The sequence below is a fragment of the Streptomyces gelaticus genome, assembly GCF_014649535.1.
Lineage (GTDB): Bacteria > Actinomycetota > Actinomycetes > Streptomycetales > Streptomycetaceae > Streptomyces > Streptomyces gelaticus.
In genome coordinates, this window is sequence record NZ_BMTF01000033.1 from 19,266 (window position 1) to 68,132 (window position 48,867).

The 48,867-nt window shown below is 70.3% G+C and carries 38 protein-coding genes, 2 pseudogenes and 1 riboswitch; of the genes and pseudogenes, 12 read left to right on the forward strand and 28 right to left on the reverse strand.

Annotated elements, in window-relative coordinates:
• Positions 1 to 365, forward strand: a pseudogene (locus tag IE107_RS35440) (XRE family transcriptional regulator); the annotation flags it as partial.
• 34 nt (positions 366 to 399) lie between these two features.
• Here the strand turns inward: IE107_RS35440 and IE107_RS31125 are convergent.
• The 12 genes and pseudogenes from IE107_RS31125 to IE107_RS31180 all read right to left on the reverse strand — a co-directional run bounded on the left by IE107_RS31125 (position 400) and on the right by IE107_RS31180 (position 17,062).
• On the reverse strand, positions 400 to 954 hold the full coding sequence (locus IE107_RS31125) for a GNAT family N-acetyltransferase (protein WP_189547711.1): 555 nt from the start codon (positions 952 to 954) through the stop codon (positions 400 to 402).
• Entirely contained in the window at positions 954 to 3,191 is a 2,238-nt protein-coding gene (locus IE107_RS31130; protein WP_189547712.1) for an MMPL family transporter, read from the reverse strand. The genes IE107_RS31125 and IE107_RS31130 overlap by 1 nt, the downstream gene beginning before the upstream one ends.
• A 222-nt stretch (positions 3,192 to 3,413) precedes the next feature.
• Positions 3,414 to 5,534: a phosphocholine-specific phospholipase C gene (locus IE107_RS31135; protein ID WP_189547713.1), complete on the reverse strand. Its 2,121-nt coding sequence runs from the start codon at positions 5,532 to 5,534 to the stop codon at positions 3,414 to 3,416.
• A gap of 177 nt (positions 5,535 to 5,711) precedes the next feature.
• A complete protein-coding gene (gene gatB / locus IE107_RS31140) occupies positions 5,712 to 7,220 on the reverse strand; it encodes an Asp-tRNA(Asn)/Glu-tRNA(Gln) amidotransferase subunit GatB (protein WP_189547714.1) in 1,509 nt (502 codons plus the stop codon).
• A gap of 15 nt (positions 7,221 to 7,235) precedes the next feature.
• Complete coding sequence (locus IE107_RS31145; protein ID WP_189547715.1) at positions 7,236 to 7,475, reverse strand: hypothetical protein; 240 nt, start codon at positions 7,473 to 7,475, stop codon at positions 7,236 to 7,238.
• Positions 7,472 to 8,983, reverse strand: a complete 1,512-nt coding sequence (gene gatA, locus IE107_RS31150) for an Asp-tRNA(Asn)/Glu-tRNA(Gln) amidotransferase subunit GatA (RefSeq protein ID WP_189547716.1) — start codon at positions 8,981 to 8,983, stop codon at positions 7,472 to 7,474. Before gatA ends, IE107_RS31145 begins: the two co-directional genes overlap by 4 nt.
• A 6-nt stretch (positions 8,984 to 8,989) precedes the next feature.
• Positions 8,990 to 9,286, reverse strand: a complete 297-nt coding sequence (gatC, locus tag IE107_RS31155) for an Asp-tRNA(Asn)/Glu-tRNA(Gln) amidotransferase subunit GatC (protein WP_015036350.1) — start codon at positions 9,284 to 9,286, stop codon at positions 8,990 to 8,992.
• Positions 9,287 to 10,013: 727 nt separating this feature from the next.
• Positions 10,014 to 12,051: pseudogene (locus tag IE107_RS31160) on the reverse strand (putative bifunctional diguanylate cyclase/phosphodiesterase); the annotation flags it as partial.
• 449 nt (positions 12,052 to 12,500) lie between these two features.
• Complete coding sequence (ligA, locus tag IE107_RS31165) at positions 12,501 to 14,693, reverse strand: NAD-dependent DNA ligase LigA (protein ID WP_189547717.1); 2,193 nt, start codon at positions 14,691 to 14,693, stop codon at positions 12,501 to 12,503.
• 30 nt (positions 14,694 to 14,723) lie between these two features.
• The gene (locus IE107_RS31170) at positions 14,724 to 15,749 is read right to left on the reverse strand and encodes a methionine synthase (RefSeq protein ID WP_189547718.1); all 1,026 of its coding nucleotides are present in this window, start codon (positions 15,747 to 15,749) and stop codon (positions 14,724 to 14,726) included.
• A 53-nt stretch (positions 15,750 to 15,802) separates the two neighbouring features.
• Positions 15,803 to 16,492: an SDR family oxidoreductase gene (locus tag IE107_RS31175; RefSeq protein WP_189547719.1), complete on the reverse strand. Its 690-nt coding sequence runs from the start codon at positions 16,490 to 16,492 to the stop codon at positions 15,803 to 15,805.
• Between the two features lie 30 nt (positions 16,493 to 16,522).
• A complete protein-coding gene (locus IE107_RS31180; RefSeq protein WP_189547720.1) occupies positions 16,523 to 17,062 on the reverse strand; it encodes an LOG family protein in 540 nt (179 codons plus the stop codon).
• A 119-nt stretch (positions 17,063 to 17,181) separates the two neighbouring features.
• On the opposite strand from IE107_RS31180, the gene IE107_RS31185 reads away from it, so the two are divergent.
• On the forward strand, positions 17,182 to 17,517 hold the full coding sequence (locus IE107_RS31185; RefSeq protein WP_189547721.1) for a DUF427 domain-containing protein: 336 nt from the start codon (positions 17,182 to 17,184) through the stop codon (positions 17,515 to 17,517).
• Between the two features lie 95 nt (positions 17,518 to 17,612).
• Positions 17,613 to 18,413, forward strand: a complete 801-nt coding sequence (locus IE107_RS31190) for an alpha/beta fold hydrolase (protein WP_189547722.1) — start codon at positions 17,613 to 17,615, stop codon at positions 18,411 to 18,413.
• A gap of 140 nt (positions 18,414 to 18,553) precedes the next feature.
• Here IE107_RS31190 and IE107_RS31195 read toward each other — a convergent pair whose 3' ends face one another.
• Positions 18,554 to 18,940: an ATP-binding protein gene (locus tag IE107_RS31195; RefSeq protein ID WP_229867381.1), complete on the reverse strand. Its 387-nt coding sequence runs from the start codon at positions 18,938 to 18,940 to the stop codon at positions 18,554 to 18,556.
• Between the two features lie 281 nt (positions 18,941 to 19,221).
• Between IE107_RS31195 and IE107_RS31200 the strand changes: the two genes are divergently transcribed.
• The 3 genes from IE107_RS31200 (at position 19,222) to IE107_RS31210 (ending at position 22,138) form a co-directional block, all read left to right on the forward strand.
• Complete coding sequence (locus IE107_RS31200; protein ID WP_189547723.1) at positions 19,222 to 20,076, forward strand: helix-turn-helix domain-containing protein; 855 nt, start codon at positions 19,222 to 19,224, stop codon at positions 20,074 to 20,076.
• Positions 20,077 to 20,088: 12 nt separating this feature from the next.
• Positions 20,089 to 20,283, forward strand: coding sequence for a DUF397 domain-containing protein (locus IE107_RS31205; RefSeq protein ID WP_189547724.1), 195 nt, complete (start codon positions 20,089 to 20,091; stop codon positions 20,281 to 20,283).
• Between the two features lie 211 nt (positions 20,284 to 20,494).
• Positions 20,495 to 22,138 (forward strand): alpha/beta hydrolase, encoded by a 1,644-nt coding sequence (locus IE107_RS31210; RefSeq protein WP_189547725.1) that lies wholly within the window; start codon positions 20,495 to 20,497, stop codon positions 22,136 to 22,138.
• A 119-nt stretch (positions 22,139 to 22,257) separates the two neighbouring features.
• Here the strand turns inward: IE107_RS31210 and mnmA are convergent, their stop codons facing one another.
• Positions 22,258 to 23,391: a tRNA 2-thiouridine(34) synthase MnmA gene (gene mnmA, locus IE107_RS31215; RefSeq protein WP_189547726.1), complete on the reverse strand. Its 1,134-nt coding sequence runs from the start codon at positions 23,389 to 23,391 to the stop codon at positions 22,258 to 22,260.
• A gap of 61 nt (positions 23,392 to 23,452) precedes the next feature.
• Here mnmA and IE107_RS31220 point away from each other — a divergent pair, with 61 nt between their 5' ends.
• Positions 23,453 to 24,133: an N-acetylmuramoyl-L-alanine amidase gene (locus IE107_RS31220; RefSeq protein WP_189547727.1), complete on the forward strand. Its 681-nt coding sequence runs from the start codon at positions 23,453 to 23,455 to the stop codon at positions 24,131 to 24,133.
• Between the two features lie 37 nt (positions 24,134 to 24,170).
• On the opposite strand, the gene IE107_RS31225 is transcribed toward IE107_RS31220, so the two are convergent.
• Together IE107_RS31225 and IE107_RS31230 are read right to left on the reverse strand one after the other, a co-directional pair.
• The gene (locus tag IE107_RS31225) at positions 24,171 to 25,340 is read right to left on the reverse strand and encodes a cysteine desulfurase family protein (protein ID WP_189547728.1); all 1,170 of its coding nucleotides are present in this window, start codon (positions 25,338 to 25,340) and stop codon (positions 24,171 to 24,173) included.
• A 128-nt stretch (positions 25,341 to 25,468) separates the two neighbouring features.
• On the reverse strand, positions 25,469 to 25,660 hold the full coding sequence (locus IE107_RS31230) for a hypothetical protein (protein WP_189547729.1): 192 nt from the start codon (positions 25,658 to 25,660) through the stop codon (positions 25,469 to 25,471).
• 36 nt (positions 25,661 to 25,696) lie between these two features.
• Between IE107_RS31230 and IE107_RS31235 the strand changes: the two genes are divergently transcribed.
• Positions 25,697 to 29,521: a S8 family peptidase gene (locus IE107_RS31235; protein ID WP_189547730.1), complete on the forward strand. Its 3,825-nt coding sequence runs from the start codon at positions 25,697 to 25,699 to the stop codon at positions 29,519 to 29,521.
• A 51-nt stretch (positions 29,522 to 29,572) separates the two neighbouring features.
• On the opposite strand, the gene IE107_RS31240 is transcribed toward IE107_RS31235, so the two are convergent.
• The 11 genes from IE107_RS31240 to IE107_RS31290 all read right to left on the reverse strand — a co-directional run bounded on the left by IE107_RS31240 (position 29,573) and on the right by IE107_RS31290 (position 42,107).
• Positions 29,573 to 30,583 carry a helix-turn-helix transcriptional regulator gene (locus IE107_RS31240; RefSeq protein WP_189547731.1) on the reverse strand — a complete coding sequence of 337 codons (1,011 nt, stop codon included), beginning with the start codon at positions 30,581 to 30,583 and terminating at the stop codon, positions 29,573 to 29,575.
• A gap of 442 nt (positions 30,584 to 31,025) precedes the next feature.
• On the reverse strand, positions 31,026 to 31,916 hold the full coding sequence (locus IE107_RS31245) for a thioesterase family protein (protein ID WP_189547732.1): 891 nt from the start codon (positions 31,914 to 31,916) through the stop codon (positions 31,026 to 31,028).
• Between the two features lie 149 nt (positions 31,917 to 32,065).
• The gene (locus tag IE107_RS31250; RefSeq protein WP_189547733.1) at positions 32,066 to 32,737 is read right to left on the reverse strand and encodes a trimeric intracellular cation channel family protein; all 672 of its coding nucleotides are present in this window, start codon (positions 32,735 to 32,737) and stop codon (positions 32,066 to 32,068) included.
• Positions 32,738 to 32,755: 18 nt separating this feature from the next.
• Positions 32,756 to 34,099 (reverse strand): ABC transporter ATP-binding protein, encoded by a 1,344-nt coding sequence (locus IE107_RS31255; protein WP_373302539.1) that lies wholly within the window; start codon positions 34,097 to 34,099, stop codon positions 32,756 to 32,758.
• Positions 34,096 to 35,193: an ABC transporter ATP-binding protein gene (locus tag IE107_RS31260; RefSeq protein WP_189547735.1), complete on the reverse strand. Its 1,098-nt coding sequence runs from the start codon at positions 35,191 to 35,193 to the stop codon at positions 34,096 to 34,098. Before IE107_RS31260 ends, IE107_RS31255 begins: the two co-directional genes overlap by 4 nt.
• On the reverse strand, positions 35,190 to 36,191 hold the full coding sequence (locus IE107_RS31265) for an ABC transporter permease (protein WP_189547748.1): 1,002 nt from the start codon (positions 36,189 to 36,191) through the stop codon (positions 35,190 to 35,192). Before IE107_RS31265 ends, IE107_RS31260 begins: the two co-directional genes overlap by 4 nt.
• 144 nt (positions 36,192 to 36,335) lie before the next feature.
• Positions 36,336 to 38,108, reverse strand: coding sequence for an ABC transporter substrate-binding protein (locus IE107_RS31270; protein WP_189547736.1), 1,773 nt, complete (start codon positions 38,106 to 38,108; stop codon positions 36,336 to 36,338).
• A gap of 95 nt (positions 38,109 to 38,203) precedes the next feature.
• The gene (locus IE107_RS31275; RefSeq protein ID WP_189547737.1) at positions 38,204 to 39,208 is read right to left on the reverse strand and encodes an ABC transporter permease; all 1,005 of its coding nucleotides are present in this window, start codon (positions 39,206 to 39,208) and stop codon (positions 38,204 to 38,206) included.
• A 437-nt stretch (positions 39,209 to 39,645) separates the two neighbouring features.
• A complete protein-coding gene (locus IE107_RS31280; protein WP_189547738.1) occupies positions 39,646 to 40,425 on the reverse strand; it encodes an enhanced serine sensitivity protein SseB C-terminal domain-containing protein in 780 nt (259 codons plus the stop codon).
• A gap of 179 nt (positions 40,426 to 40,604) precedes the next feature.
• Positions 40,605 to 41,375: an enhanced serine sensitivity protein SseB gene (locus tag IE107_RS31285; protein ID WP_189547739.1), complete on the reverse strand. Its 771-nt coding sequence runs from the start codon at positions 41,373 to 41,375 to the stop codon at positions 40,605 to 40,607.
• Between the two features lie 36 nt (positions 41,376 to 41,411).
• Positions 41,412 to 42,107 carry an AAA family ATPase gene (locus tag IE107_RS31290; RefSeq protein ID WP_189547740.1) on the reverse strand — a complete coding sequence of 232 codons (696 nt, stop codon included), beginning with the start codon at positions 42,105 to 42,107 and terminating at the stop codon, positions 41,412 to 41,414.
• 159 nt (positions 42,108 to 42,266) lie between these two features.
• Positions 42,267 to 42,364, forward strand: a riboswitch (glycine riboswitch).
• A gap of 142 nt (positions 42,365 to 42,506) precedes the next feature.
• On the opposite strand from IE107_RS31290, the gene gcvT reads away from it, so the two are divergent.
• From gcvT to IE107_RS31310, 4 genes are all read left to right on the forward strand, one after another.
• Complete coding sequence (gene gcvT / locus IE107_RS31295) at positions 42,507 to 43,622, forward strand: glycine cleavage system aminomethyltransferase GcvT (protein WP_189547741.1); 1,116 nt, start codon at positions 42,507 to 42,509, stop codon at positions 43,620 to 43,622.
• Between the two features lie 92 nt (positions 43,623 to 43,714).
• Positions 43,715 to 44,092: a glycine cleavage system protein GcvH gene (gene gcvH, locus IE107_RS31300; RefSeq protein ID WP_189547742.1), complete on the forward strand. Its 378-nt coding sequence runs from the start codon at positions 43,715 to 43,717 to the stop codon at positions 44,090 to 44,092.
• Positions 44,093 to 44,112: 20 nt separating this feature from the next.
• Positions 44,113 to 45,372, forward strand: a complete 1,260-nt coding sequence (gene glyA, locus IE107_RS31305; protein WP_072486820.1) for a serine hydroxymethyltransferase — start codon at positions 44,113 to 44,115, stop codon at positions 45,370 to 45,372.
• A 159-nt stretch (positions 45,373 to 45,531) separates the two neighbouring features.
• Entirely contained in the window at positions 45,532 to 46,914 is a 1,383-nt protein-coding gene (locus tag IE107_RS31310; RefSeq protein ID WP_189547743.1) for an L-serine ammonia-lyase, read from the forward strand.
• A 183-nt stretch (positions 46,915 to 47,097) separates the two neighbouring features.
• Here the strand turns inward: IE107_RS31310 and IE107_RS31315 are convergent, their stop codons facing one another.
• Positions 47,098 to 48,381, reverse strand: a complete 1,284-nt coding sequence (locus IE107_RS31315; protein WP_229867383.1) for a cytochrome P450 — start codon at positions 48,379 to 48,381, stop codon at positions 47,098 to 47,100.
• Positions 48,382 to 48,867: the final 486 nt, after the last annotated feature.

The following is a 48,867-nucleotide window of genomic DNA, read 5'->3' on the forward strand; positions in this document are numbered from 1 at the left end:
ACCTGATCACCGACCTGCTCGACGGAATCCTCGGACCGCTGAACTGGAACGCGGCTGACGGGCTCGTCATCGGTGCCATCGGCGGGCTCGGCGGCACGTGCTCGTACGCGCTCTCGTTCACCGCCTGGGGGCGGTGGCTGGTCCTGTCGAGGGTCTGGCTGCCCCTGACCGGCAAACTGCCCTGGGACACGGTGGCCTTCCTGGACGACGCCTACCGCCGGGGCGTCCTGCGCCAGACCGGCGCGGTGTACCAGTTCCGCCACATCCGGCTCCAGCACCACCTCGCCCGCTCGTACCGCGAGCACCAGAGCAAGTACGCGCCGGCCAGCTTCGGCTCCGGCGCACAGGGGCCTGTCCGGCCGTGATCCGCCGGACAGGCCCTCGCCACGCCGCCCGCTCTCAGGCCTGCTGCGCCCGCCACTCCGGGGCCAGCACCGACCAGATCTCCGAGTCGTGCCGCTCACCCCGGTGCAGGTAGCTCTCGCGCAGCACCCCGTCACGCGTCATGCCGAGCCGCTTGGCCACGGCGATGCTGGCGGTGTTCGCCGCGGACGCGGCCCACTCCACGCGGTGCATGCCCCGCTCGTACACCGCCCAGTCGATCAGCTTCCGGCACGCCCGGGTGATCAGACCGCGCCCCTCGCCCGCCGGCTCCAGCCAGCAGCCGATCTCGCAGTTCCCCGACTCCGCGTCGAAGACCCGGAACAGGACACCGCCGACGAGCGTGCCCTCCAGCCAGATGCCGTAGATCCGCCCCGTGTCCGCCGCCTGCTTCTCCGCGTACCGCCGCAGCAGCGTACGCGCCGAGTCCAGGTCGGTGGTGAAGGAGGCGAAGGGGATCCACGGATCGACGAGCTCCCGGGCCCGGTCCACGTGGTCGAGGAACTCCTGCGCCTGCCAGGTCTCCAGCGGACGCAGTTCCGCTCCGTCATCACCCAGGGATATCGCGAACATCATGCTCCTTCTCGAACCGCTTCCACCGCTTGCGCGGTCTGCGCCACCTCCGCCGGTTGCGCTGCCTGCGGGATCTTCGCATGCGGCAGGCCGTGCCCGGGAGGCTCGATGCTGATCCGCGGCAGCAGCCGGTCCAGCCGGCGCGGCAGCCACCAGTTCGCCCCGCCCAGCAGATGCATCAGCGCGGGCACCAGCAGCGTGCGCAGGACGAAGGCGTCGAGGGCGACGGCCGCGGCGAGCGCGATGCCGAACATGGCGATCACCCGGTCCCCGCTGAGGACGAAGGCGAGGAAGACCGAAATCATGATCACGGCCGCGGAGTTGATCACTCGGCCGGTCTCGGCGAGGCCCACCCGGACGGCCCGGCGGTTGTCACCGGTCTCCAGCCACTCCTCGTACATCCGCCCCACCAGGAACACCTGGTAGTCCATGGACAGACCGAAGAGCACGGACACCATGATCACCGGCAGGAAGGGTTCGATGGGCCCCGAACTGCCGAGCCCCAGCAGCTCGCTCCCCCATCCCCACTGGAAGACCGCGACGACGACCCCGAACGAGGAGGCGACGGCGGCCACATTCATCACCGCGGCCTTCAGCGGAATGCCGATCGACCGGAACGCCAGCAGCAGGAGCAGACAGCCGAGCCCTATGACCACACCGACGAAGAGCGGGAGCTTGCCGATGATGATCCGGGCGAAGTCGTCGTAGCTGGCGGTCACTCCCCCGACATGGGCCTGGAGCGAGGTGTTCTGCTCGGCCCGCGGCAGGACCTCGGTACGCAGCCGGTCGACGAGCGCGCTGGTCTCCTGGGACTGCGGCGAGGACTCCGGTACGACGGTGACGAAGGCCGTATCGCCGCCGCTGTCGTACGTGACCGGGCCGACCGAGGCCACGCCCTCGGTGGACCGCAGCACGGCGGGCAGGGCGTCCATCGCGAGCCGGTCGTCCGCGCCGTCCAGTTGCGCCGCGATGGTCAGCGGTCCGTTGACGCCGGGGCCGAATCCGTCGGCCAGCAGGTCGTACGCCTGCCGGGTGGTCGACGAGGAGGGGTTGTTGCCCTGGTCGGAGGTGCCCAGGTGCAGGGAGAAGGTGGGCAGCGCGAGGACCAGCATCACCACGGCGGCGCACGCCCCGAGCAGCTTGGGGTGGCGTTCGACGAAGGCGGACCAGCGGGCCGCGAAGCCCGTGGGCACCTCGGGCTGCGGGCCGTGCTCGGCGAGCTGTCTGCGCTCGCGCCGGCTCAGTGCCCGCGGGCCGATGAACGAGAGCAGGGCGGGCAGCAGGGTCACGGAGGCAGCCACGGTCAGCACGACTGTGAGCGAGGCGGCGATCGCCACACCGTTGAGGAAGCCGAGCCGCAGGATCAGCATGCCGAGCAGGGCGATGCAGACGGTGGCCCCGGCGAAGACGACGGCGCGCCCGGTCGTCGCGACGGCGTTCTGCGCGGCCTCGGTGACCGACATGCCTCTGCGCAGTCCTCTGCGGTGTCTGGTGACGATGAACAGCGCGTAGTCGATACCGACGCCGAGGCCTATCAGCATGCCCAGCATGGGCGCGAAGTCGGCGACGGTCATCAGATGGCCGAGCAGCACGGTGCCCGCGTAGGCGGTGCCGACGGAGACCAGCGCGGTGGCGATGGGCAGCATGCTGGCGGCGAGCGAGCCGAAGGCGAGGAAGAGGACGACCGCCGCGACGACCACCCCGATGGCCTCGCTGAGGTGGACGGAGGGTGCTTCGGTGAGGGCGACGGCGGGGCCGCCCAGCTCCACCTGGAGATGGTCCCCGGCGGCCGCCTTCGCGGTGTCCACGACCGCCCTGACCTGCTGCACCGGGATGTCCTCGACCTGCTGGCCGAAGGTGACCGCGGCGTAGGCGGTGTGCCCGTCGCTGCTGATCTGTGCGGCGCCCGACGCCCCGTACGGCCCGGTGACCGCGCCGACCCCGGGCAGTTCCTCGACCGCGTGCAGGGTCCGGGTCATCGTCTGCCGGACGTCGTCGGCCCGCACGGTGGAGTCGGAGGTGTGCCAGACGATGGTGTCCGTGTCACCGCCGAGATCCGTGAAACCGCTCCTGAGAAGCTCGGTGGCCCGGCCGGACTCCGTACCGGGCACCTCGTAGTCGTTGGAGTACGCGGAACCCGCGAAGCCCGCCGCGGTGGCCGTGCCGCCGAGGGCGAGCAGCCAGATGAGAACGGCGACGAGACGGTGCCTGATGCACCAGCGGGCGATGGCGGCCAACGGGCGTGCTCCCTGCTGGTTTGTGGCTCTTTGCCGGTACAAAGCATGAATGACCCGCAAAGAAAGCATGACCTGGGAATCGTCACTCTGGCAGCCGAAAGTGATCCTTTGTCTCTTTCGTGGTCATACTCACAGCCCTTGCTCTGAGCCCTTGCTCACAGCGGCTTCGGCGGGGCGCCGCGCCGTACGACGGTCCGCGGCACCCCGCCGCCCGGAGCCGGGTCAGCCCGAGACGCTCGCCCGGCCGTTCTCGATGTGACCCATCAGCCGGCGCCGGAAGGTGTCGTCCCCGTCGACGGTGACGGCCAGGTCGTACCAGCCGTGCGCGTCGGCCGCCGAGTGCACCACCGTGCGGCTGCGCCCCGGCTTGACCTTGACGGTCCTGGTCCAGTCCCGCAGGTCCGCCTCGTCGACGTAGCCCAGCGGCCGCACGGTGAAGGTGAGCGTCGTCCGGCCCGTGTTGCGCAGCGTGAGGTGCAGATCGCGCTCATGGGCGTCGACCCGCGACGCCACCTCGGCCGGAGCACCGTCCTTCACGGACCCGGCGAACTCACGGCGGAATCCGTTCGGCCCCGTCACGGTGAACCGGTACGCCGCGCCGGTGACGGGCACCGTCCACTGCGCCGTGCCCTTCACATCCCGGTGCTGCGGTACGGGGAACTCACCGGCGTACGGATACAGCGCGAAGTGCGCCGACGAGCGCCCCGTGTTGCTGAGGGCCACCTGCACCGCGCCGTCCACCAGCTTCGCCTGCGCGTCCGGCTGGTACGGCAGCGCGCGGGCCGGGCGCGCGCCCGGCTCCTGCACGGGCATGTGCTGCACGAGCGGCGGCTTCGGCGCCCAGCGGCCGCTGAACGGCGGAATGGCGCCCGGCTGCTCCACCTCGGGCCGGCGGCGTGTCCGCGAGAAGTCGAAGGCCGAGGTCAGGTCGCCGGTGACGGTGCGCCGCCAGTCGCCGATGTTCGGTTCCTCCACCCCGGTCCAGCGCTCCAGGAAGCGGATCACGGAGGTGTGGTCGAAGACCTCGGAGCAGACGTAGCCGCCGATGGTCCACGGCGAGACGACGAGCATCGGCACCCGTATGCCGAGACCGGTGGGCTTGCCCTCCCACTGCTCCTCGGTGACCTCGGGCGGGGCGACCGGCGGCGGCACGTGGTCGAAGAAGCCGTCGTTCTCGTCGTAGTTGATGAAGACGGCGGTGTGCCGCCACACATCGGGGTGCTTGCCCAGCGCGTCCAGGACCTTGTAGACGATCGTCGCGCTGTGGACCGGCGAGGAGACGCTCGGGTGCTCCGAGTCGACGGCCGAGGGCACCAGGTAGGAGACCTCGGGCAGGGTGCCCGCCGCCACGTCCTTGGCGAACTCGTCGGCCAGCGTTCCGGTCTCCACCCGGCGCAACGCCCGCTCGAAGAGGCTGCGTTCGCTCTTGTCGAGGGTGGCGACGCCCTCCTCCAGCAGTCCGAACAGCCGCTCCCGCTCCGCGGCGTCCGCGTCGCGCACCGCGGCGTAGAACGACTCCATGAAGGTGTGGCCGCCGGTCTTCGCGAGCGCCTTGCGGGCGATCGCCTTGAAGGTGGCGAAGAACTCGATCTGGTTGTCGGTGAAGTTCTCCCACTCGGTGTATGTGCGCCAGCTGTGCCCGGCCTTCTCCAGCCGCTCCGCGTACGTGCCCCAGTCGTAGCCGGGATGGGTGCCCTCGTTGTACGCGTCGTTGCCGACGGCCCGCCTGCCGTTCGGTTCGTTGCCCGTCTTCCCGCTCCACAGGTGGTTGCGGTTGGGGCTGGTCGAGGTGTGGATGGAGGAGTGGTACGCGTCGCAGACCGTGAAGGTGTCGGCCAGCTCGTAGTGGAGCGGGATGTCGCGGCGGTCGTAGTACGCCATGGTGGCGGCCGTCTTGGCGGTCACCCAGCCGTTCATCCACCCGCCGGCCCACGCCTTGCCGCCGCCGCTCCAGGAGTGGTCGAGCGCGCCGATGTACTGGAGGTCCTTCTTCTGCGTCTCGGCGGCGTCGCGCACCGGGAAGGGCAGCACGGAGGTGCCCAGCGGCGCGGGCTGCTCGAAGACCGGCTTGCCCGAGGGCAGCTCGACGGCGTTGCGGTCACCGAAGCCGCGTACGCCCCGGAGCGTCCCGAAGTAGTGGTCGAAGGAACGGTTCTCCTGCATCAGGATCACCACGTGCTTGATGGCTCCGAGCCCGTCCCCGCCGCCGGACCCCGCCGAGTGTGCCGGCTGCGCGGCGATCGCGGCCTGCAGCGAAGGCGGCAGCAGCGACCCCGCCGCCGCGGCGCCGAGCGCACCGCCGCCGAGCGCGAAGAGCCGTCGCCGTGAAATGTCCGTGGTCAAGTGAGCCTCCCGAGTCCGGTCGTACAGCCGGGAAGCTAATCAAGCCGGGTGGCGTGCGGAAGGACTCCGTACGGCTCCGCGGTGAACGTCCAACAGGTCCTGCGGGAAAGTCCAAGGGGCGGCGCACCCGTGGTCGTGGATGCGCCGCCCCTTCGGCGACGGGCCTGCGCGGAGGGCTCAGCCCTCGACGCCGAGCTTCTCCAGGATCAGCTCACGGACCCGGGCCGCGTCCGCCTGGCCGCGGGTGGCCTTCATGACCGCGCCGACGAGCGCGCCCGCCGCCGCGACCTTGCCGCCGCGGATCTTGTCCGCGACGGCCGCGTTGGCGGCGATGGCCTCGTCGACGGCCGTGGACAGCGCGCCCTCGTCGGAGACGACCTTCAGGCCGCGCTTCTCGACGACGGTGTCCGGGTCGCCCTCGCCCGCGAGGACACCCTCAATGACCTGGCGGGCCAGCTTGTCGTTGAGGTCGCCCGCGGCGACGAGCTCGGCCACCCGGGCGACCTGCGCCGGGGTGATCGGCAGCTCGTCGAGGCCGCGGCCGGTCTCGTTGGCGTTACGGGCCAGCTCGCCCATCCACCACTTGCGGGCCTGGTCCGAGGGGGCGCCCGCGTCGGTCGTGGCGACGATCAGATCGACCGCGCCGGCATTGAGGATGGACTGCATGTCGTGCTCGGAGACACCCCACTCCTCCTTGAGCCGGTTGCGGCGCAGCCGCGGCAGCTCGGGGAGGCCCTTGCGAAGCTCCTCGACCCACTCGCGGGCCGGGGCGACCGGCACCAGGTCGGGCTCGGGGAAGTAGCGGTAGTCCTCGGCGTTGTCCTTGATGCGGCCGGCCGTGGTGGAGCCGTCCTCCTCGTGGAAGTGCCGGGTCTCCTGCACGACCGTGCCGCCGGAGGACAGCACGGCCGCGTGCCGCTGGATCTCGAACCGGGCGGCACGCTCGACGGAACGCAGTGAGTTCACGTTCTTCGTCTCGGAGCGCGTACCGAAGGTCTCGGTGCCATTGGGGCGCAGCGACAGGTTGACGTCGCAGCGCATCTGGCCCATCTCCATGCGGGCCTCCGAGACGCCGAGCGCCTTGATGAGCTCGCGGAGTTCGGCGACGTACGCCTTGGCGACCTCGGGGGCCCGTACGCCCGCGCCCTCGATCGGCTTGGTGACGATCTCGATGAGCGGGATGCCCGCGCGGTTGTAGTCGAGCAGGGAGTGGGACGCGCCCTGGATACGGCCGGTGGCACCGCCGACGTGGGTCGACTTGCCGGTGTCCTCCTCCATGTGGGCGCGCTCGATCTGCACCCGGAAGGTCTCCCCGTCCTCCAGCTGGACGTCCAGATAGCCGTTGTAGGCGATCGGCTCGTCGTACTGGGAGGTCTGGAAGTTCTTCGGCATGTCCGGATAGAAGTAGTTCTTCCGGGCGAAGCGGCACCACTCGGCGATCTCGCAGTTCAGCGCGAGGCCGATCTTGATGGCGGACTCGACGCCGATCTCGTTGACGACCGGCAGGGCGCCGGGCAGGCCGAGGCAGACCGGGCAGGTCTGGGAGTTGGCGTCCTGCTTGAGCTCGGTCGAGCAGCCGCAGAACATCTTGGTCTTGGTGCCGAGCTCGACATGGACCTCCAGGCCCATGACGGGGTCGTAGGACGCGAGCGCGTCCTCGTACGACACCAGGTCGGTGACAGTCACGGTGAAACTTCCCTCTCAGCCCAGCAGTACGTCGTCATCGCCGAGGCGCTTGAGCTCGCGCAGCAGCAGGGCGACACCGGTGGCGATGGCGGCGGCGGAGACAACGGCATCGATCAGTCGGAGCGTGTCGTGCTCGTGGCGTGCCTTCTTGGCCTGCTTGATCACGCCGATCGCACCGAAAGCGGTGGTGCCGATGGACAGGTACGTGCCGGTCTTGGACTTCTTGAAGCCCTTGGCCTTGGTCAGTGCGCTCACAACGACGGAGCCTCCTCCAGCAGCGGGTGACCCCACTTTTCCACGAAGGCGGCCTCGACGGCGGCTCCGACCTTGTAGAGACGGTCGTCCTTCATGGCGGGGGCGATGATCTGCAGCCCGACCGGCAGGCCGTCCTCGGGGGCCAGGCCGCAGGGCAGCGACATGGCGGAGTTGCCCGCGAGGTTGGTCGGGATGGTGCACAGGTCCGCGAGGTACATCGCCATCGGGTCGTCGGCGCGCTCGCCGATCGAGAAGGCGGTGGTGGGCGTCGTCGGGGAGACGATGACATCGACACCGCTGCCCTGCTCGAAGGCCCTCTCGAAGTCCTGCGTGATGAGGGTGCGGACCTTCTGCGCCGAGCCGTAGTACGCGTCGTAGTAGCCGGAGCTGAGCGCGTACGTACCGAGGATGACGCGGCGCTTGACCTCGTCGCCGAAGCCGGCCTCGCGGGTGAGCGCGGTGACGTCCTCGGCGGACCTCGTGCCGTCGTCGCCGACGCGCAGCCCGTAGCGCATGGCGTCGAAGCGGGCCAGGTTGGAGGAGCACTCGGACGGCGCGATCAGGTAGTACGCCGACAGGGCCAGGTCGAAGGACGGGCAGTCCAGCTCGACGATCGTGGCACCGAGCGACTTCAGCAGCTCGACCGACTCGTTGAAGCGCTGGACGACGCCCGCCTGGTAGCCCTCACCGGCGAACTGCTTGACGACGCCGATGCGCATGCCCTCGACGCTGCCGCTCCGCGCGGCCTCGACGACCGGCGGGACCGGGGCGTCGATGGACGTCGAGTCCATCGGGTCGTGCCCGGCGATCACCTCGTGCAGCAGGGCCGCGTCCAGGACGGTACGGGCGCAGGGCCCGCCCTGGTCCAGGGAGCTGGAGAAGGCCACCATGCCGTAGCGGGAGACGCCGCCATAGGTGGGCTTGACACCGACCGTGCCGGTGACGGCGGCGGGCTGGCGGATGGAGCCGCCGGTGTCCGTGCCGATGGCGAGCGGGGCCTCGTACGAGGCGAGCGCGGCGGACGAGCCGCCGCCGGAGCCACCCGGGATGCGGGTGAGGTCCCAGGGGTTGCCGGTCGGGCCGTAGGCACTGTTCTCGGTGGAGGACCCCATGGCGAACTCGTCCATGTTGGTCTTGCCGAGGATGACGACGTCGGCGGCCTTCAGCTTCTTGGTGAGGGTCGCGTCGTACGGCGGGATCCAGCCTTCGAGGATCTTGGAACCGACGGTGGTCGGCATGTCCTTCGTGGTGAAGATGTCCTTCAGCGCGAGCGGGACGCCGGCCAGCGGGCCGAGCTTCTCACCGGCCGCCTTCTTGGCGTCGACGGCGCGGGCCTGCGCGAGCGCGCCCTCGCGGTCGACGTGCAGGAAGGCGTGGACCTTCTCGTCGACCGCGTCGATCCGGGCCAGGTGGGCCTCGGTGACCTGGACGGCCGTGAGCTCGCCGGAGGCGATCTTCGCGGCGATCTCAGCGGCGGTGAGCTTGATGATGGTGCTGTTGTCCGTCATGGCTGTTTAGTCCTCCCCCAGGATCTGCGGCACCTTGAAACGCTGCTGCTCCTGGGCAGGGGCGCCGGAGAGCGCCTGCTCGGGGGTGAGCGACGGACGGACCTCGTCCGCGCGCATGACGTTGGTCAGCGGCAGCGGGTGGGAGGTCGGCGGTACGTCTTGGTCGGCGACCTCGGAGACGCGGGCGACCGCGCCGATGATGTCGTCGAGCTGACCGGCGAAGTGATCGAGCTCTTCGCCCTTCAGCTCCAGACGCGCCAGCCGGGCGAGGTGGGCGACCTCCTCGCGCGTGATGCCAGGCATGCAGCGATCCTCAGGGGTTGGTGTGTGGTTTTGGCCGGGGGCCGACGGCATATTTCCACCGTCCGTCCGGAGGACGGGCCGCGCGGCGTCCGGTGCGTGCGATCGCAAGGCGCCGGAGCGCCCTCGTGGCGGAGCCACGTGGGCGATTCGGCAACGCGGCGAGCGTGCGTGCCAGGCGTCGCGCGGCAGGTGGAAATGTGCCGCCGACCCCCAATCCTATGGGGTCGCCCGCCGCCGCTCCTGCCACCCGGGCGAACACCCTGGTCGGGCGAGGATTTCCGGCTCCCGCACTGCCCCTGGGACGGCGGCCACCGGACACCGGACCGCTGACCTCCGGGGACCGAGGGGCCCGGACACCGGACCGCCGGCCTCCGGGGGGCAGGGACCCCGGACACCGGACCGCCGGCCTCCGGGGGGCAGGGACCCCGAACACCGGGCCACCGGCCTCCGGGGGCAGGGACCCCGAACACCGGGCCACCGGCCTCCGGCCTCCGGGGGGCAGGGACCCCGAACACCGGACCGCTGGCCTCCGGGGGGGCAGGGACCACGCACACCGGACCGCTGACCTCCAGGAAACCAAGGGACCCCGAACACCGGACCGCTGGCCTCCGGGGGGCAGGGACCACGCACACCGGACCGCTGACCTCCGAGAAACCGAGGGACCACGCACGCGCCGCCGGTGGCCTTGTCGGCTCAGCCCCGGACGCGCCGCCGGTGCCCCTGCGGCTCAGGTCGTCGCGGGCCGTGAATTGACCGCCCGGCCGGGCGGCCGCTGCTCCAGCTCCGGCGGTGCACCGGCTGCGGCCGCCGCGGCGGCCGCAGCTGCCGCCAGCTCGGCCGGCCGCCGCCAGCCGTGCCGGCCAGGCCGTGGTCTCCTGCGGCGGCATCGCCGCGGCGACCAGCCATCCCTGCACCGCGTCGCAGCGCAGATTCCGCAGCCGCTCCCAGGTCTCGTCGTCCTCGACCCCTTCCGCGACGACGAGCAGGCCGAGCGAGTGGGCCAGGTCGATCGTGCAGCGGACGATCTCCGCGTCCTCGTTGTCCACGGCCAGCCGGGCGACGAACGAGCGGTCGATCTTCAGCTCGCTGACCGGCAGCCGTCGCAGATGGACGAGCGAGGAATACCCCGTGCCGAAGTCGTCGAGGGACATCTTCACGCCGTGCCCGGTCAGTCCGGCGAGCGTGTCGGCGGCGCGCTGTGGATCCTCCAGCAGCACGTGCTCCGTTATCTCCAGCTGGAGCGCCCCGGCCGGGACGCCGTGCCGGGCGAGCCGGGCCGCGACACCGCCCGCGAACCCGGGGGTGTGGACGTCGCGCGGGGAGACGTTGACGGCGACCGGGACGAACAGGCCCTGCGCCCGCCACCGGGCGACCTGGGCCAGCGCCGTCTCCAGGACGTACTCCGTGAGGTGCGGCATGAGACCGGACGACTCGGCGATGGCGATGAACTCGTCCGGGGGGACCCTGCCGCGCTCCGGATGCACCCAGCGCACCAGGGCTTCGAGGCCGGCCACCTGACCGTCGAAGCGGACCTTCGGCTGGTAGTGGAGCTCGACCTCGCCGGCGTCCAGCGCGCGGCGCAGATCGCCCAGCAGGCCGAGCCGGTCCGGAGTGTTGCTGTCCCGCTTCGACTCGTAGACCTCCACGCCCGTACGGTCCCGCTTGGCCTGGTACATCGCGACGTCCGCGCGCCTGAGCAGTCCTTCGGCGTCCAGTGCGTGGTCCGGGTAGACGGCGACTCCGGCGCTGGCCTCCAGCACCAGGGTCAGACCGTCGAGGTCCAGCGGGGAGGAGAGCTCGGCGACGAGATGGCGGGCGACCCGCTGGGCGCTGGTGGTGGAGTCGGCGGTCGGCAGCAGCACCGCGAACTCGTCGCCGCCGAGCCGCGCGGCCTCCGCCCCCCTGGGCAGTGCGAGCCGGAGGCGCTCCGCTATCTGCAACAGCAGCCGGTCCCCCGCCAGATGACCGAGGGTGTCATTGACCGCGCGGAAACGATCGAGGTCGATCAGGACCAGAGCGGATCTGGCACCGACGGATTCGGCGTCCTCCAGAGCCGTCCAGGTGCGCTCCAGCAGCCACTGGCGGTTGGGCAGTCCGGTCAGCGGGTCGCGCAGCTGCTCCTCGGCGCGGGCCCGGGCGATCCAGAGGGCGGAGTCCAGGGCGATCAGCGGGACCGCGAAGAGCGGCAGGAGCAAGGGGGTGGCCATCGCGACGACGCAGATCAGCGGTGCGATGCCGAGCAGGGCGAGAGCGACGAGGCCCTGGCGCAGCAGGGCCGTGCGGGCGACGGTCGGCAGTCCGCCGCCCTGGGGGGTCCGGGCGTACCACAGCAGAACCCGGGTGACCAGGAGATAGGTGGAGGCGGCCAGGAGGACCGCCGGGACGGCGTCGATGCCCCAGTCGAGTGGCTGCCACGGAGATTCGACGGTCTGCATCTCGCCGAACGCGGCGAGCACCAGGGCCGCCGCGCCTATCCCCAGGATGTCCACCGCGCCGTGCAGCAGCCCCTGCCACCAGCGGTGTCTGCGGGCGACGCCGACGAGGACGACGACGACCAGGCTGACCAGTCCGGCGGGCACCCAACCGTAGAGCAACAGCACGGCCAGAGTGAGGGAGGCCCCGGAACCGGTGCCGCCCCACCAGCGGTCGCGTCCGAGGGCGACGAGATGGCCGACGATGATTCCGGTCAGGACGGCGAGGGACCAGCCGGCTCTGCCGTCGGGGAAGAGCGCATGTCCTTCGCTCACGGTCCGGTAGAAACCGATCGCGATCTGAGCAACGGCGATCGCAATGACAACGGCACCCACTCCTGGTGTGAGGCCGACGAAACCTTGCAGCCGCGCCACCGGTGCGGCGCTCTCGGTCGGTTTCATTCCGTCCCTCTCACAGCCGGCGGTGCCGATGTCACCCGATGGTTCCGTTCCATGCCGCCACGACCCGGTTTCCCACCCGGCGGCCGGGCACGGCAGGTGCACATCTCAACAGTAGGCCGCAGAAGGCTTCTACGGGCAGCGCTCTGACGCTCTTGCCCGAATGCGGACCGACCATCCGTCAGCATCTGCTATGCACCGATCGGGTGAACCGGACATCACGCGAAAGCCTTGCCCCCGTCTGCCCCTCTGCACCCCATATCCACCTTCTTGTCGGTCGCACGCCCACGGGCCCCTCCCCTTGCTGTCCCCACCCCGCGCCCGGCCCCTGACAGGGATCTGCCCTATTCCGCCGGTTCTCCCACCGGAACCGCCGCCTCGCGCGCCGCATCCGGACCCTGTTCGAGCAGGACGGCGAAGCCGTTCTCGTCCAGCACCGGCACCTTCAACTGCATGGCCTTTTCGTACTTCGAACCGGGGTTGTCACCGACGACCACGAAGGAGGTCTTCTTCGAAACGGAACCTGTCACCTTCGCTCCGCGGCTCTGCAGCGCCTCTTTCGCGCCATCCCTGGTGTGGCCGGCCAGCGTGCCGGTGACGACGACGATGAGCCCTTCGAGCGGACGCGGCCCCGTCTCCTCCCCCGCCTCCTCGTCGGCCATCCGGACCCCGGCCTCCCGCCACTTGCGCAGGATCTCCCGGTGCCAGTCCTCGGCGAGCCACTGCTTCACCGATGCGGCGATGATGGGCCCGACCCCGTCGGCCTCCACCAGCTCCTGCTCGGTCGCCTCCTCGATCCGGTCCATGGAGCGGAACTGGCGCGCCAGCTCCGCGGCCGCGATCGGTCCCACGTGCCGGATGGACAGTCCGGTGAGGATCCGGGCGAGCGGGGCCTCCTTGGCCGCTGCGATGGCTTCGAGCATGGCGAGGGCGTTCTTCCTCGGCTCGCCCTGCTGGTTGGCGAAGACCCAGGCGGTCTTCTCCTCACCGGTCTTCGGGTCGCGCTTGGGCAGCCCGCTGTCCTGGTCCAGGACGTAGGACCGGATCGGCAGCAACTCCTCCATGGTCAGCCCGAAGAGATCGCCCTCGTCGCGCAGCGGCGGCTCGGCGGGCTCCAGCGGCTTGGTCAGGGCCGCGGCGGCGACATAGCCGAAGTGGTCGATGTCCAGGCACTTGCGGCCCGCGAGATAGGCGAGGCGCTCGCGCAACTGGGCGGGGCAGGAGCGGGCGTTGGGACAGCGGACGTCGACGTCCGCCTCCTTCATGGGCTTCAGCTCCGTACCGCACTCGGGGCAGTGCGTCGGCATGACGAACGCCCGCTCGGTGCCGTCGCGGAGGTCGACGACCGGGCCGAGGATCTCCGGGATCACGTCGCCCGCCTTGCGGAGCACCACCGTGTCCCCGATCAGGACACCCTTCGCCTTCACCACGTTCTGGTTGTGCAGGGTGGCGAACTCCACCTCGGAGCCCGCCACTTCGACCGGCTGGACCTGGGCGTACGGCGTGACCCGGCCGGTCCGGCCGACGCCGACCCGGATGTTGACCAGCTTGGTGTTGACCTCCTCCGGGGCGTACTTCCAGGCGATCGCCCAGCGCGGGGCGCGCGAGGTGGAGCCGAGCCGGCCCTGGAGCGCGATCTCGTCGAGCTTGACGACGACTCCGTCGATCTCGTGCTCCACGGAGTGCCGGTTCTCACCGAAGTACCTGATGAACTCCCGTACGCCGTCGAGGGAATCCACCACCTTGTTGTACTTGGCGGTGGGCAGACCCCATGCGCGCAGCAGCTCGTAGGCGTGCGAGAGGCAGTCGATGTCGAAGCCCTCGCGGGCGCCGATGCCGTGCACCACCATGTGCAGCGGGCGGGTGGCGGTGACCTTCGGGTCCTTCTGGCGCAGTGAACCGGCCGCCGCGTTGCGCGGATTGGCGAACGGCTTGTCGTCGGCCTCCACGAGCCGGGCGTTGAGCTCCTCGAAGGCCTCCATCGGGAAGAAGACCTCGCCGCGGATCTCGACCAGCGCCGGGACCCGGTCGCCCTTCAGCCGGTGCGGGATCTCGGCGATGGTACGGATGTTGGGGGTGATGTCCTCGCCGGTGCGGCCGTCGCCGCGGGTGGCGGCCCGGGTCAGCCGCCCGTGCTCATAGGTGAGATTGACCGCCAGACCGTCGACTTTCGGCTCGCACAGGAAGTGGTGGTCGGTGGTGCCGACCTCCTTGGCGATCCGCTCACCCCAAGCGGCCAGCTCCAGGTCGTCGAAGGCGTTGTCCAGCGAGAGCATCCGCTCGCGGTGCTCGACGGAGGTGAACTGCGTCCGGTACGGGCCCGCGACCTTCTGCGTCGGCGAATCCGGCGTACGCAGCTGTGGGTACGCCTCCTCCAGCACCTCCAGCTCGCGCATCAGCCGGTCGAACTCGGCGTCGCTGACGACCGGCTGGTCGTTCACGTAGTACCGGAAGCGGTGCTCCTCGACCTGCTCGGCCAGGAGCGCGTGCTGCTCCTGGACCTGTGCGGGCATCGTCGTCTGGTGTTCGCCGGCCATCGTCTCGTCCTCCCGTTACCCGTTGCCCCGTTACTCAGGGTTGTCTGCGAGCGATCTCGCGGCCCGGGCGCAGTGGGCGAGCGCGGCGCGCGCGTACGCGGGCGAGGCACCCGCGAGCCCGCACGACGGGGTGATCACCACGGACTCCGCAAGAGTCCCCGGATTCAGCCCCAGCCTGCGCCACAGCGTCCTGACACCCATGACGCTACCGCCCGGGTCCGACAATCCGCCCGAGGCCGGGTCGGTGCCCGGCACCACCCCGAGGAAGAGCTGGGTGCCGCCCTCGACGGCTTCCCCGATCGCATCGTCCTCACGCTCGGTGAGCAACGAGAAGTCGAACGAGATGCCATCGGCCCCGGCCCGGCGCAGCAGCGCGAACGGCACCTCGGGCGCGCAGCAGTGCACGAGCGTCGCCGATTCCCCGCCCGCCGCCAGGACCTCGCGCAGCGTGCCCTCCACGACCTGGCGGTCCACGGCCCGGTAGGTGCGGTAGCCGCTGGCCGTCCTGATCCGCCCGCGCAGTACGCCGGTCAGCGACGGCTCGTCGAGCTGGAGGATCACTTCGGCACCGGGCACCCTGCGGCGCACCTCCGCGAGATGGGCGCGCAGCCCCTCCGCCAGTGAGCCCGCCAGGTCACGGCAGGCCCCCGGGTCGCCGAGCGCGGCTTCGCCGCCCCGGCGTTCCAGTGCGGCGGCCAGCGTCCAGGGACCGACGGCCTGGACCTTGAGCGGTCCCTCGTACCCCTGGGTGAACTCCTCCAGGGCGTCGAGATCCTCGCCGAGCCAGGACCCGGCCCGCCGGGTGTCGCGTCCGGGCCGGTCGCTGATCCGCCAGCCACTGGGCTCGACGTGCGCGTACAGGTCGACGAGCAGCCCGATGGTCCGCCCGATCATGTCCGCACCGGGGCCGCGGGCGGGCAGTTCCGCCAGGTACGGCAGTCCCTCGCCGTCCCCGAAGGAGCCGGTGACGGTCTTCGCCGCCTCCCGTGCGTCTCCCCCGGGCATGGACCCGATTCCGCTGGCCGGGCAACCGCTGAACTTGCTCTTCTCGCTCACACGGGAAGCCTAGGGCGTCGTTGCGGGAGCGGCGCCGCCCGGCCCGCGCGGGGTCAGCGTCCGGGACGCACCGTGAGGTCGTTGACCTCGGCGTCGCGCGGCAGGTCGATGGCCATCAGGATCGTGGTGGCCACCGACTCCGGGTCGATCCAGCGGGAGGGGTCGTACTCCTTGCCCTCCTGCTGGTGGACCTTGGCCTGCATGGGGCCGGCGGTGCGCCCCGGGTAGACGGAGGTCACCCGGACACCGCCCGCATGCTCCTCCTGGCGCAGCGAGTCGGCGAGCGCCTTCAGGCCGTGCTTGCTCGCGGCGTACGCGCTCCACTCGGCGTGCGCGGCGAGGCCGGCGCCCGAGTTCACGAAGAGCACATGGCCGTGGGCGACGCGCAGCTGCGGCAGGAGGAGCCGGGTCAGCTCGGCGGGCGCGACCAGGTTGGCGTTGAGCTGGAAGTGCCAGGCCTTGGGCGTGAGCTCACCGACGTTGCCGAGCTCCACGACGCCCGCGATGTGCAGCAGCGAGTCGACCCGCTCCGGCATCGCCTGCTGGGCGAACGCCCACGAGAGCCGGTCCGGATTGGAGAGGTCGCCGACCAGTGTGCGGGCGCCGGGGTGCAGCTCGGCCAGCTCCTTGGCACGGCCCGCATCGCGGGCGATCAGCACGGCCTCGTCACCGCGCTCCAGCAGACGGCGGGTGACGGCGGCTCCGATGCCGGAGCCGGCCCCGGTGATGACATGAGTGGACATGCCCACCATGATCGCACCACCGCCGCCCTGTCACTGCAGGCCGGACCACTCCTCCAGGTAGGCCAGCGCGCCCACGCCGTCCTTGGCGAAGAACACCAGGTCGGTCAGCGGGACGGGCAGGAAGCCCTCGTCCTCCATGCGCTGGAACTGCTGGCGCAGCCCGTCGTAGAAGCCTGCGGTGTTGAGCAGCACGACCGGCTTGTCGTGCTTGCCGTGCTTCTTCAGCTCCAGGATCTCGGTCGCCTCGTCGAGCGTCCCGGTGCCCCCCACCATGATCACGACCGCGTCGGACTTCTCCAGGAGCAGCGCCTTGCGCTCGGCGAGATCGCGCGCGATCACCATCTCGTCCGCATTGGCCCGCGCCTTCGCGGCCAGGAAGTCGACCGACACCCCCACCAGCCGCCCGCCCGCCTCCTGGACCCCGTCGGCGACGACCTTCATCAGCCCGCTCTCCGAGCCTCCCCAGACCAGGGTGTGTCCGCCCTTGCCGAGCAGCTCGGCGAATTCACGGGCGGGGTGGGTGTAGCGCTCGTCGAGGTCGGCGGCGGAGAGAAAAACGCAGATCTTCATGGAGCAACCGTAAAGGCCACCACTGACACGACCGGCGCACGGGCGGAAAACCGGCCACCAGGAAGGGCCAGGGAAGAAGGCCGGGGAAGAAACCGGTCCGCGAAACGGCTGACCCCTACATGACTACGTCACCAGGACACCGCATCACGGTCCAGCCCGGCACCGAGCATGTACGTGTGGTCCACGACGGACAGGTACTCGCCGAGAGCCGGCGCCCGCTCGTCCTGCGCGAGACGGGCTGTCCGGTCCGCTACTACCTGCCGTCCGAGGATGTCCGTACGGACCTCCTGACGGCTTCGGACACCCGCACCCACTGCCCGTTCAAGGGAGATGCCTCCTACTGGTCGCTGCCGGACGCCGCGGACCTCGTCTGGGCCTACCCGGAGCCGAAGCCCGAAGTCGCCGCGATCAAGGACCACTTCTGCTTCTACGACACCGAGACAGTCACCGACTGATCGTCAGGAACGCCGCTGACAAGGGAGTTCGAAGAACCTCAGAAAAACTTCGGCCGGAGCGATGAGTTTTCCCGGCCCCGGCGGTCCACCCTCGCATGGACAAGATTCTCTCCCGCGACGGCACCGTGATCGCGTACCGGCGCCGGGGTGAAGGGCCGCCGGTGATCCTGGTGGGCGGCGCGTTGGGCACGGCGGCGACCGAGGCACCGCTGGCGCGCCTGCTCGCGCCGCACTTCCACGTCGTCGCGTACGACAGACGCGGCCGCGGCTCCAGCGGCGACAGCGGTCCGTACGCGGTGGAACGCGAGATCGAGGACCTGGCCGCGCTCGTCACCGCGGTGGGCGGCCGGGCCTCGGTGTTCGGCACCGGAGCCGGTGGCGCGCTGGCCCTGGAGGCGCAGGCCGCCGGGCTTCCGGTCGACCTGCTGGCGGTGTACGAGCCGCCCTACACGCCGGGCGCCTCGGGCCTGCAGTACAAGGCGTGCTGCACCTCCCGCCTGTGCCGGCTGCTGTCCACGGGGGACCGCGCGGGAGCCGTCGAGCTGTTCCTCTCCGTGACGGGCGTGCCGGTCGACATGATCGCCCGGATGCGCCGCGCCCCGCTGTGGAGCGACCTGGTGGCGATGGCCCACACCCTCGCGTACGACGACGCGCTGCTCGGCAACGGCGCGATCCCGGCCGCCCGGTTCGCCTCCGTCACGGCCCGCGCCCTGGTGATCTGCGGCGGCTCCAGCCCCACCCGCGCACGGCTGTCGACCCGCGCCCTGGCGGACGCGCTCCCCCGCGCCCGCCACCGCACCCTCACGGGCCAGACCCGCGACCTGGCCCCGCAGGCGGTGGCCCCGGTCCTCACGAAGTTCTTCGCCAGGAACGTCCCGCTGCGCCAGGCCTCCTGAACCCGCGGCGGCGCCCCGCACTGTCACGACCGTACGGGGGTCGGACGTGAGCACGCGGGGTGCCGCCGCGTCCGCGGTTCAGGCGCTGAGCGCGAGCTCGAACCAGACAGTCTTGCCGCCCGGCCCGAGCGCCCCTTCCCCTATGGCGCACCCGCCCCATCGGTCGGCGACGAGTTCAAGGATGGCCCTGCTTCGGCGTGCGGGGCGACGGGCGGGGCGTACGGCTTGGGCAGGTCCGGGCTCATGTCCCAGACGCTGATCCGGAGCACGGGGTGCCGCCACTGGAGCCGCACGGCGGTCGGCCCCTTGGTGTGCCGTACGGAGTTGCTGGTCAGCTCGGAGGTCAACAGTTCGGCTCGGTAGCTGAGTTCGCTCAGTTCATGGGCGCCGAGGATGGCGCGGAGGGTGGTACGGGCGATCCGGGGGCTGCGCGGGTCGCAGGGGAAGCTGAGTTCGTAGCTCCACGGTTCGGTGAACGCGATGGGAACCGGGTGGGGGCGGATGCCGGGGATGGGTTCAGTCCTCACGGGCACCTCCTGGGTGCGTGCGAGCAGTGGCAAGTGCGAGTGCGCCACGGGCGGTTGCTGTCGAGCGGTGGCAATGCCGGTCCGCGGACCGCCTTCCCGGGTTGGCGGAGCGGATCGGTGCGCTTCCGTTGCGACGGCACGGTTGCGAGTGGTGCGGGTCACACACTGAAGCCACTCAACTCACATGTGAGTAGATGTTCACGAATGAGTGAGTTCAACTCCGGCTCACTAGACCCCACTTCAATGCTGCTGTAAGACTGTGCGCGCAAGAGAGAGGACCCATGGCTCCACGAAACGCCCCCACTGGACGCTCTCGCCGCCTGGCGGCCGAAGTGCGCCGCATGCGCGAGCAGGCCGGCATCTCGATTCAGAGTGCCGCCGCGCTGCTCGGCGCGGACCGGACAATGATCTCGAATATCGAGGCAGGCCGTACGGGACTCAGTGAGGAGCGATTGCGCCAGATCGCATGCCACTACGGATGTTCCGATCAGACGCTGATCGATGCGCTCGCATCGATGGCAGCCAGCCGTCGGGCCAAGCACTGGTGGGACGAATACCGGGGCAAGCTTCCCGACGGATATCTCGATGTGTCCGAGATCGAGCACTACGCGACTCGCATCATGACGGCACAGACCGTGCATCTGCCTGGCCTATTCCAGACCGAAGAGCACGCCCGAGCAATCTTCGACCTCGCGGTTCCGCAGCTGCCACGCCTTGAGGTGGAACTACGCGTCGCGCACCGCATGAGCCGTCAAGCAGTCCTTGGCGGAGAACGGCCGACGCCGTACACCGGCATCATTCATGAAGCCGCGTTGCGGCTGGAGTTCGGCGGTCGCGATGTGGCGCGCCGACAACTGGAGCACCTCGCGGACTCGTCCGAGCAGGACCACGTCACACTGCTCGTCATTCCGTTCAGCGCAGGAGCCTTCCACGGGGCCGGGCAGTCGATCCTCTATGCGGAAGGCCCCGTCCGGCAGCTGGACACCGTCCAACTCGATACGTCGTTCGGCGCCCAGTTCCTGGATGCTCCGACGCCGCTTGCGAACTATCGTTCTCTCCTGGACCTGATGGTGCGCTCGGCGCTCCCTCACGATGAGTCGCGTGCACTCATCCGGTCCATCGCCCGCGAGTTGTGAGAGGTCCAGACAATGCCCGAACGTGACTGGCAGCGCTCGTCCTTCTGCGCCGGCGGCGGCAACAACTGCGTTGAGATTGCCGCCGGTAACGCGGACCGCATCGCCCTCCGCGAGAGCGAGAGCCCGGCCGCTGTCATATCGACGAACCGGGCAGCGCTACGCGCCCTCGTGCTCGGAGTGAAGGCCGGCAAGTCCGCGCTTGTCTGAGGTAGGGCACCCGTCTCCTGTCAGTCCCGTCGCCGAGGCGGGTACCGCCCATCGCTGAGGGGCGGTCCGTCCCCTACAACTCGGGGACCACCCACGGCTGTTGTGTCATCCCCAGGATGGAGGGGAGGTGCAGCCCGGCGAGGGATCCGCATGTGTGGCGGGTTCCTGAAAGATCTTTCCTGTCCGAACGTTCGACGGAAGGATCGATATCGTGCGCAGACGACGTCTCGCTCCCCTGCTGGCCGTCAGTGTCACGGCAACGCTGGCTCCCGCGCTCGCCACCTCGACAGCCACCGCCGCTCCGGCCGCCATCCCTTCGACCGCCTCCTCGTCCGCCGACACGGGCGCGCTGAACCGGTATGTGAAGCAGAAGCCGCAGTGGAAGCGGTGCGAAGCCGACTCTCCGGCGGAGTTCGAGTGCGCCACGATCAAGGTCCCGCTGGACTACCGGGTTCCCAGGGGCAAGCGGATCGACTTAGCCATATCCCGGATCAAGAGCACCGCGCCCGAAAAGCGGCACGGTGTCCTGTTCTCCAACCCCGGCGGCCCGGGAGGACAGGGGCTCTACATGCCGCTGGGGATGCAGGAGAGCCTCCCCGATTCCGCACAGCAGAAGTACGACCTCATCGGCTTCGACCCGCGCGGTGTGGGACGGAGCAGCCCGGTTTCCTGCGGTCTGGAGCCGGAGGAGGAGGACTGGCTGCGGCCGTACAAGGAGGCGGCGTTCGACAAGGACGTCGCCTGGGCACGCGAGGTCGCGAACAAGTGCAAGGAGAAAGCGGGCGACACGCTCCCGCACATCACCACGCGCAACACCGCACGCGACATGGATCTGCTCCGGGCGATCCTCGGTGAGAAGAAGATCTCGTACGTGGGTTACTCGTACGGCACCTATCTGGGGGCCGTCTACACCCAGCTCTTCCCTGGCCGGGCCGACCGGTTCGTGCTGGACAGCGCGGTCGATCCGGCGCGCGCCTGGCGAGGGATGATCCAGTGGTGGGCGGAGGGCGCCGAGCCCGCGTTCGACCGGTGGACCGAGTGGGCCGCCGAGCGTTCAGGGAAGTACGGCCTCGGAGACACCCCGAAGCAGGTCGACCGGACCTTCTGGGACCTGGTCGCACAGGCCGACGAGAAGCCCATCGAGCTGGACGGGCAGCTGATCAACGGTGATGACATCCGAAGCGGTATGCGCGGGGCCGTCTTCAGCCCGGAGTGCGCCACCGAGGGGTTCGTGGAACTGAAGAAGGCCGCGGCCGGCGAGCCCGCCTCCGCGAAGAAGCTCGCGGCGTTCACCGGATCCCAGGAAACCGGGACTTCAGGCGCGTCCGACGCCGCCGAAGTGCCGTCCGACAACATGACGGCGAGCTTCTGGGCCGTGGTGTGCGGCGACAACTCGGCCGCGTGGTCCCGCGATCCTGAGAGCTACCGGCAGGACGCCATCGAGGACAAGGGCCGCTACCCGCTCTTCGGTGACTTCGCGTCCAGCATCAAGCCCTGCGCGTTCTGGGACAAGTCCGTGGAACCGGCGACCAAGGTGAACAACAGGGTCGGCTCCCTGGTCGTCCAGAACGAGTGGGACTCGCAGACCCCGCTGCCCAGCGGTCAGGCCCTGCACGCCGACCTGAAGGGCTCGAAAATGGTCACCGTCCTCGGCGGCGAGGGCCATGGCGTCTACCCGAACGGCAACGCGTGCACGGACGGTACGGTCACCGGCTACCTGCTCACCGGCAAGCTCCCGGCGAAGGACGTGACCTGCGAGGCGACGGCCGACTCGAACGCGGAGGCACGGAAGAACCGGAAGCCGGACGTGCTCCCAGGGTCTCCGCTTCCGGAGCGTGCCCCGGACCGTTTCTGAGCCCGGTCGCATGGCCCATTGCCGCATGATCCATTGACGATGGGGTGGGACCTCCTGGCGGGGTCCCACCCCATCGTGCGTCGGCCCGACGGCCGCGAGGCCGGCGCCGATCCCATCGGTCAGCCGGCCGTTGCCCCGGCCTCGGTGCGCCGCACCGTCGTCGCGATCGTCGCCGAGCCGACCACGCGGGTGCCGTCGTACAGGACGACCGCCTGGCCGGGGGCCACGCCTCGGACCGGCTCGGTGAAGGTGACGTGCAGGGTGCCGTCGACCAGCTCGGCCGTGACCTCGGTCTCGCCGCCGTGGGCGCGGAGCTGGGCGGTGTAGCTACCGGGGCCGGCCGGGGCCGTGCCGCACCAGCGGGGCTTGATGGCGGTGAGGGCGGTGACATCGAGGGACTCCGCCGGGCCGACCGTCACCGTGTTGTTGACCGGGGAGATGTCCAGGACGTAGCGCGGCTTGCCGTCGGGGGCGGGGTGGCCGATGCGCAGGCCCTTGCGCTGGCCGATGGTGAAGCCGAAGGCGCCCTCGTGGGTGCCGACCTTCGTGCCCGACTCGTCGACGATGTCGCCCTCGGCGGTGCCGAGCCGGCTCGCCAGGAAGCCCTGGGTGTCGCCGTCGGCGATGAAGCAGATGTCGTGGCTGTCGGGCTTCTTGGCGACGGCGAGGCCGCGGCGCTCGGCCTCGGCGCGGATCTCGTCCTTGGTGGTGAGGGTGTCGCCGAGCGGGAACATCGCGTGGGCGAGCTGCTTCTCGTCCAGGACGCCGAGGACGTACGACTGGTCCTTGGCCATGTCGGAGGCGCGGTGCAGCTCGCGGCTGCCGTCCTCGCCCCGGACGACGGTGGCGTAGTGGCCGGTGCAGACCGCGTCGAAGCCCAGTGCGAGGGCCTTGTCCAGGAGCGCGGCGAACTTGATCTTCTCGTTGCAGCGCAGGCACGGGTTGGGCGTGCGCCCAGCCTCGTACTCGGCGATGAAGTCGTCCACGACGTCCTCGCGGAAGCGTTCCGCCAGGTCCCAGACGTAGAACGGGATGCCGATCACATCCGCGGCCCGGCGGGCGTCGCGGGAGTCCTCGATCGTGCAGCAGCCGCGCGCCCCGGTACGGAAGGACTGCGGGTTGGCGGAGAGGGCGAGGTGCACACCGGTCACGTCGTGGCCCGCCTCGGCGGCGCGGGCCGCGGCGACCGCGGAGTCGACACCGCCCGACATGGCGGCGAGGACGCGGAGGGGGCGCTGGGGAGTCTCAGTCATAGCTCCACCAGGGTACGGGGCGCCGGGAACCGAACGCTCTCGGATATGCGTTGTGGATCACATGGGGACCAAGGGGGCGCCGGGCGCCAAGAGCTCCGGGGGTGCGAAGTCCGGACACGGCATCAGCCGGCGCGGGCTGCTGATCGGTGCCGCGGTCACGGCCGCGGGGACGGCCGTGCTGGCGCGGGAGCAGCTGGAGCATGCCTGGTGGCGGCTGCCCGGCGTGGACAAGCCCCGCAAGCCCGGCGAGGTGGATTTTGCGCGGGCCCAGTGGATATCGGCCTCGTCGGCGAACTGGCGGAAGGCCGACCGCCCCGACGACTACACCGTCGACCGGGTCGTCATCCATGTCACCCAGGGCAGCTACCGGAGCGCGGTGAAGGTCTTCCAGGACCCGGGGCACGGGGCGGCGGCGCATTACGTGGTGCGCAAGGACGGACATGTGACGCAGATGATCCGTGAGCTGGATGTGGCGTTCCACGCGGGGAACAGGTCGTACAACGAGCGCAGTGTGGGGATCGAGCACGAGGGCTTCGTGGACCGGCCGCAGGACTTCACGGCGGCGATGTACGGGGCCTCGGCGCGGCTCACGGCCGCGATCTGCGGGCGGTACGGGATACCGGTGGACCGGAAGCACATCATCGGGCACGTGGAGGTGCCGGGCACGGACCACACCGATCCGGGCAAGCACTGGGACTGGGACCGGTATCTGAAGCTGGTCCGGGCGGCGGGCAAGCGGTGACCGCGGGGCCCGCCCGGTCGCCGGACGGGCCCCGCGGTCAGCTGAGTCCGGCTGTGCGCGCCCGCTCCACCGCCGGGCCGATCGCGCGGGCCACCTCGTCGATGTCCTGCCGGGTGGAGGTGTGGCCGAGCGAGAAGCGCAGGGTGCCGCGGGCCAGGTCCGGAGTGGCGCCGGTGGCCAGCAGTACGTGGCTGGGCTGGGCGATCCCGGCGGTGCAGGCGGAGCCGGTGGAGCATTCGATGCCCTGGGCGTCCAGCAGCAGGAGCAGGGAGTCGCCCTCGCAGCCGGGGAAGGTGAAGTGGGCGTTGGCGGGGAGCCTGCCGCCGGGGGCAGGATCACCGCCGAGGACGGCATCGGGCACGGCCGCCCGCACGGCCGCGACCAGCTCGTCGCGGAGTCCGCCGATCCCGCGGGCGAACTCCTCGTGTCCGTCGGCGGCCAGCCGCCCCGCGAGGGCGAAGGAAGCGATGGCGGGGACATCGAGGGTGCCCGAGCGGACGTGCCGCTCCTGGCCACCGCCGTGGAGCACGGGTACGGGGGCGTATTCGCGGCCGAGCAGCAGCGCGCCGATGCCGATCGGTCCGCCGATCTTGTGCCCGCTGACCGTCATCGCGGCCAGCCCGGACCGGGCGAAGTCGACTTCCAGCTGCCCGAACGCCTGCACCGCGTCCGCATGCATCGGAACGTCGAACTCGCGGGCCACGTCGGCCAGTTCACGGACCGGCATGATGGTGCCGATCTCGTTGTTGGCCCACATCACGGTGACCAGCGCGACATCGGCGGGGTCGCGAAGGATCGCCTCGCGCAGGACGTCCGGGTGGACGCGTCCGTGCCGGTCGACGGGGAGGTATTCGACGTTCGCGCCCTCATGCTCGGCGAGCCAGTCGACGGCGTCCAGCACCGCGTGGTGCTCGACGGGGCTGGCCAGCACCCGGGTGCGGCGGGGGTCGGCGTCGCGGCGGGCCCAGTACAGGCCCTTCACCGCGAGGTTGTCGGCCTCGGTGCCACCGGAGGTGAAGACCACCTCGCTGGGGCGTGCGCCGAGTGCATCGGCGAGGGTCTCTCTCGACTCCTCGACGGTACGGCGGGCCCGGCGCCCGGCGGCGTGCAGTGAGGACGCGTTACCGGTGACGGCGAGCTGGGCGGTCATCGCCTCGATCGCTTCCGGAAGCATCGGCGTGGTCGCGGCGTGGTCGAGGTAAGCCATGGTGGGCTCGATTCTACGAGCCTGCGGCGGGGCGTACGGCGGGCGCACCCGCGCACGGCCGGATGCGATCTTCCTCGCCCCGTCCCGGGCCCGTCCGGGCGGGGAGGGCGTCGGGCTCCGCGCCCGGTTCAGCCGGCGAAGTCCCGGGCGACGAGGCCGTTGCCGGTGACGAGGAGGGGCCGCTCGGCCCCGGTGACTCCGCCGATACGCGCGGTGGGGCGCGCCGTGGGGCGCGCCGTGTCGTCTTGGCGACATGTCGCAAGCACGGCACGGAAAAGGCTGGTGCGGCCGATCAGTGGGGCCCCAGTCTTGAGCCGCACCGCGTGTCCATTTCCTTGCCTCCTGGAAAGGTTCCGATGCACAGACGGTATCGCTCTGCCGCCGTACTGGCGGCAGGAGTCCTCATCGCCACCCTCGCCCCCACCTCCTCCGGCGCGAGCGCCGCCCCGGCACCCGCCTCCGTCGGCGCGAACTCCGCCGGCCGCCCCCAGGTCAGCTCCGTCACGCTCGTGACCGGTGACCGGGTGCGGCTGGAGACCTTCCCCGGCGGCCGGAAGGCCGTATCCGTCGAGCCGGCCCCGGGCGCTTCGCAGGCCGACTTCAGCCAGCTGGAGATCGACAAGCAGCTGTACGTGCTGCCCCGCGCCGCGCTCCCGTACATCGCCTCCGGCAAACTGGACCGGCAGCTGTTCAACATCACCTCCCTGGTCAAGCAGGGGTACGACGACGCCCACACCTCCGCCATCCCGCTGATCGCCCGCTACACCGGCGGCACGAACCCCACGTCCAAGGGGGCGCCCACCGGTTCGCGCAAGGGCCTGGTCATCAAGAGCCTGCGCGGCTCGGCACTGAAGGCGGACAAGAAGCAGGCCGGGCGCTTCTGGAAGGCCATCGACGACGACGCGCTCGCCAGGAGCGGCGCCGAGGGCGGCGCGAAGAACGCTTCCAGGAACGCTTCTTTCAAGAACGCGGCCTTCGAGGGCGGCATCGAGAAGCTGTGGCTGGACGCGAAGGTCCACGCCTCCCTCGACCGCAGCACCGCGCAGATCGGTGCGCCCGAGGCGTGGAAGGCCGGCTACGACGGACACGGCGCGACCGTCGCCGTCCTGGACACCGGCGTCGACGCCACCCACCCCGACCTGACCGGAAAACTCGGCGAAGTACGCAACTTCACCGACGAATCCACCGCGAACGACGGCCACGGCCACGGCACCCACGTCGCCTCCACCATCGCCGGCAGCGGCACCGCCTCGGGCGGCTCGCGCAAGGGCGTGGCACCGGGGGCACGGCTGCTGATCGGCAAGGTGCTCGACGACAACGGCTCCGGCCCGTACTCCGCCATCATGGGCGGCATGGACTGGGCCGCCCACTCGGGCGCCGACATCGTCAGCATGAGCCTGGGCGGCCAGCCCACCGACGGCACGGACGTACTCAGCCTCGTCCTCGACGGCCTCAGCGAGGAGACCGGCACCCTCTTCGTCGTCGCGGCGGGCAACACGGGCTCCGACTACTCAGTGGGCTCCCCGGGCGCCGCGGCAAGCGCGCTGACCGTGGGCGCCGTCGACCGCGACGACAAGCTGGCCCCCTTCTCCAGCCGCGGCCCGCGCGTCGGGGACAACGGCGTCAAGCCCGACCTCACCGCCCCCGGCGTCGGCATCGTCGCCGCCCGCGCGGCCGGCACGTCCATGGGCAACCCGGTGGACGCGGCCTACACCGCCGCGTCGGGTACGTCCATGGCGACCCCGCACGTGGCGGGCGCGGCAGCGATCCTGGCCGGGCGCCACCCCGACTGGAGCGCCCAGCAGCTCAAGGACGCGTTGATGAGCACGACGCGTACCGCCCCCGACCAGACGGTCTACGAGCAGGGCACCGGCCGGGTGGACGTGGCCCGCTCGGTGCGCCAGCAGGTGCGCGCCACCGGCACCACCACCTTCGGCGCCCTGGCACCGGACTCGGGCCCGCGGCAGGTGAGCGTCACCTACACCAACGACGGGGACGCGCCCGTGTCGCTCAACCTGGGCACCACCTTCGACAAGCTCTACGGCTCCCCGGCCCCGGCAGGCGCCATAGGCACCCCCGCGCAGGTCACCGTGGACGCCCACGGCACCACCGACGTGACCGTGACCCTCGACGCGCCCGCGCTGCCGGAGGGCGTCTACAGCGGCCGCCTCACCGCCACCTCGGCCGACGGGCAGGCCATCGCGCACACCGTTCTCTCCGCGGTGAAGGACCCGGTCACGCACAAGGTCACCGTACGCGGCATCGACCGCGCCGGGCAGCCGGCGACCATCTTCCCGCTGATCCTGCTGGGTCCCACGGGCCGCTTCGATGTCGTCCAGGAGGTGCCTGCGGGGAAGAGCCTGACGGTGGACATGCCCGAGGGCATGTACTACCTGCACGGCGTCATCACACAGCCCACGGAGGACAACGTCACCAACAGCCTGGTGGTCAACCCCCACCTGCGGGTGGACGGCGCCACGGAGCTGGTGCTCGACGCACGCAAGGCGGTCCCCGTGGAGATCCAGACCCCCGAGCGGGCCGAGCAGCGGGGCCCGCTGGTCTTCTCCACCCACTGGAAAAACGGCGACCGGGAGTTCGCCAGCTTCTTCACCAGCGGACACAGCGGCGGACAGCTCCTCTACGTCACACCGACCGAGGAGTTCACCGAGGGAACCTTCGAGTTCTCCTCCCGCTGGCAGCTGACCGCGCCGATGCTCCGCGCACGCGCGGTCTCCGCCACCGCCGCGGCCGGTGTCCCCGTCCGTCTGCTCCACAACTCCCCCGCTGTGGAAGGGGTGCGGCGCCTGCGGGTGGTGGACGCCGGTCACGGAAGCCCCGAGGACTACGCGGCGCTGCGCGCACGCGGCATAGACGTCCGCGGAGCGGCGGTGCTCGTGGAACTGGAGGGGGTGGAGTACGACGAGGCGGTGACCTCGGCCGCCCGAGCCGGAGCCGCGGCCGCCGTCACCACCGCCGGCGGCAACAGGTACGCGGCCGCGACCTGGCAGCCGGTGGGCCGGCGGCTGCCCGCGATCGGGCTGTACGCCTCCCACGCTGCCGCGCAGCGGCTGCGCGCGCCGGGCACCGTGCTGGAGTTGAAGGGGACCCCGGAAAGCCCCTACCTCTACGACGTCGTGCAGCTCTCCGAACAGCGCGTCCCCGAGCACGTGGTCCACAAGGTCGGGCCGAAGAACACGGCCACCGTGGTCTCGCGCTACCCGGACACGGGCGGGGCGCGCTACGTCGCGGAGGACCGGCTGTCCTGGCGTCCGTGGGAGGGGGAGGATGTGCAACTCTCCATTCGGGCCCGGTATGTCCGCACCGGGCAGGTGCGGACGGAGTACCTGAGCGGTCCCGCCGACACCCGGTGGCTGCACTGGGTCAACCCCCGCAACACCTGGGCGATCCAGGCAGCGGGGACCGGCATGCTCGGCCCCCTGCGCACCTACCGGCCCGGTGAGCAGGCCACGGAGAGCTGGTACGCCCCCGTGGTGCGCCCGGCGATCCCCCGAGGTGTCGAAGGGCTCGCCCACCGCAAGGGCGACCGGCTGACCATAGGGATCCCCGAGTTCGCCGACACCGCCTCCGGCCACTACGGCTACGCCCTGCCCCGCCAGGACGCCAACACCCCCTACCCCGACGAGACCCGGGCCGTACTGCGTCGCGACGGCGAGATCCTCGCCGAAGGCCCCCGGGCGTGGGGCGCCTTCCCCGCGGGCGGGGACGACGGCCGCTACCAGTTGGACCTGGACGTGAAGCGCACCAGCCCCGAGGGCACCCTCTCGCGGGCCACCAGCACCCGCTGGTCGTTCACGGCCCCTCGCCCGGCCGAGGGCAAGGAGTCCCTGCTTCCCCTTCTCCAGCTCGACTACGACGTGGCCACCGACCTCCAGGGCTCCGCCCCTGACTCCGGATCCTTCGCCTTCGGAGTGAGCGCCCGCCACCAGGACGGTCTGACGGGCCGTTCCGTGAAGGGTATGGAGGTGTCCGTCTCGTACGACGACGGCGAGCACTGGCGGGCGGCGAGGACTTCCGCCCGGGGCGACGGCGCCTACCGTGTCCGGGTCACCCACCCCTCGACTGCCCGCACCAGCGGGTATGTCACGCTGCGGGTCCGCGCCTGGGACGACGCGGGCAACGAGGTGACGCAGGAGATCGAGCGGGCGTACGCGCTGAGGTAGTACGCGAGACCCAGAAGCCGCGACCGGCCCCGGTCGCGGCTTCCGTGCGTCCTACGACAGCCAGTCGCGCCGCGCCGCCTGCCACACCAGCTGTGTACGCGTCGTCGCGCCCGCCCGCTGCATCAGCGCGGTGATCCGGCGCTGCACCGTGCGGTGGCTGACACGCAGCTGCGTGGCGATCGCCTTGTCCGTCACGCCCGCGACGACCAGGGAGAGCAGATAGCGCTCGTCGTCGGCGAGACTGCCGCCCGGTCCCATGCCGCCGGCGAAGTCGGCCAGCTCGCCCGCCTCCGTGACGTGCAGCGGGGTTCCCGCCGCCCACTGGATGTCGAACAGGGCGACGAGGGCGTCCAGGAGAGTGCTGCTGCGGATGATCGCAGCGGTCGGCTCGCCGCGGGCGCCGGTCGTGCTGCCCGGCATCAGCGGGCAGACGGCGACAGAGCTGTCGACGATGACCATGCGCACGGGGAGTGTGCTGGTGGCACGGGCCACTTCACCGGCGCGGATGCCCTGGGCGACGTTGTCGACCATGCCGGGCTGTTCCAGGCAGGCCCGTTCGTAGATCGCCTCGTAGCGGATGCCCTGGGCGAGCAGCTCGAACTCCTCGTCGTTGTCCTGGGCGCGCAGCGCCACGGGATCGGCCTTGCAGAACCACCGCAGGTCTCTGCGGGCCCCGTAGGCGAGTTGACGCAGCTGCTGACGGATGGCGCCGGCCCCGGTGATCACCTCGACCAGTTGCCCGGCGTCATGGCGCCGGCCGCCCGCCCGGTACTCCTCGGCCAGCTGTTCCACTCCACGCCGCGCCCACTCCAGCGCTTCTTGGCCGCGCGCCAGCAGAGGCTGCAGCGCCACGTCCGGCGGGACGGGTACGTACCGCATGCCGCCGTCGCCCGGCAGCCGCCCGACCAGGCCTTTGTCATGCAGGGAGGACAGAAGCGACGCCGCCTCGCGTTCCCGGATGTGGAGCCGGTGGATGATCTCGTCCACGCCCGCACTTCGTACCTCCACCAGGTGGCGGTAGACCCGCTCCTCCGCTGCCCCGATCCCCGCTATCTCCAGCACGCGCCCTCTCCCTCGCCGCAGCCCACCCCAGACGGACGCCCACTGTGCCATCCATGATCGAAATCGAACAGGATGCGGGCGGCCCTGCCGAACGATCGGAAGAGACCACGGTTTCCGCGAGCCCGAGGCAGGGCGTACGGCGGGCGCGTGGTGTCCCGGGACCCGGGCACCGCGGCAGCGGGGTCCGCCCGGTTCAGCCGCCGAAGTTCCAGGCGACAACGCCGTTTCCGGTGACGAGGAAGGCGAGGACCACGAGGTCGGCGATGCCCGTCCCGGGTGCTGCGCGACGGCCCCTTCGGCGCGGTGGCGACCTCGGCCCCCGGAACGGTTCCGGCAGGAGTCGCCCCGCCCGACCACCTGAGCACGCCCGCCCCGGACACCCCACACGCCCCGCACGCGTAGGGGCCCGCCGGAATGGCGGGCCCCTACTGGGATCGGTGCTTCAGGAACGCGGCACCCTGGCCAGCTGGCGGGACTGGGCCACCAGGCGGTCCGCGCTGTCCCAGACGTCCGCGTCCTCCTCCAGGAAGCCGCCCGCGAGGTTGCGGGTGGTGATGGAGACGCGCAGCGGGCCGGGGGCCGGGCGGCAGCGGATGTGGGTGGTGAGCTCGATGGTCGGCGTCCAGCCCTTGAGCCCCAGCTCGAACGAGGTGGGCGGCAGCGCGTCGACGGTGAGCAGTAGCGAGAGCGGGTCGGCGTCGCGGCCGTCCGCGAGGCCGAACCAGCCGCGCATCTCGCCCTTGCCGGACGGCTGCCCGACGGCCCAGCCGACCGTCGACGGGTCGAGCTTGATGTCGAGCCGTTCGGTGATGGCGGAGCTGCCGGGGATCACGGCCGGGCCGTCGCTCGGGCCGAGGCAGTGCTCCAGCGGCGGGATGGCCGGCGGCTTCGCCGAGGTGCGGACCTCGTCGGACAGGCCGTCCAGGTCGCCGTAGGTGGCGATGACCCGGATGCGCTCGACCTCGGTGCCGTCCTCCGCGTACTGGAAGAGGGAGGCCTGGCCGGTGGAGAGGGTACGGCCGGTGCGGACGGTCTGGGTCCGGATCACCGCCGGGCCGGGCACGGACGCGGTGAGGTAGTGCGCGGAGACGGAGAAGGGGTCCGGGTGCGGCAGGGCCTGGCCGAGCGCGCGGCCCAGCATGGCCAGCAGATAGCCGCCGTTGACGGCATGGATGATCGTCCACCCGGCGGAGAGCTCGGCGTCGTAGACGCCCTCTTCGCGAAGGGTGACGGCGGTGTCGCGGTCGAATTCGCTGTTCCCGATGGTCGCCGGTCCGGCCTGCGCCGCCTGCCCCGACGGCTGCTCTACTGCCTGCTCTGCTGCCTGTGCCATGCGATGCACCGTACACCGATTGTATTACTGAGCGGTAGCTTTTTGGGGTGAGGATCACAGCACAGACCGCTGGGGTGGTCACAGCACAGACCGGTCACGGCACCGCCGCTGGAATCACGGCACCGACCGCTGGGATCACAGCCCCCGCCTCAGACGGTCGCGGAGTTCTCCTCGGCCGTCGCGGACTTCCGGTTGTAGGCGCGCGGGGCCCGCCAGTGGTAGCGCATCGACAGCAGCCGCAGCAGGAAGGCCACGATCACGGCGGTGCCGCTGGTGAACGCGTTGAGCGTTCCGAAGCGGATGCACAGGACGGTCGTCGTGGCGCCGACGATGGCGGGCACCGCGTACAGATCGCGGTCCCAGCGCAGCAGCGAGGGCACCTCGTTGGCCAGTACGTCGCGCAGCACACCGCCGCCGACCGCGGTGGCGAGCCCCAGGGCCGCCGACGCGGTGAGGCCCAGGCCGTAGTCGTACGCCTTGACCGTGCCCGTGACGCAGAACAGCCCGAGGCCCGCCGCGTCGAAGACATTGACGCCCACCTGGATCCGCTCGACGTGCGGATGCAGGAAGAACACCAGGACGGCGGCGAGGAGCGGGGTGGTGAAGTAGCCGAGATCCGTGAACGCCGCGGGCGGGACCGCCCCGATGACGATGTCACGGAAGAGCCCTCCGCCCAGCGCGGTCACCTCGGCGAGCACCGCGATGCCGAAGACATCGAAGTTCTTGCGTACGGCGAGCAGAGCGCCGGAGATCGCGAAGACGAAGATTCCGACGATGTCGAGCGCATGCTGGACGGAGGGCGTGAACAGTTCGTTGAGCACCGGGCAATTGTGCCGGTACTACTCCTTGGGACTGTCCTCCGGCGTATCGGCCGAGGCGGTGCCACCGTTCGCCGCGGGCTCGGCGGGAGCGGGCCCAACGGCCTCGGGCTCGCCGTCCGCAGGCCCGTCAGCAGCGAGCTCACCGGGAGCGGACCCCTCGACCGCAGGTTCCTCGGCCTCGGACCCGGCCGCCTCCGGCTCGACAGCCTCGGACTTGCGTACCTCGACGATCTCGATCGCCTCGCGCGCCGCCGCCGTCACCGTCTCGCCCGGCACCTGGTCGGGTGCGTTCTCCGGGTGGTGGCAGGCCACCTGGTGCCCGGTCTTCAGCGTGGCCAGCGGCGGCTCCTGCGTCTTGCAGACCTGCGTGGCCTTCCAGCACCGGGTGTGGAAGCGGCAGCCGCTGGGCGGCGAGATCGGCGAGGGCACGTCGCCCTTGAGCAGGATCCGCTCGCTCTTGGCCGAGCGGCGCTTCGGGTCCGGGATCGGGACCGCCGAGAGCAGCGCCTTCGTGTACGGGTGCATCGGCGCCTTGTAGAGCGACTCGCGGTCGGCCAGCTCCACGATCTTGCCGAGGTACATCACCGCGATCCGGTCCGAGACATGCCGGACGACCGAGAGGTCATGGGCGATGATCACGTACGTCAGGCCGAGCTCGCTCTGGAGGTCGTCGAGCAGGTTCACCACCTGCGCCTGGATCGAGACGTCCAGCGCCGACACCGGCTCGTCCGCCACGACCAGCTTCGGGTTGAGCGCCAGGGCGCGGGCGATCCCGATGCGCTGGCGCTGACCGCCGGAGAACTCGTGCGGGTAGCGGTTGTAGTGCTCGGGGTTCAGGCCCACGACCTCCAGCAGCCGCTGCACCTCCTTCTTCACACCACCGTCGGGCGTGACGCCCTGGAGCTTGAAGGGGGCGCCCACGATCGTGCCGATCGTGTGCCGCGGGTTCAGCGAGGAGTACGGATCCTGGAAGATCATCTGCATGTCGCGGCGCATCGGACGCATCCCGCCCACGCCGAGGTGCGTGATGTCCTTGCCCTCGAACTCGATCTTCCCCGCGGTGGGTTCGAGCAGCCGGGTGATCAGCCGGCCCATCGTCGACTTCCCACAGCCGGACTCGCCGACGACGCCCAGGGTCTCCCCCGAGCGCACCTCGAAGTCGAGCCCGTCGACGGCCTTCACGGCACCGGCGTTGCGCTGCAGCAGCCCCTTCTTGATCGGGAAGTGCTTCTGCAGCCCGGTCACCTTGAGCAGCACCTCGCCGGAGGCGGTGTCACCGGTCGGCGCGCCCTGCCCGGCAGACCTCTGCGCCGGAACGTCCACGCCCTTGTCCTCGCTCGTCACGGCCTTGTCCTCGCTCACAGCTTGGGCGCAATCTCTTCGGTCCAGATACGCTCCCGCTGCTCCGGCGACATGTGGCAGGCCGCCCAGTGCCGGCTGCCGACCTCCTGGAGCTCGGGCCGTACGGTGCGGGTGACGTCGTCCTTGGGCACGTCCGCGTACGGGCAGCGCGGGTTGAAGGCGCAGCCCGACGGGATGTTGATGAGCGACGGCGGGGAACCCTTGACCGGGATGAGCCGGTCGGTCTGGTCGCGGTCGAGGCGCGGCATCGAACCCAGCAGACCCCAGGTGTAGGGGTGCCGGGGCTCGTAGAACACCTTCTCGGCCGGTCCGCGCTCGACGCAGCGCCCGCCGTACATCACCAGGATGTCGTCGGCGAGCTCGGCGACCACGCCCAGGTCGTGGGTGATGATGATGACCGCGGAGCCGAACTCCTTCTGCAGATCCCGGATCAGGTCGAGGATCTGCGCCTGGACCGTCACGTCCAGCGCGGTCGTCGGCTCGTCGGCGATCAGCAGCTCGGGGTTGTTGACCAGCGACATGGCGATCATCGCACGCTGGCGCATGCCGCCGGAGAACTCGTGCGGGTAGCTGTCGACGCGCTTGTCGGGCTGCGGGATGCCGACCCGGTCGAGCATCTCGACCGCCCGCTTGCGGGCGGTCTTCTTGTCGACGCTGTGATGGACCCGGTACGCCTCCACGATCTGCTTGCCGATCGTGTAGTACGGGTGCAGCGCGGACAGCGGGTCCTGGAAGATCATGGCCATGTCGCGGCCGCGCAGCTTGCGCACCTCGTCGGGGTCGGCGGACAGCAGCTCCTTGCCGTCCAGCCAGATCTCGCCGGAGACCTGGGCCTTGCGCTTGCCGTACTGGCCGGCGGTGTGCAGGCCCATGATGCCCAGCGAGGTGACGGACTTGCCGGAGCCGGACTCGCCGACGATGCCGAGGGTCTTGCCCTTCTCCAGCTGGAAGTTGAGCCCGTCGACGGACTTGACCAGCCCGTCGTCGGTCGGGAAGTGCACCTTGAGGTCGCGCACTTCGAGGAAGGCGGTGGGAGCGGGCGAGCCGGCCGAGGGTTCGCCCAGTGCGGCACCGCTCTTGTGCAGTTCGGTCATCCCAGCCTCACTCGCGGGTCGATGACGGCGTACATGATGTCGACGACGAGGTTGGCGACGGCGATCGCGAGAGCCGCGAACAGGGTGACGCCGAGAATCACCGGCAGGTCCTTGTTGCTGATCGCCTGGACCGCGGCGAGCCCGAGACCGGGCAGGTTGAACGTGGACTCGGTGAGGACGGCGCCACCGAGGAGCACGCCGATGTCGAGACCGAAGACGGTGAGGATCGGCGTCATCGCGGAACGCAGGGCGTGCCGGGTGATGACGGTGCCCTCGCCGAGCCCCTTGGAGCGGGCGGTACGGATGTAGTCCTCGCCGAGCACTTCGAGCATGGTGGCCCTGGTGAGACGGGCGTACATCGCCGCGTTCAGGAAGGCCAGCACGATCCACGGCAGGATCAGCGTCTGGAACCAGGTGCCGATGCCGTCGTCCGTGGAGAGGTTGTCGGCGATGTGCACCCAGCCGAAGCTGTGCACGAACAGGCCCATCGCGACCATGCCGGTGAAGAAGATCGGCAGCGAGACACCGGCGAGCGCGGTGGTCATCGCGGCGCGGTCCCAGATGCTGCCGCGCCGGAGCGCGGAGACCACACCGGTGGCGACACCGCCGAGGAGCCACAGGACGCAGGCGCCCGCGGCAAGCGCGCCGGTGACGGGCAGCGCGTCCTTGAGGGTGGTCCAGACGGGGACCTCGGTGCGGAAGGAGTAGCCGAAGCAGGGAGCGGCGCAGTGGGTGACATCGTCACCGTTCGCGTAGTCGCGCCCCATCGGGATGCCCTTGACGAAGTCCCAGAACTGGACGAGGAGGGGGTCGTCGAGACCCAGCTTGATCCGGATGCCCTGAAGCTGCTCGACACCCGTGGCCTTGCCGGCGAAGAGGACTGCGACGTCCTGACCCGCCCACTTGGGCAGCATGAAGAAGATGGTGAACGTCGCGAGCAGTACGACGAGCACCATGATGACTACGGCGAACAGGCGCCGGATGAGATAAGCAAGCACTGTGTGCGGCCCGGCGGTGGCCGGGAGCCCCTCGTGGGGGCTCCCGGCCACCGCCCCGGCCCTCACCTGCCCTTCGGACTGGCGGGTTTCGGCGGCGGTGGAACAGTCAACCGGGTTGACTGCAGATGCGGTTGACTCCAGCGACTACTTGACGACGCCGAGCGAGACGTAGTCGTAGCGGCCGTTGTAGGCGTCGGACATGTAGACGTTCGTCAGACGGTCGCCGCGCCAGGTGATGTTCTTCTCGTAGATGAAGGGCATCCAGTCGGCCTGGTCGAGGATCCGCTTGTCGATCTGCTGGTAGATCTCGCCGGCCTTGACCGGGTCGGTCTGCGCGATCGCGTCGTCGAAGAGCTTGTCGATCTGCGGATCCTTGATCTGGGACTCGTTGTAGTTACCGGTGTCCGCGAGGAACCGGCTGTCCCACAGCGGCTGGCCGAAGCCCTGGCCGGTCGGGAAGTCGGGGCCCCAGCCGCTCATCGTCATGCCGTAGCCGCGCTTCTTCACGACGGACGGGGAGCCGGTGATGCTGGACGCCTCGGCGCCGTCGAGCGGGTCGACCTCGATCTTGATGCCGACCTTGCCGAGCTGCTCCTGGAGCGCCTCGGCGGCGTCGACCTCGCCCGGGTTGTTGTTACGGGCGGTGAGCTTGGTGGAGAAGCCGTTCGGCTGACCGCACTGCTTCAGCTCGTCCTTGGCCTTGGCGAGGTCCGGCTTGCCCTTGCGGGCGAGGACGCCGTACGGGTCGTAGTCGCTGTGGCCCTTGACGGAAGCCGGCAGGGCGCTGTTGGCGATCGCGCCACCGGCGATCTCGCCACCGCGGGTCTGCTGGAGACCGGCGAAGTCGGTGGCGTAGAAGACGGCCTTGCGGCAGTGGACGTCGTCCAGCGGCTTGGCGGTGTGGACGAGCGCGACGTAGCGGATGAAGGACGTCTGCATGTTGTCGACGCTGGCCTTGTGCTCCTGGACGGCGGTGACGCGGCCGGACTGCGTCATGCCGGTGCCGTTGAGGTCGACGTCGTAGTCGCCCTCCATCAGCTTCTTGTCGTTCTCCTCCAGGTTGGCGGAGATCGTCACGGTGATCTTGTCCGGGAGCGCGGGGCGCACCGGGTCGGAGGCCTTCTGCCACTTGTCGTTGCGGACGAGCACGATGCTCTTGCCCGGCTTGTACGTCTCGAACTTGTACGGGCCGGAGGAGAACGGGCGCTGGGTGTACTTCGCGCCGGTGTCCTTGTCCGCCTTCACGGGCGAGCCGGACGGCATGGCGAGGAACTGCTCGAAGTCACCGTTGGGCTTGGGCAGCTTGAAGACGATGGTGTTGTCGTCGGGCGTCTCGATCGCCTTGAGACCGAGCTTGTCCGCGGACTTGTCCTTGTAGGGGCCCTTGTACTCGCCCTTGGGGTCCAGCGTCTGCATCAGGTACTGCGGGCCACCGGTGATGGTGTCCGTAGCCCAGATGCGCTCGATGCCGTACTTGACGTCCTTGGAGGTGAGCTTGGAGCCGTCCTCCCAGGTCAGGCCGTCACGCAGCTTGTACGTGTAGGTCTTGCCGCCGTCCGTGATCTCACCGGGGCCGGTGGCCAGGTCGCCGACCAGCTTGGTGGAGGCGACACCCGGCTTGGTGTCGTACGTGACCAGCTGGCGGGTGTAGAAGCGCATGAAGTCCCAGGCCATGCCGTAGTAGGCACGCTGGGGGTCGGCGGAGTCGAGGTCCTGCTTGCCGACCATCTTCAGCGTTCCGCCCTTTTTGGTGGACGGGTTGGCGACCTTGTTGAACGCCGCGTTGAAGCCGGCGCCCTTGGACTTGCCGCCGCTCTCGTTGTCGTCGCCGCCGCCGCACGCCGTGGTGGTCATCAGCGCCGCGACCACGAGGGCCGCACCAGCGGTGAGCCGTCGTTTCGAGGTAACTGTGGACATTTTCTCGCAACCTCCGAGATCGCGGTCCCAGGCCGTTGCTTGCCGGAGAACCATGGGAAAAGCCACCTGACGATGCGGCAGGGGCAAGTCGTGGGTTATCGGGTCCCCTTGGGGTCCAGGGCATCGCGCAGCCCGTCCCCGAAGAGGTTGAAGGCCAGCACGGTGATGAAGATCGTCACGCCGGGGAAGACCATGAACATCGGGTCGTGCTCGTACGTTTCCAGTGCGTCCCGCAGCATCCCGCCCCAGGAGGCGGTGGGCGGCCGGACACCGGCACCGAGGAAGCTGAGGGCCGCTTCGGTGAGGATGTTGGTGGGAATCATGAGCGTCGCGTAGACGGTGATCGGCGCCACCAGGTTGGGCAGCAGTTCGCGGAAGAGGATGTGCGTGCGTCCGCCGCCGAGGCTGCGCGCCGCCTCCACGTACTCGCGCTCGCGCAGCGAGAGCGTCTGCCCGCGGACGATGCGTCCCACGTACGGCCAGCCGAAGAAGCCGATGACGGCGACGAGTACGGCGATGCGTACGCCGCTGCCGGTCAGCCCCAGCAGATCGTCGGGGAGGACCGAGACCAGGGAGATGATGAAGAGGAGCTGCGGGAAGGACAGCAGCACGTCCATGATCCGGCTGATCAGCGCGTCCACCCAGCCGCCGAAGTAGCCGGCGACGATCCCGAAGAGAGTGCCGAGGGCGACGGCGACCAGGGCCGCCAGGAACGCCACGAGCAGCGAGATCCGGGCGCCGTAGACGATCCGGCTGAACACGTCGCGCCCCTTGTTGGGCTCGACGCCGAAGAGGTAGTCGCTGCTCACACCGCCGAGGTCTCCCGTGGGGAGGTTGGTCAGCGGGTCGAGCATGTCCTGGTGGAACTCGTTCGGCGGATGCCCCAGCAGCCCGACGATGAGGGGCGCGAAGACCGCCACCACGACCAGGACGAGGACAACGATGCCACCCGTCAGAGCGACTCTGTCCTGCTTCAGGCGGTTCCAGGCGATCTGCTTGAGAGACCGTCCCTCGACCTTCTTCACCCCGGAGTCGACTGCGGGACCGCCGGCCGCGACCGGATCCGCTTCCTTGGTCGGCTCTTGCAGTGGTGCCGTCATCGTGGCAAGGACCCCTCTCAACCGGCGGTGGCCGGGCCGAACTGGCCGCTGTGGCGGCGCGATCAGTCAGTCGTACACAGAGGCGGCAAGACGCCCTTGCTGCGGGAGTCTTCATTGCCGTCACCACAGGTAGCCAGACCGGCAGACGAATGGATGCCTAACCGTGATGCGGTCCTGGGTGTTCCGTTATCCGGACGGATGTGAACGCCCCCCGAACACAGGTCAGTTGAGGCGTAAGGGGGGCAGGCGCGCAGATTCGCGGCGCTTTCACCACCAGATGTACTCAGCCCGGAGAACTCGGACACGAGCCGGCCGGACGAGGTACCGGGCGGTGAACGCGCATACACATTCGGGGAGTTGGCGCTTTACGGCCGCGTTACGGGAATCCAGTACACAAACGCACTTCCGGACCGCGGGGTGCAACGACCCCGAAAGGGTCAGTACGTGCCCTGCGGCGGGTAGCCGTAGCCCGCGGCAGGAGCCGCCGGGGCGTGCGCCTCGCGGTCGTAGAACGGGCGGGCGTTGGCGCGCAGCCACATCGCGACCGGGTCGTACTCGTCGGACATCGCGACGGTGGAGACGGGCAGCCCGTCCGGAACGGCGGAGATCGACTGCTGCATCATCGCGCGCGCCGCGTCCACCGAGGGCGGGCTCGTGTCGTAGAGGTCGAGGCCGATGGTGAGGTACGGGGCCCCGAGGGCGGGCTGCACCCAGGCGCGGCGCAGCGAGCGGATCGCGGGGGTGCGGTGGGCGTTCTGCGTGAGCAGGGCGTAGAACTGCGGGATCTCGATCGCCGGCTCGGTGAGCCGGAGCGGGCCCGCGGGCATCCGGTCGAGGCCGGTGGCGATCCGGCGCAGGTCCAGCCAGGGGATGCCGACGCCACCGCCGGGGGCGTGCGGGTTGAGCCAGATCCCCCAGCGGTCGGGGAAGAGGGCGCGGGCGATGTCCAGGCCGCCGACCAGCTCATGGGCGCGGTTCCAGCCGCTGGCCGAGAGCTCCTGGGCGGAGGTCACACAGGGGGCGTAGCCGAGGCCGTCGACCTCCATGTTCCCGTACTGGGCGTCGGGCGAGCCCGCCTGACCGTGCCAGAGGAGCATCCAGATCCGGCCGTTCGCGACGGCCTTCAGCAGTGCCTCGTACGCGTCGTAGCGCCCGGGCGTCACTTGGCGCAGCATGTGCTCGACCTGCCCGGCCGCCGCGGTGCCTGACGCACTCACCTGGTCCCGCCCCTCTTCGATCCACTGTGTCGGCCGGCCGCTCCCGGGCACACGGGCGCGGCATGATGCCGAGGCACCAGCCATGAAACCAGCTTATGCGCCGGTCCTGACACCGACTTGACGCCATGGGTCGAAGCGGTGTTCCACGCCGGTGGCCGCTGCGGGGGCCGCGCCGGGGGCTACTGGCCCGCCCGCCGGTAGAACGGCTTGATCTTCTCGCGCATCCAGTCGCCGACCGGGTCCTGTGCCACATCGAGCAGTACGAGATTGACCGGCCAGGGCACCTCGACCCGCCCCAGAGCGCGGCCGAGGGCGTCCATCGGGGCATTGTGCCCCGCACCCTCCCAGGTGGAGAGCTCGACGCCGACGAAGAGGACGGGGTCGCCGCCCTCGATGCTGGCCAGCGCCCGCCGGGCGGAGAGCACGACGCCGCTCTCCTCGAATTCGCCGGCCGCCGCGGCGAGGAAGTCGACCGGCTCCTCCTTCCAGTCCGGTTCGTACATCCGGACCCTGCCACCGCCGGCCGGGCCGTCCAGCGCGGTGCGCCCGGCCCGGCAGAGTTCGGCCACGGCGGGGGGCGGCAGCGGCACCCCGACCGCGCCGCCGGGGTTCACGGCGATGCCGAGCTGCGGGGGCAGACCGCGGGCGAAGTCGCGGGCGGGCGCGACGGTGAAGGACATGTGGCTGCCGACGCAGGCGAGGAACTGCTGCTCGGAGCTGAACACGGGGACGTACGCGCCGCCCTCGATCTCCAGCGTCGGCAGGTCCAGGTCCGCCGAGTCGGGTCCGCCGCCGTTGGGCAGCGGCACCCAGACCTCGCTGCGTCCGAGCACCTCGACGAGCCGTCCGCCCGCTTCGGGGACGCCCACCGAGGCCATCAGTATCTCTTCGAGCTCATTGGCCGGCCATCCGCCCTGCGGATGGGACTGGACCTGTGCCGGGATGTCCACTGCTTCCCTTTCTCGCCCACGCTTTCCGGCAGAAGATTAACGCCCGGCCCCGAGCCGCCCGTCCGTGAAGACGATCCGGCCGATCCGCCCCGCGGCCTCCCGGTCCAGCAGCACCGCCGAGGCGCACCCGGGGGGCAGCAGGCCCGTCTCGGTCGCCCTCAGCAGCCTGCCCACCGCCCTGCGGTGCCGGGCGAAGGCGTATCCCGATACGCCACGTCCGCGCTCGCGCTGGCCCTGCTTGGCGGTCTGCGGCGTGACGTCGAGCAGGACGAGGTGCAGGGCCCGGCCCCGGCGCCGGGCGGCACGGGCCAGCCAGCCGCGCACCCACGACTGCGTCCCGCAGTCATGGACGACGACGGACTCCCCGGAGCGCAGCACCCGCCACAGCCCCCAGTAGTGGGCGGCGCGGACGAGCGGGCGGTAGAGGGCGTACGGGAGTAAGCGGGGCATGATCCGCGCCCAGCGGTCACGGGTGTCCTGGGAGTCGATGGCGTGCGACGTCGTCACCGCCCGCCGGATGAGCGTCGACTTGCCGCTGCCGGGCAGGCCGGAGACCACCACCACATCGCCCGGGGCGAAGCACAGGCCGCTCGGGGTGCGCCCGGACCGCTCCCGCAGATCCCGCACCACGGGCGCGTGCGTGCCCGCCGCTCGTCTCGCCGGGACCCCCGGCTGTGCGGGCATCGCGCCGTGCGCGACCCCCGCGGTCGTCGCGTACCGCTGCAACGTCATCGCGCTCCCCCTGTCGGCTCACCCCACGTATGCCCATGAAGTGTAAAGAAAAGGTAATGCGGCACAACCGTCCGCGCCGCTGAATTCCGGTGGGGGACCGACGCCCCACTCCGGCGCGATGCGTGCGATGATGACCCGGCCAACTGCATAAAGGCCGTTCGAATCCGCGCGGGAGAGTTCCGGTCACCGCATGTGCCGGGCGCCGAAGGAGCAAGTTCCTCCCTTGAATCTCTCAGGCCCCGTACCGCGTGGATGAGGCAGATCTGAAAAGCGGGCCGCTGCGCGGCTCCACCCAAGGTGCAAGCCGAAACCCTTCCAGGGGCTCTCGGCGAACCTCTCAGGTTCCGATGACAGATGGGGAGGGATCGTCCTCGTCGTCATGCCCCGGGAGTCATATCCATGAGCACCGCCCCCCGCCTCACCGCCCTCGATGCCCTGCACCGTTCGCTGGGCGCGACCATGACCGACTTCGCGGGCTGGGACATGCCCCTGCGGTACGCCAGCGAGCGCGACGAGCACAACGCGGTGCGCACCAGGGCCGGTCTCTTCGACCTGTCGCACATGGGCGAGATCACCGTCACCGGCCCCGCGGCCGCGGCCTTCCTGAACTTCGCGCTGGTCGGCAACATCGGCACGGTCGCCGTGGGCCGCGCCCGCTACACCATGATCTGCGCCGAGGACGGCGGCATCATGGACGACCTGATCGTCTACCGGCTGGGCGAGACCGAGTACATGGTGGTCGCCAACGCGGGCAACGCCCAGATCGTGCTGGACGCGCTGACGGCGCGGGCCGAGGGCTTCGACGCCGAGGTGCGCGACGACCGCGACGCGTACGCGCTGCTCGCCGTCCAGGGCCCCGAGTCCCCCGCCATCCTGGCAGCCGTCACCGATGCCGACCTGGACGGCCTGAAGTACTACGCCGGGTTGCCCGGCACCGTCGCGGGTGTCCCCGCGCTGATCGCGCGTACCGGCTACACCGGCGAGGACGGCTTCGAGCTGTTCGTCGCCCCCGAGCACGCCGAGCAGCTCTGGAGGGCGCTGACCGAGGCGGGCGCCTCCCACGGCCTGATCCCGTGCGGGCTCTCCTGCCGCGACACGCTGCGCCTGGAGGCGGGCATGCCGCTGTACGGGCACGAGCTGACGACGGCGCTGACCCCGTTCGACGCCGGTCTCGGCCGGGTCGTGAAGTTCGAGAAGGAGGGCGACTTCGTCGGCCGCAAGGCCCTGGAGGCCGCCGCCGGGCACGCCGAGACCGCCCCGCCCCGCAAGCTGGTCGGGCTGGTCGCCGAGGGCCGCCGGGTGCCGCGCGCCGGCTTCTCCGTGACCGCCGGCGGCGAGGTCATCGGCGAGGTCACCTCGGGCGCCCCGTCGCCCACCCTGGGCAAGCCGATCGCCATGGCGTACGTCGACGCCGCGCACGCCACGCCCGGCACCGCGGGCATCGCAGTGGACATCCGGGGCAGCCACGAGCCGTACGAGGTCGTGGCGCTGCCGTTCTACAAGCGCCAGAAGTGACGTCCGCGCACCTCGGAAAGTGACGCAGTCGCGTCTCACACCGTAAGACCACCGTTCATCAGCACTCCCCCGCGTACAGGAGAATTCAGGTCATGAGCAACCCCCAGCAGCTGCGTTACAGCAAGGAGCACGAGTGGCTGTCGGCCGTCGAGGACGGTGTGGCCACGATCGGCATCACCGAATTCGCAGCCAACGCGCTCGGCGATGTCGTCTACGCCGACCTGCCCAAGGTCGGTGACACGGTGACCGCGGGCGAGACCTGCGGTGAGCTGGAGTCGACCAAGTCGGTCAGCGACCTGTACTCCCCGGTGACCGGCGAGGTCACCGAGGCGAACCAGGACGTCGTGGACGACCCGTCGCTGGTGAACTCCGCTCCCTTCGAAGGCGGCTGGCTGTTCAAGGTACGCGTCGCGGAGGAGCCGAAGGACCTGCTCTCCGCCGACGAGTACACCGAGTTCTCCGGCAACTAAAGACCCCAAGGGACCACCTGATGTCGCTTCTCAACTCCTCCCTCCACGAGCTGGACCCGGACGTCGCCGCCGCTGTCGACGCCGAGCTCCACCGACAGCAGTCCACCCTCGAAATGATCGCCTCGGAGAACTTCGCTCCGGTCGCGGTCATGGAGGCCCAGGGCTCCGTCCTCACCAACAAGTACGCCGAGGGCTACCCGGGCCGCCGCTACTACGGCGGCTGCGAGCACGTCGACGTCGTCGAGCAGATCGCCATCGACCGTATCAAGGCGCTGTTCGGCGCCGAGGCCGCGAACGTCCAGCCGCACTCCGGTGCGCAGGCCAACGCCGCCGCGATGTTCGCACTGCTCAAGCCGGGCGACACGATCATGGGCCTGAACCTGGCCCACGGCGGCCACCTGACCCACGGCATGAAGATCAACTTCTCCGGCAAGCTCTACAACGTGGTCCCGTACCACGTCGACGAGACCGGCGTCGTGGACATGGCCGAGGTCGAGCGGCTGGCCAAGGAGTCCAAGCCGAAGCTGATCGTCGCCGGCTGGTCCGCGTACCCGCGCCAGCTGGACTTCGCCGCCTTCCGCCGCATCGCGGACGAGGTCGGGGCGTACCTGATGGTCGACATGGCGCACTTCGCCGGTCTGGTGGCCGCGGGTCTGCACCCCAACCCGGTGCCGCACGCCCACGTCGTCACGACCACCACGCACAAGACCCTCGGCGGTCCGCGCGGTGGCGTCATCCTGTCGACGCAGGAACTCGCCAAGAAGATCAACTCGGCGGTCTTCCCGGGCCAGCAGGGTGGTCCGCTGGAGCACGTGATCGCGGCCAAGGCGGTCTCGTTCAAGGTCGCGGCGACCGAGGAGTTCAAGGAGCGCCAGCAGCGCACCCTGGACGGCGCCCGCATCCTCGCCGAGCGCCTGGTCCAGCCGGACGTCACCGAGGTCGGTGTCTCCGTGCTGTCCGGCGGTACGGACGTCCACCTGGTCCTCGTCGACCTGCGCAACTCCGAGCTGGACGGCCAGCAGGCCGAGGACCGGCTGCACGAGCTGGGCATCACGGTCAACCGGAACGCCATCCCGAACGACCCGCGGCCGCCGATGGTCACCTCGGGCCTGCGGATCGGTACGCCGGCCCTGGCGACCCGCGGTTTCCAGGCCGAGGACTTCACCGAGGTCGCGGAGATCATCGCCGCCGCGCTCAAGCCGTCGTACGACGCGGACGCGCTGAAGGCCCGTGTCGTCGCGCTGGCCGAGAAGTTCCCGCTGTACCCCGGCCTGAAGTAGTCCGGACACGTTCCGGCAACACGTTGGGGCGGGGCACCGCGCACACTGAACAGTGAGCGCGGTGCCCCGCCCCATGCCCCCGCTCTTCGGGCCGCCCGGCCCGGCATGTACCGCACCACCGGCAGACGACGATGTCTACCAACCCCTGAGGAGTCACCCGTGGCCATCTCGGTCTTCGACCTGTTCTCGATCGGCATCGGCCCGTCCAGCTCCCATACGGTGGGCCCGATGCGCGCCGCCCGTATGTTCGCGCGCCGTCTGAAGAACGAGGGCCTGATCGCGCACACCGCCTCGATACGCGCCGAGCTGTACGGCTCGCTCGGTGCCACCGGTCACGGCCACGGCACCCCCAAGGCCGTCCTGCTCGGCCTGGAGGGCGAGTCGCCGCGCACCGTCGACGTGGAATCCGCCGACGAGCGGGTGGAACAGATCCGCACCACCGGCCGGATCAACCTCCTCGGCATGCACGAGATCGACTTCGACGCCGACGAGCAGCTGGTCCTGCACCGCCGCAAGGCCCTCCCGTACCACGCCAACGGCATGACGGTCTTTGCCTTCGACCGCGAGGGCGCCCCGCTCCTGGAGAAGACCTACTACTCGGTCGGCGGCGGCTTCGTCGTCGACGAGGACGCGGTCGGCGAGGACCGGATCGTGCTCGACGACACCGTGCTGAAGTACCCCTTCCGCACCGGCGACGAGCTGCTGCGGCTCTCCCGGGACACCGGCCTGTCCATCTCCTCGCTGATGCTGGAGAACGAGCGGGCCTGGCGCACCGAGGACGAGATCCGCTCGGGCCTGCTGGACATCTGGCGCGTCATGCAGGCGTGCGTCTCGCGCGGCATGTCCCGCGAGGGCATCCTGCCCGGCGGCCTCAAGGTCCGCCGCCGCGCCTCGACCACCGCCCGCCAGCTGCGCGCCGAGGGCGACCCGCAGACCCACGCGATGGAGTGGATCACCCTCTACGCGATGGCGGTCAACGAGGAGAACGCGGCGGGCGGCCGGGTCGTCACCGCGCCCACCAACGGCGCCGCGGGCATCATCCCGGCGGTGCTGCACTACTACATGAACTTCGCGGCCGGCGGCGCCACCGAGGCCGAGAAGGAGGACGGCGTCGTCCGCTTCCTCCTCGCGGCCGGGGCCATCGGCATGCTCTTCAAGGAGAACGCCTCCATCTCCGGCGCCGAGGTCGGCTGCCAGGGCGAGGTCGGCTCCGCCTGCTCGATGGCCGCGGGCGCCCTCGCCGAGGTCCTCGGCGGCACCCCCGAGCAGGTCGAGAACGCCGCCGAGATCGGCATGGAGCACAACCTGGGCCTGACCTGCGACCCCGTCGGCGGTCTCGTCCAGATCCCGTGCATCGAGCGCAACGGCATGGCCGCGGTCAAGGCTGTGACGGCGGCGAAGATGGCGCTGCGCGGTGACGGCAGCCACAAGGTCTCCCTCGACAAGGTCATCAAGACCATGAAGGAGACGGGTGCGGACATGAGCGTGAAGTACAAGGAGACGGCGCGCGGCGGGCTCGCGGTGAACATCATCGAGTGCTGAGGAGGCGCTGAAGGGGCGCCCCGGCCCTCGTACCGAGTGCCGAGGGAGCATCACGTCCCGGCGCGTCGAGTGCCGGGGGAGCGCCCGGGGCCTCCCTCGGACACACTGACGAGCGTGGCGCCGTACGCGCTCGCGCTCGCCATGGCGCCGGTGGGCCTGATGGAGTCCCCCGGTACGGGCTTCTCAGCGCAGGTGCACCGGCAGCGATTCGATGCCGTAGACGATGGACAGCTTGCGGAAGGCCAGGTCCTGGGGCGGAACGGCGAGCCGCATCCCGGGGAACCGGCGGACCAGGGCCGGGTAGGCGGTACGCAGTTCCATGCGGGCCAGTTCGGCGCCTACGCAGCGGTGGATGCCGTGACCGAAGGCGAGGTGGCCGCCCGACGGGGTGCGGTGCGGGTCGAAGCGCCCGTCGTCCGTGACGTACCCGGCATCGCGGTTGGCGCCGCTCAGCGAACAGAGCACCATGTCGCCCTGCGGGATGACCACACCGCCTATCTCGATGTCGCGGCGGGCGAACCGGGGGAAGGCGATCTGCACCGCGGAGAGGTAGCGCAGCACCTCCTCGACGAAGGGGGCGGTCATGGCGTCGTCGGTGCGTATTCGCTCCAGAACGTCCGCGTTCTGCAGCAGTACGAGAGAGCCGAGGGCGATCGTGCTGGCGGTCGTCTCGAACCCGCCGGTGAGCACGCCGTCTGCGAGGCCCGCGAGTTCCTCGTCGTCGACATGGTCGCCGTGCTCCCGCACGATCATGCCGAGCAGGCCGTCGCCCGGCTTCTCGCGCTGTGCCTTGACGACACCCCTGAAGTACTCCAGCGACTCCGACATCGCGCCGAAGGGTGCGGTCGTTCCGGCAAAGAGGTCGAAGCGGTCCATGGCGAGCTGCTGGAAGTCGTCGCGGTCCTCGTAGGGCACCCCGAGCAGCTCGCAGATCGTGAGGGAGGGGATCGGCAGCGCGAACTCCTGCACCAGGTCGACCGGGCCCCTGGCGGACGCCATCGCGTCGAGGCGCTCCTCGACGATGGCATCGATCCTGGGGGTCAGGCGCCGCAGCCGGCGCATCGTGAACTCCGGGGTCAGGATGCGGCGCAGTCGCGTGTGCACGGGAGGATCGCTGAACCCGAGCCCGCCGGGACTCTGCTCGGCGGCCACTCCGGCGTTCGTCGCGAGGTGGGCGAAGTCGGTGCTGAACCCGTCGGCCGAACCGAGAACGGCCTTCGACTCCTCGTAGCCGCTGACCACCCAGGCGTCCATACCGAACGGCAGCGAGACCTTGTGCACCGGCCGCTTCGCCCGGGTCCTGGCCAGTTTGTCCACCGGGTCGAGGCCGTTCCTGCGCAGCATCATCAGCAGGTCGTCGGGGAGCAACCGGACCGTCGAGGATCCGATCCCGTACTTCTGGATCCTGGACAGATAGGTGCGCCCGATCCGGGCGGTTATACGAGAGCGGAACGTCGTAGTAGTCAATCTGCACTCCATGAGTCGTCGCGCGGTCCGCACACATGGTGCGGACGTGAAAGAGCTGTGCAGCAGGCGCGGATGTGAATAGTGGCCGGCGGCGACACGGCTTGTGCCAAACGGCATTCTGTCTCAGAGCATGAACAACCGGCGCCCCGGCAGCACCGGATCCGCCCGGATCCGCCCGGCGGCGATCCGTCGGCGGCGGTCTGTAGTCGTGCGTGCGGTCGCGCACACGGTAGTTGCGGTCGCGCACGTGGTCGCGCCTGCGGTCGCGCCTGCGCCGTGAAGCTCGCCGCCGTTGGTTCTGTCACAGCCTCTCAACAGCACCGTTGGCCCCAATTGCATCAGGAGCCGAGAAGTTGATAGGCATGAGGGAAGATGAGTTGATGCAGCTCGGCAGGGGGATTGAATGAAGTTCGACATGGGGGCGCAGGTTCTGACGAATCTGTCGTCGAAGTCGCGTGGGTCGAGTGATGATCTGGGTACGTTGAT

Excerpts from the sequence above, each read along its gene's own strand:
- IE107_RS31125 (WP_189547711.1), bottom strand. The coding sequence starts at position 954 with ATGTTCGCGATATCCCTGGGTGATGACGGAGCGGAACTGCGTCCGCTG.
- gatA (WP_189547716.1), bottom strand. The coding sequence starts at position 8,983 with ATGACGGACAACAGCACCATCATCAAGCTCACCGCCGCTGAGATCGCC.
- gatC (WP_015036350.1), bottom strand. The coding sequence starts at position 9,286 with ATGCCTGGCATCACGCGCGAGGAGGTCGCCCACCTCGCCCGGCTGGCG.
- ligA (WP_189547717.1), bottom strand. The coding sequence starts at position 14,693 with ATGGCCGGCGAACACCAGACGACGATGCCCGCACAGGTCCAGGAGCAG.
- IE107_RS31175 (WP_189547719.1), bottom strand. The coding sequence starts at position 16,492 with ATGTCCACTCATGTCATCACCGGGGCCGGCTCCGGCATCGGAGCCGCC.
- IE107_RS31180 (WP_189547720.1), bottom strand. The coding sequence starts at position 17,062 with ATGAAGATCTGCGTTTTTCTCTCCGCCGCCGACCTCGACGAGCGCTAC.
- IE107_RS31185 (WP_189547721.1), top strand. The coding sequence starts at position 17,182 with ATGACTACGTCACCAGGACACCGCATCACGGTCCAGCCCGGCACCGAG.
- IE107_RS31190 (WP_189547722.1), top strand. The coding sequence starts at position 17,613 with ATGGACAAGATTCTCTCCCGCGACGGCACCGTGATCGCGTACCGGCGC.
- IE107_RS31200 (WP_189547723.1), top strand. The coding sequence starts at position 19,222 with ATGGCTCCACGAAACGCCCCCACTGGACGCTCTCGCCGCCTGGCGGCC.
- IE107_RS31205 (WP_189547724.1), top strand. The coding sequence starts at position 20,089 with ATGCCCGAACGTGACTGGCAGCGCTCGTCCTTCTGCGCCGGCGGCGGC.
- mnmA (WP_189547726.1), bottom strand. The coding sequence starts at position 23,391 with ATGACTGAGACTCCCCAGCGCCCCCTCCGCGTCCTCGCCGCCATGTCG.
- IE107_RS31220 (WP_189547727.1), top strand. The coding sequence starts at position 23,453 with ATGGGGACCAAGGGGGCGCCGGGCGCCAAGAGCTCCGGGGGTGCGAAG.
- IE107_RS31225 (WP_189547728.1), bottom strand. The coding sequence starts at position 25,340 with ATGGCTTACCTCGACCACGCCGCGACCACGCCGATGCTTCCGGAAGCG.
- IE107_RS31235 (WP_189547730.1), top strand. The coding sequence starts at position 25,697 with ATGCACAGACGGTATCGCTCTGCCGCCGTACTGGCGGCAGGAGTCCTC.
- IE107_RS31245 (WP_189547732.1), bottom strand. The coding sequence starts at position 31,916 with ATGGCACAGGCAGCAGAGCAGGCAGTAGAGCAGCCGTCGGGGCAGGCG.
- IE107_RS31260 (WP_189547735.1), bottom strand. The coding sequence starts at position 35,193 with ATGACCGAACTGCACAAGAGCGGTGCCGCACTGGGCGAACCCTCGGCC.
- IE107_RS31270 (WP_189547736.1), bottom strand. The coding sequence starts at position 38,108 with ATGTCCACAGTTACCTCGAAACGACGGCTCACCGCTGGTGCGGCCCTC.
- IE107_RS31275 (WP_189547737.1), bottom strand. The coding sequence starts at position 39,208 with ATGACGGCACCACTGCAAGAGCCGACCAAGGAAGCGGATCCGGTCGCG.
- IE107_RS31290 (WP_189547740.1), bottom strand. The coding sequence starts at position 42,107 with ATGACGTTGCAGCGGTACGCGACGACCGCGGGGGTCGCGCACGGCGCG.
- gcvT (WP_189547741.1), top strand. The coding sequence starts at position 42,507 with ATGAGCACCGCCCCCCGCCTCACCGCCCTCGATGCCCTGCACCGTTCG.
- gcvH (WP_189547742.1), top strand. The coding sequence starts at position 43,715 with ATGAGCAACCCCCAGCAGCTGCGTTACAGCAAGGAGCACGAGTGGCTG.
- glyA (WP_072486820.1), top strand. The coding sequence starts at position 44,113 with ATGTCGCTTCTCAACTCCTCCCTCCACGAGCTGGACCCGGACGTCGCC.